This window comes from Paenibacillus sp. LHD-117, assembly GCF_030929555.1.
In the GTDB taxonomy this organism is placed as follows: domain Bacteria; phylum Bacillota; class Bacilli; order Paenibacillales; family Paenibacillaceae; genus Pristimantibacillus.
In genome coordinates, this window is the sequence record NZ_JAVFVT010000023.1 from 57,672 (window position 1) to 111,151 (window position 53,480).

40 protein-coding genes and 1 pseudogene are annotated in these 53,480 nt (G+C 48.0%); 31 read left to right on the forward strand and 10 right to left on the reverse strand.

The features are described from left to right. The first annotated feature begins 172 nt into the window (after positions 1-172). From RB620_RS18405 to RB620_RS18430, 6 genes are read left to right on the forward strand one after another with little or no spacing between them, the layout of a single operon-like run. Positions 173-1,009, forward strand: a complete 837-nt coding sequence (locus RB620_RS18405) for an ATP-binding cassette domain-containing protein (RefSeq protein ID WP_308096759.1) — start codon at positions 173-175, stop codon at positions 1,007-1,009. Then, positions 1,006-1,299, forward strand: coding sequence for a lasso peptide biosynthesis PqqD family chaperone (locus RB620_RS18410; RefSeq protein ID WP_308096761.1), 294 nt, complete (start codon positions 1,006-1,008; stop codon positions 1,297-1,299). The genes RB620_RS18405 and RB620_RS18410 overlap by 4 nt, the downstream gene beginning before the upstream one ends. Then, positions 1,299-1,790: a lasso peptide biosynthesis B2 protein gene (locus tag RB620_RS18415; RefSeq protein ID WP_308096763.1), complete on the forward strand. Its 492-nt coding sequence runs from the start codon at positions 1,299-1,301 to the stop codon at positions 1,788-1,790. Before RB620_RS18410 ends, RB620_RS18415 begins: the two co-directional genes overlap by 1 nt. Before the next feature lie 21 nt (positions 1,791-1,811). After that, entirely contained in the window at positions 1,812-3,617 is a 1,806-nt protein-coding gene (locus tag RB620_RS18420; protein WP_308096764.1) for an ABC transporter ATP-binding protein, read from the forward strand. A 13-nt stretch (positions 3,618-3,630) separates the two neighbouring features. Next, a complete protein-coding gene (locus RB620_RS18425) occupies positions 3,631-5,553 on the forward strand; it encodes an asparagine synthase-related protein (protein ID WP_308096766.1) in 1,923 nt (640 codons plus the stop codon). A gap of 29 nt (positions 5,554-5,582) precedes the next feature. Beyond that, the gene (locus RB620_RS18430; RefSeq protein ID WP_308096768.1) at positions 5,583-5,720 is read left to right on the forward strand and encodes a paeninodin family lasso peptide; all 138 of its coding nucleotides are present in this window, start codon (positions 5,583-5,585) and stop codon (positions 5,718-5,720) included. Positions 5,721-5,811: 91 nt separating this feature from the next. Here the strand turns inward: RB620_RS18430 and RB620_RS18435 are convergent, their stop codons facing one another. Continuing rightward, entirely contained in the window at positions 5,812-8,154 is a 2,343-nt protein-coding gene (locus RB620_RS18435; RefSeq protein ID WP_308096770.1) for a golvesin C-terminal-like domain-containing protein, read from the reverse strand. A 252-nt stretch (positions 8,155-8,406) separates the two neighbouring features. Further along, entirely contained in the window at positions 8,407-8,763 is a 357-nt protein-coding gene (locus tag RB620_RS18440) for a helix-turn-helix domain-containing protein (protein ID WP_308096771.1), read from the reverse strand. 313 nt (positions 8,764-9,076) lie between these two features. On the opposite strand from RB620_RS18440, the gene RB620_RS18445 reads away from it, so the two are divergent. The 8 genes from RB620_RS18445 to RB620_RS18480 all read left to right on the forward strand — a co-directional run bounded on the left by RB620_RS18445 (position 9,077) and on the right by RB620_RS18480 (position 23,524). Beyond that, complete coding sequence (locus RB620_RS18445) at positions 9,077-11,338, forward strand: helix-turn-helix domain-containing protein (protein ID WP_308096773.1); 2,262 nt, start codon at positions 9,077-9,079, stop codon at positions 11,336-11,338. Positions 11,339-11,612: 274 nt separating this feature from the next. Continuing rightward, a complete protein-coding gene (locus RB620_RS18450; protein WP_308096774.1) occupies positions 11,613-12,533 on the forward strand; it encodes an ABC transporter permease in 921 nt (306 codons plus the stop codon). A gap of 10 nt (positions 12,534-12,543) precedes the next feature. Continuing rightward, a complete protein-coding gene (locus RB620_RS18455) occupies positions 12,544-13,404 on the forward strand; it encodes a carbohydrate ABC transporter permease (protein WP_308096776.1) in 861 nt (286 codons plus the stop codon). A gap of 410 nt (positions 13,405-13,814) precedes the next feature. Then, the gene (locus RB620_RS18460; RefSeq protein WP_308096778.1) at positions 13,815-15,437 is read left to right on the forward strand and encodes an extracellular solute-binding protein; all 1,623 of its coding nucleotides are present in this window, start codon (positions 13,815-13,817) and stop codon (positions 15,435-15,437) included. A gap of 100 nt (positions 15,438-15,537) precedes the next feature. After that, complete coding sequence (locus RB620_RS18465; RefSeq protein WP_308096779.1) at positions 15,538-17,493, forward strand: alginate lyase family protein; 1,956 nt, start codon at positions 15,538-15,540, stop codon at positions 17,491-17,493. Between the two features lie 41 nt (positions 17,494-17,534). Beyond that, complete coding sequence (locus RB620_RS18470; protein WP_308096781.1) at positions 17,535-18,674, forward strand: glycoside hydrolase family 88 protein; 1,140 nt, start codon at positions 17,535-17,537, stop codon at positions 18,672-18,674. 190 nt (positions 18,675-18,864) lie between these two features. Beyond that, positions 18,865-22,923 carry a chondroitinase family polysaccharide lyase gene (locus RB620_RS18475; protein WP_308096783.1) on the forward strand — a complete coding sequence of 1,353 codons (4,059 nt, stop codon included), beginning with the start codon at positions 18,865-18,867 and terminating at the stop codon, positions 22,921-22,923. Positions 22,924-23,068: 145 nt separating this feature from the next. Further along, a complete protein-coding gene (locus RB620_RS18480) occupies positions 23,069-23,524 on the forward strand; it encodes a VOC family protein (RefSeq protein WP_308096784.1) in 456 nt (151 codons plus the stop codon). 144 nt (positions 23,525-23,668) lie between these two features. Here the strand turns inward: RB620_RS18480 and RB620_RS18485 are convergent, their stop codons facing one another. Beyond that, positions 23,669-24,115: a DUF2269 family protein gene (locus RB620_RS18485; protein WP_308096786.1), complete on the reverse strand. Its 447-nt coding sequence runs from the start codon at positions 24,113-24,115 to the stop codon at positions 23,669-23,671. A gap of 23 nt (positions 24,116-24,138) precedes the next feature. After that, positions 24,139-24,867, reverse strand: coding sequence for an NAD(P)-dependent oxidoreductase (locus tag RB620_RS18490; protein WP_308096787.1), 729 nt, complete (start codon positions 24,865-24,867; stop codon positions 24,139-24,141). Between the two features lie 146 nt (positions 24,868-25,013). Between RB620_RS18490 and RB620_RS18495 the strand changes: the two genes are divergently transcribed. Continuing rightward, positions 25,014-25,397: a winged helix-turn-helix transcriptional regulator gene (locus RB620_RS18495; protein WP_308096789.1), complete on the forward strand. Its 384-nt coding sequence runs from the start codon at positions 25,014-25,016 to the stop codon at positions 25,395-25,397. 128 nt (positions 25,398-25,525) lie between these two features. On the opposite strand, the gene RB620_RS18500 is transcribed toward RB620_RS18495, so the two are convergent. Genes RB620_RS18500 through RB620_RS18510 form a run of 3 tightly spaced genes read right to left on the reverse strand, consistent with a single transcriptional unit; the run spans position 25,526 to position 27,106 of the window. Continuing rightward, positions 25,526-26,467 (reverse strand): helix-turn-helix transcriptional regulator, encoded by a 942-nt coding sequence (locus tag RB620_RS18500; protein WP_308096791.1) that lies wholly within the window; start codon positions 26,465-26,467, stop codon positions 25,526-25,528. A gap of 4 nt (positions 26,468-26,471) precedes the next feature. After that, positions 26,472-26,903 (reverse strand): hypothetical protein, encoded by a 432-nt coding sequence (locus RB620_RS18505; protein ID WP_308096792.1) that lies wholly within the window; start codon positions 26,901-26,903, stop codon positions 26,472-26,474. Then, the gene (locus tag RB620_RS18510; RefSeq protein WP_308096794.1) at positions 26,900-27,106 is read right to left on the reverse strand and encodes a helix-turn-helix transcriptional regulator; all 207 of its coding nucleotides are present in this window, start codon (positions 27,104-27,106) and stop codon (positions 26,900-26,902) included. The genes RB620_RS18505 and RB620_RS18510 overlap by 4 nt, the downstream gene beginning before the upstream one ends. A gap of 213 nt (positions 27,107-27,319) precedes the next feature. On the opposite strand from RB620_RS18510, the gene RB620_RS18515 reads away from it, so the two are divergent. From RB620_RS18515 to RB620_RS18535, 6 genes and pseudogenes are all read left to right on the forward strand, one after another. Further along, the gene (locus RB620_RS18515) at positions 27,320-27,628 is read left to right on the forward strand and encodes a PadR family transcriptional regulator (protein WP_308096836.1); all 309 of its coding nucleotides are present in this window, start codon (positions 27,320-27,322) and stop codon (positions 27,626-27,628) included. Next, positions 27,625-27,972: a DUF1048 domain-containing protein gene (locus RB620_RS18520; RefSeq protein WP_308096795.1), complete on the forward strand. Its 348-nt coding sequence runs from the start codon at positions 27,625-27,627 to the stop codon at positions 27,970-27,972. The genes RB620_RS18515 and RB620_RS18520 overlap by 4 nt, the downstream gene beginning before the upstream one ends. Before the next feature lie 11 nt (positions 27,973-27,983). After that, on the forward strand, positions 27,984-28,313 hold the full coding sequence (locus RB620_RS18525; protein WP_308096797.1) for a DUF1048 domain-containing protein: 330 nt from the start codon (positions 27,984-27,986) through the stop codon (positions 28,311-28,313). A gap of 61 nt (positions 28,314-28,374) precedes the next feature. Next, positions 28,375-28,443, forward strand: coding sequence for an ATP-binding cassette domain-containing protein (locus RB620_RS30375; RefSeq protein ID WP_374121427.1), 69 nt, complete (start codon positions 28,375-28,377; stop codon positions 28,441-28,443). Further along, positions 28,430-28,570, forward strand: a pseudogene (locus RB620_RS30380) (ABC transporter ATP-binding protein); the annotation flags it as partial. The gene RB620_RS30375 and the pseudogene RB620_RS30380, both read left to right, overlap by 14 nt. Positions 28,571-28,620: 50 nt before the next feature. Continuing rightward, on the forward strand, positions 28,621-29,382 hold the full coding sequence (locus RB620_RS18535; protein WP_308096799.1) for an ABC transporter permease: 762 nt from the start codon (positions 28,621-28,623) through the stop codon (positions 29,380-29,382). An 86-nt stretch (positions 29,383-29,468) separates the two neighbouring features. Here the strand turns inward: RB620_RS18535 and RB620_RS18540 are convergent, their stop codons facing one another. Then, the gene (locus RB620_RS18540; RefSeq protein WP_308096801.1) at positions 29,469-30,356 is read right to left on the reverse strand and encodes a carbohydrate ABC transporter permease; all 888 of its coding nucleotides are present in this window, start codon (positions 30,354-30,356) and stop codon (positions 29,469-29,471) included. A 30-nt stretch (positions 30,357-30,386) separates the two neighbouring features. Next, entirely contained in the window at positions 30,387-31,340 is a 954-nt protein-coding gene (locus RB620_RS18545; RefSeq protein WP_308096803.1) for an ABC transporter permease, read from the reverse strand. A gap of 243 nt (positions 31,341-31,583) precedes the next feature. Between RB620_RS18545 and RB620_RS18550 the strand changes: the two genes are divergently transcribed. From RB620_RS18550 to RB620_RS18585, 8 genes are all read left to right on the forward strand, one after another. After that, positions 31,584-33,956, forward strand: coding sequence for an AraC family transcriptional regulator (locus RB620_RS18550; protein ID WP_308096805.1), 2,373 nt, complete (start codon positions 31,584-31,586; stop codon positions 33,954-33,956). 306 nt (positions 33,957-34,262) lie between these two features. Continuing rightward, on the forward strand, positions 34,263-36,320 hold the full coding sequence (locus tag RB620_RS18555) for a DUF5054 domain-containing protein (protein WP_308096807.1): 2,058 nt from the start codon (positions 34,263-34,265) through the stop codon (positions 36,318-36,320). Positions 36,321-36,340: 20 nt separating this feature from the next. Beyond that, positions 36,341-37,615: a Gfo/Idh/MocA family protein gene (locus RB620_RS18560; RefSeq protein ID WP_308096809.1), complete on the forward strand. Its 1,275-nt coding sequence runs from the start codon at positions 36,341-36,343 to the stop codon at positions 37,613-37,615. Positions 37,616-37,640: 25 nt separating this feature from the next. Next, positions 37,641-39,413, forward strand: coding sequence for a glycoside hydrolase family 35 protein (locus RB620_RS18565; protein WP_308096811.1), 1,773 nt, complete (start codon positions 37,641-37,643; stop codon positions 39,411-39,413). Between the two features lie 27 nt (positions 39,414-39,440). After that, the gene (locus tag RB620_RS18570) at positions 39,441-41,369 is read left to right on the forward strand and encodes a DUF8034 domain-containing protein (RefSeq protein WP_308096813.1); all 1,929 of its coding nucleotides are present in this window, start codon (positions 39,441-39,443) and stop codon (positions 41,367-41,369) included. A gap of 34 nt (positions 41,370-41,403) precedes the next feature. Further along, positions 41,404-42,306 carry an aldo/keto reductase gene (locus tag RB620_RS18575; protein WP_308096815.1) on the forward strand — a complete coding sequence of 301 codons (903 nt, stop codon included), beginning with the start codon at positions 41,404-41,406 and terminating at the stop codon, positions 42,304-42,306. Between the two features lie 189 nt (positions 42,307-42,495). Further along, entirely contained in the window at positions 42,496-44,775 is a 2,280-nt protein-coding gene (locus RB620_RS18580) for a glycosyl hydrolase family 95 catalytic domain-containing protein (protein ID WP_308096817.1), read from the forward strand. 12 nt (positions 44,776-44,787) lie between these two features. Then, positions 44,788-46,899, forward strand: coding sequence for an alpha-galactosidase (locus RB620_RS18585; protein WP_308096819.1), 2,112 nt, complete (start codon positions 44,788-44,790; stop codon positions 46,897-46,899). Positions 46,900-46,967: 68 nt separating this feature from the next. On the opposite strand, the gene RB620_RS18590 is transcribed toward RB620_RS18585, so the two are convergent. Then, the gene (locus RB620_RS18590; RefSeq protein WP_308096821.1) at positions 46,968-48,569 is read right to left on the reverse strand and encodes an ABC transporter substrate-binding protein; all 1,602 of its coding nucleotides are present in this window, start codon (positions 48,567-48,569) and stop codon (positions 46,968-46,970) included. A 565-nt stretch (positions 48,570-49,134) separates the two neighbouring features. On the opposite strand from RB620_RS18590, the gene RB620_RS18595 reads away from it, so the two are divergent. Both RB620_RS18595 and RB620_RS18600 read left to right on the forward strand, forming a co-directional pair. Next, positions 49,135-50,190: an S-layer homology domain-containing protein gene (locus RB620_RS18595; RefSeq protein ID WP_308096823.1), complete on the forward strand. Its 1,056-nt coding sequence runs from the start codon at positions 49,135-49,137 to the stop codon at positions 50,188-50,190. Beyond that, a complete protein-coding gene (locus RB620_RS18600; protein ID WP_308096825.1) occupies positions 50,180-53,383 on the forward strand; it encodes a right-handed parallel beta-helix repeat-containing protein in 3,204 nt (1,067 codons plus the stop codon). The genes RB620_RS18595 and RB620_RS18600 overlap by 11 nt, the downstream gene beginning before the upstream one ends. The last annotated feature ends 97 nt before the right edge of the window (positions 53,384-53,480 follow it).

The following is a 53,480-nucleotide window of genomic DNA, read 5'->3' on the forward strand; positions in this document are numbered from 1 at the left end:
TAAGGAAAATAGAGACATAAATTCAATGGACCGTTCGAATATTATAGATGAATTAGGAAAAGTAATGTTATCAGGTATGATAAATGAGGTGTTTGTGCTGAATGATTATCGATTATTTGGTTTGAACATTAGGAGTATAATGGTTATTCCTGAAGCATTTGAAATAAACGGAATGCAAAACGTTGATGTTGAAATCGAGTTGAATCCGCCGCAGGACAATATCCGGGATTCATTCGAGGCGTCCAACTTCCGCGTCGATAACGGCCGATTTCTGTTTCATGTACCCGAAACGGCCGTTTACAGCGTCGCGGACGGCACCCATATTGCGTTAACCCCGTATCCGGCAGCGGACGAGGCGAAGATTCGGCTGTTCTTGCTCGGAACTTGCATGGGGGTACTGCTCGTGCAGAGAGGAATATTGCCGCTGCACGGGAGCGCCGTCGTTATTGACGGGAAGGTTTACGCCATCGTAGGGGAATCGGGCGCGGGCAAATCGACTCTTGCCGCGGCGTTCGCTCGCGCGGGATATCCGTTAATGACGGATGACGTTATCGCGGTCGCCTTAACCGACGATGCGGCGCTCGTCCATTCGTCCTATCCGCAGCAGAAGCTGTGGGAGGAAAGCATCGAGCAGCTGGGCTTGCATGATCGCGACTATTCATCGATTTACCAAAGGGTTAACAAATACGCGGTGCCGATACGGTCCCGATTCTGCAGAGAGGCGCTCCCTCTCGCGGGGATCGTCGAGCTTGTCAAATCGGATGAACCGGAACCGTCAATACAAGCTTGCAATCGGCTGGAAGGGCTTCATGCGCTCTACGTGCATACGTACCGGAATTCCCTGCTCCATCTGATGAATAGGCAGCAATGGCAATTCCAGTCGATTGCCCGGCTCGCTTCCGAGCTTCCGGTATACCGGCTCCGCCGCCCGGCAGACGGATTCTCCGCCTTTGACCTGGTGGATCAAATCATTCGTTTGACCAATAAAAGGGAGGTTGTTAGTTCATGAGCGTCGATATGATTGCCTTAAGCGGGCTTGTCGTCCAGTCGGAAGGCTACCTCGTAAGCGAAATGAACGGCGAGAAGGTCATGCTGAGCATCGAGAACGGCAAGTATTACAACTTGGGCCAGATCGGGGGGCGGGTATGGGAGCTGATCGAGTCCCCGGCGTCCATTCAAGACGTGGTGGATCGATTAGTGACCGAGTACGTCATCGAACCCGAAGACTGCCAGCGGCAAGTTCGCCGATTCCTGCAGCAGCTGAAAGCCGAAGGACTCGTCCAAGTCGGTAAGGAATAATGAACTTCTTCAGAAGAGCGGCGAGAAAAGCAAAACGATTTGCGGCTTATCCCGCGGATTTGAAGCGGATGTACGCGGAGGCTTACTTATACCTGGCTTGGGCGAGGGTGCTTAAGCTGCTTCCGTTCGCCAAGGTGGCGCCGTCGCTTGGCACGCACAAGAGGGAGACCTCCTATGCGAGCACGACGGAGCAGGATCTGCTGCAGCGCAAGGTAGCCAAAGCTGTTCATGCGATGAGCCGCGTCACCTGGTGGGAAAGCCAGTGCATGGTCAAAGCCGTCGCGGCGATGAAGATGCTGCGGCGAAGAGGAATCGCGAGCACGCTCTATCTGGGCAGCGGCAGGGACGATGGCGGCAAGATGATCGCGCATGCCTGGCTGCGCAGCGGGTCGTATTATGTAACCGGCAATGAGAGGCTGGAGAGATTTGCCGTCGTTGCCGTGTTCGGGAATGAAATAGAAGCTGCGGCGTTGTCGCGAGTGGAGCGGTAACCCGCGCTAGGAGTATGCCATATGAGGGATTTACTCTATTTTTTACGAAAAATGCAACGGGACTCCGGATTCCGTCTGTACCTCAATATGTTCACGACATTCGTGATCAGCTGTCTGGACGGCATCGGCATTTATCTGATCGTCCCCATGCTCAGCATCATTGGCGTGTTTCAAATGAATCTGGATGACGTGCCGCTCGTTTCGACTTTGTTCGAACTCGTCGACTCCTGGTCGATCGAGCCCACCTTGCCGGTCGTGCTCGCGATATACGTATTGATCGTAGGGGGACAAGCCTTGCTGCAGCGGAGCCAGATGGTGCTGGGTTCCCGCATCCTGCAGTCCTACGTCCGTTCTCTTCGGTCGGAGACGTATCGGGGGCTGCTCCTGGCGAAATGGGAGTTCTTCCTCCGCAAGCGCAAGTCGGATTTCCATCATGTCATGGTGAACGAGCTCGGACGGGTCAGTTATGGCACTTCGCTCTTCCTGCAGATGGTCACGGGCATCATCTTTACGGTTATTCAAATCGGTCTGGCCTTCTGGCTGTCTCCGCTGCTAACGGCCGTCGTGCTTGCGAGCGGCGGCATGCTCGCCCTGTTCTCCCGCAGGTTCGTCAAGAAGGCGGGGCATATCGGGGATCAGACATCGGAGCTGTCGCAGAACTATTTTGCGGGAATCAACGATCATTTTGGCGGCATCAAGGATATCAAGAGCAACAGGCTGGAACGCTCGCATATCCAGTGGTTCAACGGCATGAGCAGGCAGCTGGAGAGCAACGTCGTCCAATTGGTGCGCGTCAATTCGCTGTCCCAGTTCATCTACCGGATCTCATCCATCACGCTTATTGCCGCGTTAGTCTATTTGGCTCTGGAAGTGTTCCGCACGCCGGCCGAACAGCTCATTCTGGTCGTGCTCATCTTCTCGCGGCTATGGCCGAGGTTTATCGGCATTCAGTCGAATTTCGAACAGCTCGCGACCAATCTGCCCGCCTTCAGAGCGATGCGCAAGCTGCATCAGGAGATTGAGCAGGAGAAGGAGCTCACGTTGTTGGAATCGCCGGACGGGGTACAGCCGTTTCGATTGCAGGACGGAATCGAATGCAGGCAAGTCCATTACCGGTACGAACCGAAAGAGCCGGCTTTCGCTTTGCGCGACATTAACGTCCGCATTCCCGTGAATCGCATGACGGCAATCGTCGGTTCGTCCGGCGCGGGGAAGAGCACGCTGGTCGATATGCTCATGGGGCTTATAGGGCCGGAGCGAGGACAAGTCCTGATCGACGGCGTTACGCTGCGGGAGGAGAAGCAGCTTCTCGCGCTGCGGGGCTCGATCGGCTACGTGGCGCAGGAACCCTTTCTCTTCCATGCGAGCATTCGGGATAACTTGAAGCTGGTAGACCCTGACGCCGAGGACGCCGAGCTGTGGAATGCGTTGGAATTTTCGGCATCCGACGAATTCGTGCGCATGCTGCCGCAAGGCTTGGATACGGTCATCGGCGATCGGGGCATTCGGTTGTCCGGGGGAGAGAGACAGCGGATCGTACTCGCAAGAGCGATATTGAAACGTCCGTCCATTCTTGTGCTGGACGAAGCGACCAGCGCGCTGGACAGCGAGAACGAGAGGCGAATTCAAGAAGCGCTTGAACGGCTTAAGGGCAGCATGACGATAATCGTCATTGCCCACCGCTTGTCGACCATCCGGAATGCGGATCAGGTCATTGTCATCGAGCAGGGCGAGGTTATTCAGCAAGGCGGCTACAAGCAGCTGTCTCAAGAAGCCAAAGGCAAGTTCAAGCAGCTGCTGAGCTATCAATCGGGCATGAACGGTTAAGGGGTGAGATTGCATGAGCGTTATTGCCGGAGTTATCCAATTCGATAGACCTCTGCAACCATCCGATGGTACTGCGGATTTCATGGAAGCCGTCCGGCGTTTTCCCGGAAATGCTTTCGAGACATGGGAAGAGAGTACGGCTCTATTCGGCTGCCAGTCGCAATGGATAACGCCGGAATCGGTTCATGAACGGCTTCCCTTCCGGCACGGGCAATCCGGGCTGGTCATTACCGCCGATGCGATCATTGACAATCGCGGGCAATTGTTCGAGCAGCTCGGGATCGGTTGCGACAGAAAAAACGGCCTAACGGACAGCGAACTCATTTTGCTCGCTTATCTCAAATGGGGTTCGGAGACGCCGAATTATTTGATAGGAGACTTCGCCTTCGCGATATGGGATGAGAGCAGAAGGCTGCTATTCGGCGCAAGAGATCAGCTGGGCAGCAGGACGCTGTATTATCATCGCGGTCGGAATCGGTTTTCGTTCTGCAGCGTCATCCATCCGCTGTTCTCCCTGGCAGGAATCGACAAGCGTTTAGGGGAGGAGCGATTTGCCGAATTTTTGGCGATACCGACGCTATTGGACGCCGTCGATGTTCACACGACTTACTTCGCGGATATTTATCAGCTGCCGCCGGCGCACTCGTTTACTTTGCAAGAGGGGAAGCTTACGGTTGCCAAGTACGGTTCCCTAATGCCGGAACGGAGGCTGATCTTGGGCTCCGATGACGAATATGTGGAAGCGTTCAAGGACATTTTCCAGCAATCGATCCGCGCCAGACTTCGCACCTTCAAGCAGGTGGGCGTCACGCTGAGCGGAGGACTCGACTCCGGATCGGTGTCGGCGTTCGCGGCGGGCATGCTCGCGGGAGAAGGCAAGAGCCTGCAGGCGTACAGCTATATTCCCGAGCGCGACTTCATCGATTGGACGCCAAGAAGCATGTTCGCGGACGAAAGTCCGTACATTCAGTCCGTCGTCGACCATGTCGGAAATATGAACGCCAATTATTTGGATTTTCCTGGGATAAGCCCTTTTACCGAGATCGACGAATGGATGGACGGCCTGGAAGCGCCTTATAAGAATTTCGAAAACGCGTTCTGGGTGAAAGGCATCCATGAAGAAGCGGCACGTCAAGGAATCGGCGTACTGCTCACGGGCGCCCGGGGAAATTACTCCATATCCTGGGGTTCCGCCGTCGGTTATTACAGTCTGCTGCTGAAGAGGCTCCAATGGCTTCAATTATACCGAGAAATTTCATTATACGGCAGACGGCTCGGTACCGGCCGGAAACGGATCGTCCGCGCCATCAGACAGCAGGTATTTCCGGAGAAAGACGCTCCGTTTCAGCCTGGCGTGCCTCCCATTATAGAGCCCGAATTCGCAAGAAGCTCCGGCGTATTCGAGAAGCTGTCGCCGTACGATGTCGGCTTGCGGGAGTCCACGTACCGGATGCTGACGGAACGCGAGGATTATTTCGGCAATCAAGCAGTGTTGAACATGCAGGGCACCATATCGGCGAAGTCGTCGTATCGCCTTGGCATATGGGAGCGGGATGCGACCAGCGATATCCGCCTGATCCAATTTTGCTTGTCGCTCCCCGTAGAGCAATATGTGAAAGACGGGTTCGGGCGCTCGCTTATCCGAAGAGCGACCGAACATCGTTTGCCGGACAAAGTGCGATTGAACCAACGTACGCGCGGCGTTCAAGGAATGGATTGGGTACACCGGACCATCCCCCGGTGGCGGTCCATCGAGGAAGAGCTTCGCGCGCTGTGCGGAGACGAGCGGGCTGCCCGCTACTTGAACGTCGTGCAGGTGAAGGAATCGCTGGGCCAGGTAGGTCCGGACCTCGGTCCGGAGCAGGCCGACGATCCCCACTTGAAGCTGCTTATGCGAAGCTTGATTGCCTATCGTTTTCTCAAACGATTGCAATAGATTACCGCGCTTGAAAGGAGGTGAAAGAAATGGAGAAAAAACAATGGACTTCGCTTTCCCTGGAAGTGATGGAAGTATCCAAGACGATGGCAGGCTTTGGCATCTCGAAAATGGACTTCACTTACGTTGACGGCAAGCTCGTCGACCTCGATCTGTACGATTCCTAGGATTCATCGTTTCTAAGCTCCGCGGAAAGCGCCGTAAAGGATCACAGCTTCGGCTGTGCCTTTACGGCGCTTTTTTGCCGTTTCGGCCAGGTCAATTCATCGAAACAAGGAGGTTATCGAATACGGCCGTCTGATCGTACGTGCGCAAGCCGATATACCCGCTGCTCAAGCTGGCGTCGCTGACGCTAATTTTTTTCACGCCGTCCACATAGGCTTTGAAGGAGCTTCCTTTCATCTCCAACTTGAGCAAATACCAAGTGCCGGGAGCGGCGATCATATCCGCTTCCCCGATATTGGTCCAACGATTGCCTAGTTTTTTGTACAGCTGAACCTTATTCAAATCGTAATTGATGCGCAAGGTGTACATGGAGGAGAAATCCGCGTTTGCCCGGGCGACCAAGCCGGCGGAAGCGTTCGTTCGATCATTGTCGTACGCTTTCAAGGCTGTCGTTATGGCGGTGTCGGAGTAGGTCGAACCGGCAACGGTTTCCGCAATGCCGATTCCCGATTGCTTCAACACGCTGTTGACGATAGGAACGCCGTCGTGACTTACGTCTACGCTCATGGACCAATTGCCGCCGAGCGGTGTCCAGCTGCCGGAGCTATTATTCTGGAAGGTGTCGCCAAAATGTTGGGGTTCGAACATGACCGCATCGGCCCTGAAGTTGGAACCGCCTCCAATTGCCGTCAGCCGCACGTATTCTTCCGGTCCGCCGGCGAAATAGACCGTATCGATCAGGCGCCAACGGCCGCCCGCGATGGTCGTCTGGTTGATGGTGACCGTGTTCCTTATGCCGTTATGATAGACCGTAAATTGCGCGCTCTTCGCCGAGCCTTGATGGTACGGATAGCTAACATACACATTGTAGTACCCCGGTGCCGAAAGGTTCGGCCGCCATGTAGCCGTGCTTCCGTTGGCGCTGCTGTAACGGGAGCCGCCGCCGTAACTGCCGCCAAGCGTGCTATCCCCCCATGTTCCGGTCTCGGTGTAGCCGACGCTTCCCTGATCGACGATGATCACGCTTCTCGCCTTTATCGGGCCGACGATGTTGGAATACGGTGAATAAGAGCCATGCTTGTTTTTCGCTTTCACCCGATAGTAATAGCTTGCGCCGTCCTCGGCGGACGCATCGTCGAATATCGGTACGGCAAACGTGTAATGGCGCGGCGCGGAAACATCGTCCGTTACCTCGCTACCTACTGTCATCCATGGACCGGATGAGCTTGTCGAACGTTCAACGGTATAAGCGCTTGCCCCCGAGACTCCCTTCCAAGAGAGTGTATGCACGGAGTCGGCGGGGTGCATGACGGGCGCATCGGGTATCGGCCAAGAAGGAACGGTAGAGCCCTTCATCGAGTAAGCATACTCGCGCAGCAGGTCGATGATGGCCGTTTCGTTCGCCCAATCACCGGAAGCGAAGCCGGGATAGCGCGAATAGGCCCAGGCTCCGACGGGAGGCCAATGCCAGCCGCCCAACTTGTGATGGTGCATGCCGCCCCAGAACATGGCGCCCGAAGTTCCATTGTTCTGAACGATGTCCAGCAGCTGCTCGGTTTCCGCGGGGGAATAGTCGCCGAATTCGCCGATGATCAACGCCTTTTTTCCTGTTGTTTTATCTCTCCATTCCTTGAGCTTCGCAGCCATGTCGACATTGTGATACTTGTAAATATGCGGAACAATGATATCGATATTGCTGTCGTTCAGTGCACCCGGCCTAATGCCTTGCGCCCGAACGTAGCCCCCGTCGGCGAGAAGGTGGTTGGAATCCAGGCTTTTTACGTACGCCGCCATCTCGCTTACCCAGCCGTCCGTGGAGGGAAGCTCGTTGCCCAGCTGCCATGCGAGAATGGCTTTATCGTTTTTGTACGGCACGCCCGTATATGAATTGGTCCGGTTAATGACGTATTGCATGAAATTTTTGAAGTCCTGCTTCACGGTCGGGTCGCTCCAGAACTCATTGGCCGTTTTGCCGCGGAAGGCCGCCCAATCGGCAATTCCTCCGATATAGTTGTACTGATCCACGAACGGAATAATGAGCCGAATATTGTGCTGGTTTGCTAGCTGAACAATTTTATCCAAAAGCTTGAATGCGCTTTCATTATAATCGCTTGGCCCCATAACATGCCTGAAAGTACCCGGGGGGTCGCTGCTCATCCTCACTTCGAACGGATACAAGCGAATATGGTTAATCCCCGAGTCGGCGGCCGCCCGGATCGCATCCTCGATTTCCGAAGGATCCGTCCATGCTCGGTTCAGCAACGGCTGGTTCGTTCCGACAAATCGATACGCGGCCGTCCCCTCCATCAACGTATCCCCGCTGCGCGTGATATACGATGTAAATCCCTCATCGGCACGAGCCGGCCACAAGTTGAAAAAAGTGTCGAGCGTAAGCAGCATAACGGCCAAGGTGACGAGTTTCAACCATCTGTCCATGCCATTATTCCTCCTTATGTTCAAATGGTCATCCACTTGAACGACATTTACGGAACGTCTGCGGCAGCTTAGGGAGAATCCCCTAATCCAACATATGAAAGCGGATACAAAAATAATAGTCTGACCATCCTATTCACGCGGCGGGCAACAGGTTCTAAGCGGAATTAGGCGCCGTAAGCACAAAAAAACAGGCCGGTTAATGGCAGGCTTGACCATTAACGGACCTGTTTATATCTCGGATGAAAGGCAGCGTTATTCTTGTTTGGGCAAAGCGCGGTCCCGAAGCACTCGTTCGAGCAGGCTCCGGATCAGGTCGAGATCGTCCTTCTCCAGAGGGACGCCGTCCCAGTGAAGCTGCTCCACGTTCAAGTATTCCTTCGCGTTATGAGTAAGCTCGGCAGGCGGATCGGGGTGATCGGTAAGGCCTAGCAGATAGTCCGCGGACGTACGCAATTTTCGGGAAATCGTCTGGATGGATTCGATCGTCGGCTGACGGTATCCCGATTCGTAACCCGCATAGGTGCTTTTGGCCACGCCTACGTAGTCGGCCACTTCCTGCATGGTCAACTTTCGGCTCTTCCTCAGCTGCTTCAATCGCTTCGCAAACATGTTTCTCTGCCCCCATTTATGTGATACGCATGCAAAATCAGTATATCAATCTTATGGCAGATTTGCCATAGAAGGAAGTAGGCAGATAAACTGAAAAAAAATGACGATAGATAAAATAATGCACATCCATCAGGTTGTAAAAAAACGCCGACTAGTAGATTTTGACGATAGACGGCGTTTTCTTTTTCATCTATAGTTGGTGTTAAGAATTGCTCCTATTCATGAAAACGTTTACGATCACCCAATGCGGATTGAGAATCCCCTGTTGGGTGATTTTCCATTCATTAGAGATAGAACCCAGGGGGAGATCGCATTGCTCGGAAGATCTTTTTTCTCAAAACTTCTGATTGCCTATATTATCTTGGTCGTCGTCTACACCATCATTGCCGTCTGCGTGTCTTTTTTTAAGGATGGCCAGCGAGTGCGATCGGAATTAAGTCAAAACCAGCAGCATTTTCTCCTGCAATCGCGCGACAAAATCGACATGAAACTCGGCGTTTCTTCTAACCTGATCGCGCAATTGAAATATTATGAGCATGTTGTTAAATTTGCTGGAAAAGAACGCAATTACTATGAGATCACCCAAAGCTCTTACGCGCTGCAAAATCATATTAACGCATTCTCGGAATTCGGCTATAGCATCGATTTAATGAAAACAAATGACGATCTGGTCATTACGCCTCAATATTCGTTGGATAAAAAACGTTATATGGAAAGTATAGAAATGACCGAAGAGGATTTTAAGCAAATAGGCACAGAGAGCACGAGTCCAACCGTAACTTTATCTAGCAGTCATGATCTAACATCCACGGCAGATGAGGGCGGCTCCATTCGAATCGTCAATCCGGAAAAAGTGGGAGCGGGGAATTCTTTATTTTTTGTTGTCACGTTCTATGAACAATTGCTGCTCCCGCCTCTATCGCCTGAAACGCAAGAAGCGTTTGCCATTATCGAGAATGGTCGATTCGTTACGCTCAAATCAAGCTTTGACGATAAACGGAGGGAGCAATTGATTGCCTATCCGCTGGCGCAACTTGATGAACTGACAACCGGCGATTACACGAAATTATCTACTGATGAATTCGACTTCCATTTGATTCGCTCGCAAACGATGCCGCAATGGTCTTATCTGTACGTGACGCAGAACTACTCGCTCATTGACTCCTTCATGCCGAATTTGAAGGGGGCTGCTCTATTATTGGCCGTGCTTGTCCTTGCGGGACTTGCGTTCGCCTATATGGTCTCCCGGCGCATGTACCGGCCCGTCAGCCATCTCGTCGGATTGTTCAAGAGTTACGGCGAGCCGGCGGGCACCGACGAGTTCGCCTTCCTGCACGAGACGGCGACGAGTATAAGCAAAGCCAATGAACAATTGAAATCCGCATTGCATGAGCACCGACTTTCGATGAGAGACAAGTTCCTGCGGGATTTGCTCCACGGCCTCGTGCCTCCGGACAAGACGGATTACCTGTTGCATACCCATCAGCTTCAAGGACTTCGGGGCAATCTGACGGTGTGCGTAGTTGCATTCTCGAACATGAAGGAATTGGAGGAGCATTATTCGAAGGATGCGATTCTTACGATAAAATCACAGACTTCCTTGATTCTTCATGAACAATTAAAGGTTCATTTTCCATGCGAGCTGCTGGATCTCGATTTTGCCAAATATGTCTTCATAATCGTGGAGTCCGACACGGATAACATTCAGAAGAAGCTTATGAAGGCGATGGCTCGAATCGAGGACGGACATGCGTTCGGATTGATCGCGGCAGTTGGGCCTCCGGCAGACTCCGTCAATGAAATCGACCGCTCCTTCGACCAGGCGCTGGATATTCTGAAGCGCAGATCGGCGACGGACCCGACTTCCGTCGTGACCTACGAGCAGCTTAGTTCCATTCAAATGGTGAGCTATTACTACCCTATCGATTCGGAGCGGGAGCTGATCAGCTATGTGATTCGAGGCAAGCGGGAGAGCGCCATGCATACGCTGAACCGTCTTCTATCGGACAATCTGGAGCAGCGGCAGCTGACCCGGCAGCAGCTCGACCAGTTCAGCCTGCTCATATTGGCCACGCTGAATCGGATTATGCAGCAGCTCAATATGTCTTCCGACGAGTTCGCCGAACTCCATAAGGAATCTCTGGAAGCCGTGCAGCATGGCGAATCGATGGAGCGGATGACCGCCATCATGACCTTGTTTGGCGCGATGGTCGACACGATCGACCGTCAGAACGAGATGATGGATAACAGCACGGTGAAGCGCATGATCGACTATATTCACGAGAACTATAACAAGGATTTATCGCTCAGCATGATCGCGGAGGCGTTTAATTTCTCTCCCGGATATGTCAGCATCGCCTTCAAAAATCATTCCGGCGACAATTTTAAAGACTACTTGAATTTTTATCGCGTGCAACAAGCCAAAGAAATGATGCGCCAGCAGAAGGACATTAAAATTGGTGACTTGGCGCTCATGGTTGGCTGCAACAATGCGAATACGTTTATTCGTATGTTCCGCAAGTATGAAGGATTAGCTCCCGGGCAGTACGCCAAAAAGCTTACTGAGAAGCAATAAGGCAGCAAGCTGCAATCGATGGTTCGAAACAGCCGCCTGGCCCAAGCGCCTGGCGGCTTTTATCTTGTTCAAAGGGTACTCCGCTTATGTGCGAAATGTAGATATATGAAATAATGCACATCATGCTCCTCTACATAAAGAGTTGTCGTTTGATGAAATAATGGCGATAGACAGCGCTTTCATCCATTCGTATAGTTTAAATTGCAACGCTGGCCTCTCGAAAGGGAGCGCTCCAGAGAGGTCCAGCTAGACATCATGGAGAAAGGAGAAGAGAGTGCTGCTTAACTTTAAACAGATCAAGGCTAACTTGATTAGAGACCGATATCTTTACCTGCTGCTGATCCCGTTCCTGGCCTGGTATATCATCTTTGCCTATAAGCCGATGTACGGTCTGCAGATTGCCTTTAAGGATTTCAGCGTATATAAGGGCATCGCGGCGAGTCCCTGGGTTGGGTTTGAGCATTTCGAGACGTTTTTTAAAAGTCCGTATTTTCTTCGGCTGCTAAAAAACACATTGCTGCTTAGTTTGTATCAATTGCTGTTCGCGTTTCCTGTGCCGATTATTCTCGCTTTGTTATTAAACGAATTGAAGAATGGCATTTTCAAAAAAACGGTGCAGACCTTCACGTATTTGCCCCACTTTATTTCGGTCGTCGTTGTAGCCGGGATCGTCACCAATTTTTTGGCGCCCAGCAACGGTATTATTAATATCTTGATCGATATGATGGGAGGCGAAAAGAAATACTTCCTGACCGATCCCGATTACTTCCGTACGATCTTTATCGGGTCCATGGATATTTGGAAGGAAGCGGGGTTTGGCACCATCATCTATATAGCGGCCTTGTCCGGCGTGAATCCCGCCTTGTACGAAGCGGCCGTCATCGATGGAGCTAACCGATGGAAGCAGACGTGGCACATCACGCTTCCTGCCATTATTCCGACGATTGCCATCATGCTTGTCATGAAAGTCGGGTCCATGCTGGAAGTCGGCTACGAGGCCATCATTCTTGTCTATCAGCCAGCCACCTACGAGACAGCCGACGTGATCAACACCTACGTATACCGGTCCGGTCTTCAAGAAGCGCGTTACGACTTGGCCACGGCGGTAGGACTGTTTAATGCCGTCGTCGGATTTATTCTCGTCATATTCGCTAACAAGATGAGCAAGAAGCTAACTCAGACAGGATTATGGTAGGTGATGGAAGTTGAAACGAACGAAAGGCGAAAAGCTGTTTTACGTATGTAACTGCATCTTTCTTGCGATTATTTCTTTGCTTGCTTTGTATCCGTTTGTCTATGTTTTATCCGCATCCATCAGCTCCTCCGACGCGGTCGTTACCGGCAAGGTGATCTTGTGGCCGCACGATATTAACTTTGACTCCTATGCAAAGGTATTATCGGAGAAGGGGATTTGGGTAGCCTATTTAAATACGTTCTATTACACCCTATTCGGCGTCATCGCCAACTTGTTTCTCACGATTTGCGGCGCTTATGTCCTGTCCAAAAAACGGATTATGGGGCGTACGGCCATCAGCTTCTTTATCGCGCTGACGATGTGGTTCCAGCCGGGCATGATTCCGACCTATCTCAATTTCCGGGATTTGAACATGCTCGATAGCCGCTTTACGATTATTATCGGTTTCGCGATTACGACCTTCTATGTCTTCCTCATGCGATCGTTCTTCGAGAGCATTCCTGAAGAGCTCGAGGAAGCGGCGAAGGTTGACGGAGCAAATGATCTGACGATTCTTTGGAGGGTTTATCTGCCGCTGTCCAAAGCCGCTCTTGCGACGATCGGGTTGTTCTATGCGGTACACCGCTGGAACGGCTATTTCTGGACGATGATCATTCTAAGCGACGAGAGCAAGGTGCCTCTGCAGGTTCTGTTGAAGAAGCTGATCGTCGAGATGAACGTGAACGACGAGATGGGCAATATGGCGGTCTATTCGAAGGAAACGATCATCTACGCGACCATCATCGTTTCCATCATTCCGATTGTCGCAGCCTATCCCTTCATTCAGAGGTATTTCGTTAAAGGAGCTATGATCGGCTCCGTCAAAGGCTAGCGCATACTTCGAGGCTGTCGATTCATTGTGAACAAATTGATTTTCTGCTTGATGGGAATGCAGGTTGGTATGTGGGGCTTTCCACCTGCGTCTAACGGTTGCCAGTGCGCCTATTTCGTCTTAAACACCACTTCACAAATTTTAAGGGGTGCCAGCGAGCTTATTTCATCGAAATCAGCCCCATTATGCCGTTTTAGTGACAAATAAGCTCCACCACAACCTTTATAATTTCAAACCAGCCCAAAAGACGCATTTAGCCTCACTGACAACCGTTACAGAATCTAACACACGACTCGTGGCCACTACCACGACGATTGGAGTCGACAAGTGTTGTCCACATTAAATCGACAGCCTCACTTCAATCGGTTATGGCTATAAAATGAGAAAAACAATATTGGGAGGTCATGAATATGGGTAACAAAAAATGGATGAAAACATCTGCATTAATGATGATGGCAGCCGGTTTGCTGCTGGCAGGCTGCAGCAGCAATAACGGACCGCAAAATAGCGGCAATCAAGCGAATGCTTCGAAGGAGCCGGATACGGAGCAGCTGTCCGGGCATCTGATCGTGAAGGACCCGCTTGAACTGACGATCCACATGCACTTCTCGGACAAGTTTATTTTCGACGATAACTGGCCTATCTTCAAACAAGCGGAAACCATGACCAATATTAAATTGAAGGGAACCGCCTCCAAGGCCGCGACGAACAGTAAAGAATTGTTTAATACCATGATGGCTTCCGGCAAAATTCCGGATCTCGTGCATCATCAAATTAAGGAGCAGTACGACAGTCTTGGGATAGAAGGAGCCTTTCTCGAGCTTGATGGACTGATCGAAGAACATGCCCCGAACATTAAAAAGTTTTTGTCCGAACATCCGGATGCGGCAAAATATATGAAAGCATCTAACGACAAAACGTATTTCCTTAACTTTACGCCGGATGGACCGGCTGCCAAAGGCTGGTTTGTACGCCAGGATTGGCTCAATAAATTGAACCTTGAGCAGCCGAAAACGGTAGACGAGCTATATGAGGTATTAAAAGCGTTCAAAGAAAAAGATCCAAACGGTAACGGAGCAAATGACGAAATTCCATACTTCAGTCGGTCGAAGCTGGACGGCATTTACGATCTGCTGATCCAGTGGGGTGTGCAGGGCGGAGCCGATGCGTCCAAACGAGGGTTTTACGCCGACAACGGGGTCGTCAAGTACGGCATGTACGAGCCAGGGTATAAGACGGCAATCGAAAATATCGCGAAGTGGTATAAGGAAGGCTTGATCGACAAAGAAGTGTTCACCCGCGGGCCGAAAGCTCGCGACATTCTGCTCGGAGACAATGTCGGCGGCATGACGCACGACTGGTTCGCCAGCACGGCTAACTTCAATGACATTCTGTCGTCCAAAGTTCAGGGTTTCTCCTTCGTTCCGATGACGCCTCCAGCCAATACCGATGGCAAAATCCTCGAAGAAAGCTCCCGCAAGGGGACGCATGCGAGCGGATGGGGCATCTCGGCGGAAAGCAAGCATCCCGTCGAAGCGATCAAATATATGGATTTCTGGTTCTCCGAAGAGGGACGCAGATTGATGAACTTCGGCATCGAAGGCAAACACTACGACCTTGTAGACGGCAAGCCGAAATTTAAGGATTCCGTTCTGAAAAATACAGAAAAGACGGTCATTCAACAGCTTCAGGAAGAGGGCGGCCAGATCGAGCTCGCCTTCCATCAAGACTACGCTTACGAAGAGCAATGGACAAACCCGACCGCGCTCGAAGGCATCAATGAATATGTGAACAATGGCTATATTATGAAAGCTTACCCGCCGGTATCGTATACGGATGAGGAACGGTCCAAATTTGAGGAGTTAAACGCGGCCGTACTGACCTTTGTCGAGGAAAAGCTGCAGAAGTGGGTGCTCGGCGCGGAGCCGATCAACGATGAGACATTCGGCAAGTATATCAAACAGCTGGAAGACTTGGGCATCAAGGAATTGCTTCAGCTGGAGCAAGGCGCGTACGACCGATTCATGAAATAGTTGGAATCACTCCTTCCGGAGTCGTGCTGATTTCGGAAGGAGCATTCCTTATTGGCTGTAAGCGCTACCACATTATTTATAACATGATGGAGATGGACAAATGAATTTGCAATCATGGCTGAAAGAGCCGATGACTACGGCGGAGCTTCTCGCTAACTTGCGTTCGCGGCTTGAGCCGATGAACGAAAAGGCCGCCTATATCGCAGCCCATATGCCTGATCATGTGCGCGAGACGATCGCGAATGCCGAGCTCGCTTATCAAGGGATGATTATGCTTCCCGGTACGGGGGGAGCCAGGGAGTTTGTCGGGAATCCGCCGGGCTGGCTGGAGCGCAGGCATAATGACAATGAATACTTATGGCAGCTGAATCGCATGAATTATTGGCAGGAATTGCTGGAGGCCTATTCGCTCACCAAGGACGAGAAGTACGGACGCAAGGTCATCGACGAGCTGCTGAACTGGATCGAGACGGTCCCTATTCCCGACGACTTGATCGATAAGCCGCTTGGCTATTTTACGGAATGCCATCCGCTGAGGGCATTGGAGCTCGGCATCCGGGCCTACAAAATTTGGCCGCTTGTAATCGAGCATCTGGGCCATTCGGAGCTGTTTACGGAGGAAGTATTAGAGCGGTATCTAACGTCCGTTTACAAGCAAATAAAAGCTTTGCGCAACGTGTCGCTGCAGCTGTGGCCTAAAGCGGATCATAACCATTATTTAATGGAATGTTTGGGCATTTTGACGACCGCCCTTTATTTCCCCGAGTTGAAGGAAGCGGAGGAATGGAAAACTTTTGCGATCGATGCCATCGAGAAGTGCAGTATGGCTCAGCTGACGGAAGATGGCGGCCAAATCGAGGGTTGTCCGTCGTATCACAATGGCTGCATGTTCTGGTTCGGGCTGGCGGTCGTTCTGGCTAACCGGTTCCATTTTCAATTCTCTCCACAGTACATGGAACGGTTCAGAAATAATTTGGATTATTCGATTTATTCGTTAAGACCAACCGGGAAATGTGTGCCTGTCGGCGATTCCTATGCGAATCCGCTTGCCGTAATGGCCGGCGTCTACGGGTATTTTGCATTGGAAGATATCTCCTGGCTGGGGCTTGCGACGAATTTGATCGATGTGACCGAGGTTGTCCGCGAGGCAAGCAAGCATGTGTGGCGGGCGCTCGATGTGCGCAAATTCGTGGAAGAGCTTTATTCCCTGCGAGACAGACAGTTTGAACTCGATAAGCCGACGACGTTCTGGAATCGTACGCTGGATCAGGCGATTATCCGCAGCGGCTGGGATTCGAAATCGCTTAGTTTCTTGTTTACGTGCAAAAGCCCGATCCAGAATGCTCATGCCCATATCGATCTGATGAGCTTCGATTTTACGGCGCTCGGAAAAGACATGATTTGCGATCCCGGATTTTTTTGTTATAGGGATGACGATGACCGCAAGCAGTTTAAGAGCTCGAATTATCACTCGACGCTGCTGATCGATGAGCGGGACCATTTCGAATATATCAACTCCTTTACATTCGGGGCGCAAAAGCCCGGCGGAATCTACAATGTGGAGGACAGAGGTTTCTACCGGCTCGCCAGCGCTTGCCATACAAACTATGAGCCGATTGTCCATCACCGCCATATTTCGCTAGTGGATAATCGATTCGTGCTCATTGCCGATCGGGTAGAGGGGCTGGAGGACCATAGCGTGCAGCGCTATTTCCATTTGGATTTTGTCGAGGTGGAGGAGAGCTCAGGCGGCGTGACCGCGCTAAGCGAAATTGCGAATTTGGCGATCGCGACAAGCCATACGGGGGAAGTGGATTTCCTGCCTGGAAGACTGTCCGACACGAACGATATTGCAAGACCTTCGACGAGGGTGCGCTTTCAGGACACGCACAGCGGCTGCGTTCATTTCTTGACCGTGCTTGTTCCTTACCAAGGAGAGCAGCGGCCGGACGTTCGGATTATCGAAGCGGAGGATGGCGTGTTTGATTTCGAGCTGGGCGAACGTTATCGGGTTGAGGTTCGCGATAGAGATATGCGCATCGGCAAACGGGCTTGAACATTCGTTGTTCGTTAGAAAGAAAACATAGGAGTGAAGAGATGTTGAACCTGCTGAAAGACAATCAAAATTGGGTAGAGAATGTTATTGCCAAACTAACGGCCAAGATGGACGCCGTAAGCGAACGTTCCAAAACTAAAATTCCGTATACCACGAAGAACGGCAAGCACGACAACCAGATCGAGACCGATATCAACTGGTGGACGAACGGCTTTTGGGGCGGCATGATGTGGCTCATGTACCATGAAACCGGCGCTCCGAATTACAAGGAAATCGCCAATTTCACGGAAGATGCGTTGGACTTATGTTTTCATCAGTTCTACGGTCTGCATCACGATGTCGGATTTATGTGGCTGCCTACCAGCGTAGCCAATTACAAAGTAACCGGGAATTCGGAATCCCGCAAGAGGGCGATGCATGCCGCTAACCTGCTTGCCGGACGATTCAACCTAGCAGGCGGGTTTATCCGCGCATGGAACGATGACACGGCCAGCGAAGATACGAGAGGATGGGCGATCGTGGATTGTATGATGAATCTCCCGCTTCTGTATTGGGCGAGCGAAGAGACCAAGGACCCGCGATATGCGCAAATAGCGATCAAGCATGCGGACACCGCTCTCGAGGCTTTCATCAGGCCGGACGGCTCCGTGAATCATATCGTGGAGTTCGACCCGTTCCATGGCGGCGTGGTTCGAACTTACGGCGGCCAAGGCTACGAGGAAGGCTCGTCCTGGACGCGCGGGCAAACATGGGCTTTATATGGCTTTATGATGAGTTATATGCATACCGGGAAGCAGAAGTATTTGCAGGCAGCCAAACGAGTGGCGCATTATTTTATGGCTAATATTCCGGATAACGGCGTCATTCCGATCGATTTCCGTCAGCCGAAGGATCCCGCATACGAAGACTCCACAGCTGCAGCGATCGCGGCTTGCGGACTGATCGAAATCGCCAAAGCCGTAGGCGAATACGAAAAGGACGTATATGTGAACGCCGCGCTGAAGCTGCTGAAAACGCTGGACGCGTCTTATTGTGATTGGACAACGGATTCTGATCACCTATTGATGAAAGGTTCAGCCGCGTATCATCATCAAGACATTCATATTTCAATCATCTATGGCGACTATTATTTCATGGAAGCTATATTCAAGTTGAAAGGGAACGACTTGTTCTTGTGGTAGTCCATAGGGGTCTATGACCGTTTCATGAAGGAATCGGAAATCGCTCCCTCCGGGGTTGGATGACTTTGGAGGGAGCGGTCCAGCCTGCTGTTCAAATCAAGGAGGTGATGGATAAAGTTTTCGATGTCGGTTGTTATTGATTTATGAAAGCGTTTCATTTTTCATCATAAAGATGTGAGGAGGAAATGTCATGTTTAAATCAAAAAGTTTAGTCATGTTGCTAATCATGAGTCTGCTGTGTTCCATGTTGATTCCTATAGGTACCGTAAGCGCGGCGGAAATTCCTGCTGAATATTTCGAAGGCTCTGCCGTCCCCGCAGGGTGGTCCGCTGTTGATGGCGGTTCGGTCGAGCTGTCTAATCTTCATGCCAAACATGAATCCCAATCATTGAAATGGACATGGTCGAATGGAAGCAAGCTGCAAACGACCAGCCTGCCGAATATGAAGGAGGCGACAGGCCCTAACGGGGGTCTGAAGGTGTGGGTATACAATGAGAAGCCGATGGAGGGCCAATATCTGACGTTTAACCTGGGAACTGGGGAGGAGTTGTCGGCGGGTGTGCCGCGGTATACGTTTAAATTTTATATGAATTTTACCGGGTGGAGGACGGTCTGGCTCAGATTAAATATCGATGCGGTCAATCCAGACTATAACGGCAATGCCGTTCCTACGACGATGGAGGTTATTGCGCCATCCACGCCATCAAGCTCTTATATCGACCTCTTTCAGCTTACCTCTGTCGTCAACCATAGGTATGGGGCGGATAACCAAGCTCCCTATCTTAAAAGTACGAATATCGCCTATCATAATACCTATCGCGCATCCTTGAAGAAACCTTCGCTGCCTGAGGAAACGGAGATTACAGCGCAGCAAAGCGAGGATTTCAGTACGATAATGAGCCGGTTGGATCAGTATATCTACGGCGAGAATTTGGACTATGCAAGCTTGCCGGACGGCCCTGTCAAGACCCGTTACAATGCCTTGCTTGCCAAATTGCCAACCCGAATTGCCGAATACGACGCCTACAATATTACCAGGGACGAAAACGGAGCGGTTCATGGCCCCGGTATCTTCAGCGAAGAAGATGCGAATTTCGGACCGAAAACAACCAAATTCGAGAGGATCTGGACTGCTTTGGTCCATGATTACAAGCTTAACGGGAATGAGCAGAGCAAGCAGAAGTTTTTCGACCTTCTTGATCATTTCCATGATCAGGGCTGGGCTGCCGGCAGCATTATGGGCAGCGAATACAGCATCAGGTTAAGGATGTCCGGTTATGCTTACGCACTCTATCTGATGAGGGATGAATTGAAGGCTGCAGGCAAATTCAATCGGGAAATGGACAGCTTGTACTGGTTCAGCAAGTTCGGAGACACCTTCGATTTCCGTCCTAAGGACCTCAATAGCGATGATTTTTTGCTTGCCGATGAGCTCAGAACGGTAACCCTGTACAATTTGATGTACATTCTCATGATGGATGATTCGCCGGAGAAAGTCCGTTACATGAAGGGCTTCCTTGAATTTGTCGCCAAGCAGATGGATGTTTACTCTGGCTATGGCATGCTTAAGCCAGATTATACAGGTTATCATCACGATGGCATATATATGAACGCCTATGCTCCCGATGCGATATTTGTCGCTTCTTTAGTTCGCTATATTACACATGGAACTAGCTTCCAGTTGGATTCCACAACGACGGAGAACATTAAGAAGTATTTGCTTGTGCAGCGTTCATTCGGAAATAAATACGACATATCGCATAGTGTGGCCGGGCGTTTTCCGCTGAACCCTTCTACGCTGCAGACGCAATATATCTCCTATGCGCTTAACGCGCTAAGCGGAGACGAAGAGCTCAAAGGAATTTTCCTGGACCTTTGGGATCCCAACGACCCGATCATATCGGCCAATTTTGCCGCTAGAGCGGAGAACTCTATCTTTTATCATGCAACGCTTGGCGAGCTGCAAATCTCGGAAGAAGCTGCAGCCCGGTTCGCTCAAGAAGGAATAACGGCGCAAAGCCCTGCCCCGGGCTTCAAAAACTTCAATTTCGGTGCCGTGGCGCTATTCCGAAACGATAATTGGTTAGTCACGACCAAAGGGTTTAACAGGTACAACTGGGATTACGAGCTAGACAGCACCAACAATGTATTCGGCCGATATTTAAGCCATGGGAACACGGAAATTGTGCTGCCTGGGGGGTTCAAAAGCAGCGGTCTGGATATTACCGCAGGCTGGGACTTCAACCGCTGGCCAGGTACAACAACGAAGCATATCCCGATTCTGCAATTGGAAGATCCGAAGATGCGCTACTATTCGGACGAAACGTTCGGCGGCGGCGTGAGCAGCGAAGGGCAGCATGGCATATTCGGCATGAAATTGCATGATACCGCCTTCGATACGACGTTCCGAGCGAATAAGTCGTGGTTCTATTTTGGCGATCAAATCATTGCCTTGGGATCGGATATTGTCAACAGCGATACCGTCAATCGGACGGAAACGACCCTGTTCCAATCCAATATGAACGATACCATAATGCCGTTCTACAACAATTCCGGCACTGCGATCGATTCGTTCCCTTACAGCAGCACGACGACAACGAATTCCAAGGTGTGGATGGTTGATCCGTACGGCAACGGCTATATTATTCCGGATGCCAACGGCCTCCGAGTGGAGCGGGGAGTACAGGAATCTTATACCAAAAAAGGTGCGTCAAACTACGAGATGACGCAAGGAAACTACACGACGGCATGGCTGGATCACGGAACGGCGCCGCAGGGGCAAGGCTATGAATATGTCATTCTCCCGCAAAAGACGCCTGCGGAAGTGGAAGCCGCCGCACAAGCCTTGAATTATTCTGTGCTAAGGAAGGACAATATGGCGCATATCGTAAAACATAACACGTTTAACGCCATTGGCTACGCCTTGTTTGATCCGACTACCCAACTTTCGTATGGGGTATTGAACAGCGTAGATACTCCGGTGCTGGCCATGGAAAAAACCAAATCCGCGGGCCGCATTGTGCTCAGCCTCTCCGATCCTGATCTTCGACTGGAGAAACCGACAGTCTTGGGCGGTTTGGAACCAAACTTAAAGAAGCCAAGCCAAAGCAAGACGGTTATCGCAAAGCTGAACGGCAACTGGCGGTTCGCGGGCGCCGCGCCAGCCGGTGTAACGCTAGCGGGTTATGATTCGGCAACCGATATCACTTCTTTTGCTTTTGAATGCGTGGACGGTAAAAGCTTTGATGTCGAGCTAGTTATCGCCGGGAATCAGGGCAATCCATCGAACGATAGCGGCTCAAGCTCTCCGGGCGAAGAGAAGCATGTCATTAAGGCCGCAGCCGGCGGCACCGTTAACGACAGCGGCGTGAGGATTGTTGTTCCCGCCGGAGCGGCGCCATCGGATATCGCGATCCGGATTGAGCAAGTGTCCAATCCGTCCGCCTTACTGACGCACGACATTCAGCTTCTCAGCCAAGTATTTGAGATCAAGAAGGATAAGGCAGGCGACTTCCTCAAAACGATTACGATTACGTTGCCTTTCGACAAATCGAAATGGGATGCTGCGAAGTCGAAGATATCGATTTACTGGTATGACGAAGCGGCCAAAGAATGGGTCGAGCTGGATCAGCCTGAGATCGATTTGGAGCAAGGGGTTGTCACCGGCACCATCAACCATTTCACGAAATTCGCCGTTCTGGCGAGTAACGAGCAGAAGCCTTCGGAGCCCTCAGCCGATTTCTCGGACACGCAGGGGCATTGGGCGGAAGAGGGCATTCGGGAGCTTGTGAAAGCCGGCATTATTAACGGTTATCAGGATGGCACGTTCGCTCCGGAGAAAAGGGTAACCCGCGCCGAATTTGCGGTGATACTGGTCAAGGCGTTCAAATTGCAGGCAAAGAGCGGAGCGGGCTTCGCGGATACCGATAGTCACTGGGCGAAGGCTTCCATCGAAACGGCAGCGGCCAACGGCATCATATCGGGCTACAGCGCCGATTCCTTCGGACCCGATGACCCCATCACCCGCGAGCAAATGGCGGCCATGATCGTAAGGGCAGCCAAACTGCCGGCGACGGCCGGAGAAACGTCCTTCGCGGACCAAGCGGATATTTCCGGTTGGGCTCAAGCGGCGGTTGCGGCAGCAGCGGAGAGCGGGCTCATAACCGGCTACGAGAACGGCAGCTTTAAGCCGCAAGCCCATGCATCCCGGGCCGAAGCCGTCACGATTCTGTTGAGAGCCATGAGGTGAAGGATAGCGGGCATCCGACAACCCTGATATTCGTGTTGAAAAGAAGAATAGTTCATGACAAGATCTGTCACGATTAGGGGATACAATGAGTTCAAGCCCGGCCTAACAAGCCGAGCGAAACTTAACAAGAAGGAGCTGCTCTATCGTGACGTATCAAGTTACGCCTTTTATCACGCTGAACGGTAATGCCAGGGAGGCGATTCGATTCTACGAATCCGCGCTGGAGGCCAAAGTTGTATTCATGCAAACGTACGGAGAAGGACCCGAGGATCAGTCGCATCCGTTGCCGACCCATTCAAAGGAAAGGATCGCACACTCTGTTTTAAAAATCGGTGGAGCAGAATTATTTGTCGCGGATTCGATTTCGGACGAGCCGAACGAGATCGGCCATCGACTGCAGATCTGCATCACGACCCCCGATACCGAAACATCGGCCCGTTTCTTCGAAGCTCTCCTGGATGGCGGCCAAGTAGTGATGCCTTTGCAAGAAACGTACTTCAGTCCCGCTTTTGGCATCGTAACCGACCGGTACGGCATCACGATCCAACTCTTCACTCCTAGAGACGAAGCCAAGGAAGGGGCCGGCGTTAGCACGAAATAAAGTACTGCCCGAGCCTAGAAATTGAAACAGCGACGGCCAAGGACAAGAAAGTAAAGTCCTAGACCGTCGCTGTTTGTTTAGCTAACGTCTCCCGGCAGTTGCGAGAGGGAAGGGCTGGTCGTACAGTGGCTATGATGACGGAGTTTAAAAGGGCTTGATAACCATCAGTACGATAACTGCAATCATCAGCAGCTGCGCCGCCGACTCTAGCGGCGCGATTTTTTTCATCGCATGGGAGAACTCGGCAGGAACCTCATCCTCACGACTTGCCGCTACGAGCTTCGTGACTTTTTTCATACGAGGCTCGATGAATACGTCAATCGCGACCACCAGGAGCAGCGACAACAGGATGGACACATTCAGCCACATTTGGGACAGTCCTATGCCGGTAATGATCATGAGCCCAATCCCGGTGGCTATCAAAGCGGCTCCGCCTATTTTTGGCAGCCAAGAAAGCTTGGCCGTGATATCGAAGACAAAGCGCAGCTGACTGGCGGTTTTGGCGGACCTGCGAATGGCAGGGATGAGGAAAGTGAAGCCCATGAAAGCAAACGCCGAGAGTATATGCAAAACGAGCAGCAATCCGAACATACAGGGTTGTCTCCTTTTCGCGCTCAGCTTACAGGCAGCTCGTTTCTGTAAGCGAGACCGACTCTTTTGCCTCTAAACGGCCCTGCAAGCTCGAGGTGGTTCAGCATACAGTTCGCTACATCCTCGTAAGTGACATCTAGCTCCTTCAACCGGCTAAACAGGTGTCCGGCAACTTCGGCTTCGGAGAAGTTCTTGATGGTCTCCTGAACTGACACGGGCAAAATGTCTGTGCTCACATGCAGACGAACTGACGAAGGAAGATCGGCCGATTCGACCATCGTTCCCGGACACATGACGGACCAATCAAGCTTGGTCTGCCGCAGCCGGTCCAGATTCCGGTTGTGAGTTTGGTACATAGGCGGGAACCCGGGCAAATTATTGCCGATCAGATCTGTATAAGGAATGTCGAGCAGCCCGGCGCCTCCCATTAACCATACCCGTCCGGAAAACCTCGTGTTATTTTCACACTGACTGACGATGTTATCGACGATACGAACAAACTCTTCTCCCTGGGCGGCATGACCGGCTGAGATAATAGCGGCGTCTTGCTGCGAGAGAGCTTCGTAGACGCTTTCCCGATCCATGATGTCCTTCGCGATCACTTGCACTTGTCCCGCGATCTGCTCGCCTTGCTGCTCATAAAGCTTCTCAGGATTGCGCACGAAAGCGGTCATTTCATGCCCCCTATTAACGCCTCGGGCTAGTACCCTACTTCCCGTATTTCCCGTTGCTCCGAAAACAATAATCTTCAATGTTCATTCCCTCTCTTCCTGAAATCGCCAAATTTTTCATTGCTGGATTGACTTAAGCTTAGCACCACCCTAATATCATGTTAAGAACCCACTTTAATGTAGGGTACTTACTTGAAAGTAAGCTAGCTTGAGCAGGGAGGGATTGGATGGAAGCTGGTACAGAGGCAACAGTGGAGAGAAAATGTCCTATTGAAACGGTGATTCACGTGCTCGGCGGGAAGTGGAAGCCTACGATTTTATGGCTTTTGTTAGACTCCACCAAGCGGTTCAGCGAGCTGGAGAAGCTGATTCCCGAGGTGACGCAGAAGATGCTAGCGCAGCATTTGCGGGAGCTGGAGAAAGACCGGCTGGTGACACGGACGGTTTATCCATCGGTCCCCCCGAAAGTGGAATATTCGTTAAGTGAATATGGCAAGACGTTGATACCCGTGATGGAAGTCATGTGCGAGTGGGGCGAAACCCATCAGCTGCCGAGCTCAATGCAGGCTCTCCTGGTAACTGCAAGTCCGATGTTGATGCGGGATGCTTAAGAGCAGCTCCTTGTTGCCTAATAAGATATATAAATTCATGCTATTCTGCCCGCTCGTACTTAGAGGTCAGCCAGTTTTATACTGGTTGACCTCTTTGTTCGTATGCGTTTCTGCTCAACGAACAGTCTTTATCCCCGATACTTCTCAAGCAGATCGAGCAACCTTCTTCGAATGGCTTCTTTCAATTCTGCCGGCTCGCTTAGCTTGACTTCGTCTCCAAGCGAAATGAAAAAATCGGCATAAAACGCGATGTCACTGCGATTGACGTCCGCATCGATCGTTCCGGTCCCGTCCTCGCGCACATGGAGCAAAGGAGAGAGCCAGAGCTCGGCTTCGCAGCGCTGGGTGCCGATGCGGGTCAGCTCGGCCCTCAGCCTTACGGCCTCCGCCGACGACGCAGCCTCGTGCCGGGACAGACGGATATCGCCCAGCTTCAGCGGCTCGGTCGGATCGTCCGCCGCATCGCGGATCCGGTCGCAGCGGAACACCCGGTAGCCTTGGCGCAGGAAGCAGTAGGCCGTACAGTACCAGTAGCCGTTGTGCGCATACAGGAAAACGGGCTGAATGCGACGTCTGGTCGCGCCTTCCTCCTTCGATTCGTATACGATGGTAAGCACCTTCTGCTGGATGGCCGCATCCAACAAGGCGGCTAAAAACGAGGCTTCGGAGCGCCGCGAAGGCGTTATGAAATCGACCCGTTCCTTCATGCCGTCGATCCGGTCCCGAACGTCGCCCGGCATGTGCAGATAAAATTTGCTCAAGGCCGAGGCGGATTCCGCGTCGAACGGCAGCGAGGAATAATGGCGAAGCGCGTGCACGGCAAAAAACATCGCGGCGGCCTCTCCCTCCGTGAAAGCAATCGGCGGCAGCACCCGTTCCCTGACCACTTGATACCCTCCGTGCGGCCCCACCTCCGAATACAGCGGCACGCCAAGCTCGCTCAGTTCCTGCAAATCCCGCAGAATCGTCCGCGTAGAGACGCCGAATTCGTCCGCCAGTTCTTGAACCTTAAACTTTCGTTTACGGTTGACCGTCATCATGAGCTCCATGAGCCTTTTCGATTTCGGCATCGCGTTACATCTCTTTAAAGTACTTGAAGCGGTAATACGAGTTATATCCGAGGATAATCATATAGGCAAAAACCAATAGCAATACCATGATGATATCCGTGGCCATCAAGGCGAGCGCCGTAATTAAGGCGCCAAGCACAAAAACCATCATGTCGTAGGCTTTCGCTTTGGCCCGATTGGTGATGGCCGTATTACGTTCATCGTTCTTGTCGATCTCCAGCTGCTTTGCCGCGGCGGGAGCTTTCATCATCGCGTGCCGGAGAACGATTTCTCCCATCCCGTGACCGAACATGCCGCAGCCAAGCCCCACGAAGATATATGGCAACGCTCGCAGCATGCCCTGGGGATCTTCCATCGTTTTGATGAAATACAGACCGACTGCTAGCAGCGCTGCGCCTGCAACGGCAAGAAAATAAAACGGAATAATCTTTCTCATACCTGTCCATCCTCCTCATAAATAAAGATGTCTTCGATGCTCATGCCGAAAAAGCGGGCAATCTTGAACGCTAACAGGATCGAGGGGTTATAACGTCCGTTTTCCAGTGAACCGATCGTCTGCCTGGACACTTCAAGTGCAGCCGCTAATTCTTCTTGCTTGATTCCGCGTTGCTTTCGGATTTCTTCCAAACGGTTGTTCAATGCGTTCACACTCCTTATGGAAAGCTGACTTTCCATGAGGAAAATATATCGCGTGAAGCGATAAATGTCAAGCGTGCTTTCCATTTTGATGAATTAAAACAAAACCCATTGACAAACCAACTACTGCGTGTTACTTTGTAGTAGTAGTAAGCAACACTTGATACCAGTCATACAGAATAGCGAAGGGTGATCGTTCTGGAAAACTTAACGGAAATGCTCAAAGGCGTGCTCGAGGGCAGCGTACTTGAAATTATTAGCCGCAACGAAACCTACGGTTACGAAATCACGCGGCGGCTGAACAGCCTCGGCTTCACGGATGTTGTGGAGGGAACGGTGTATACCATTCTGATCCGGCTTGAAAAAAACAAGTTGGTGGAGATCACCAAGAAGCCCTCCGATATGGGACCGCCGCGAAAGTTTTTCGCGATCAATGACGCAGGTCGCGAGGAGCTGCGGAGGTTCTGGGAAAAGTGGGAGTTCGTATCATCGAAAATGAACGAGTTAAAGGAGAGAGACGAATGAATTTTTGGGAAAAAATTACCGGCAGCGACATGACGAGAGAAATGAAAGCATTCGAAGTGCGAGTCCAAAAGCTGCCGGCCGATTATCAAGCCGCATGGGGAGAAATAGACGATAATCTATGGCCGCACTCCAATTTCTCCGGCCGCAACCTCATGCCCATTCTTGACGGCGTGCTTGGCCTGCTCGAAGAAACGGCGGCGGACGGCCAGAGCGTCCGCGAGGTTCTGGGCGACGATATCAAAGGCTTCTGTTCGGCGCTGGCCGGCGAAGAAGGGGCAAAGTCGTTTCGAGACAAGTGGCGCGAGCAACTCAACAAAAACATCGCTAAAAAATTAGGTAAATAGGAGGGAACAAAATGAGTATCCGAGATCTCATCGAAGGCAAAAGAGAGTGGCGAGCGCATGTGGCGCGCGTCAAAGCGCTCCCGAAAGATTATCAGTTCGTTTACAAAGAAATTCAAAGATACCTCTTTAAGGTCGGCCCTGTCGAGCTAACCGACGGGACGGGGCTGCTCTCGGGAATCGTCGATCTTTTTGAAGAGGGCGCGGCCTTGGGGAAAGGCGTGCTCGAAGTGACGGGCCGTGACGTAGCGGCTTTCTGCGACGATTTGATCAAAGATTCAAAAACGTACGCTGACATCTATCAAGAATCCGTTGGGGGAGATCGGGATAGAAAAAGCAATTGAAGTAAAAGGTCTGCGAAAGTCTTTCAAGGGCACGGAAGTGCTAAAGGGCGTCGATTTTGAAGTGAAGCGGGGCGAGATTTTCGCCCTGCTCGGCTCCAACGGCGCGGGCAAGACGACAGTATTTGGATGAGGCGGAACATCTGGCGGATCGAATCGCCATTTTGCATGAGGGCAGGATTATTGCGGGCGGCACGCTTGAGGAACTGAAACAGCTGTTCCCGCCCGCAAAGACGGAGTACGTGGAAAAACAACCTTAATTGGAGGAGATATTCCTCGCCATCATTGGTAAAAAGGAGGTCAAGCAATCATGAATAAATACTTTTTCGCCGATATGAGCGTCATGCTCGGACGCTCCATGCGCCATATTTTCCGCAGCATGGACACCATCTTCACCGTATGCATCACCCCAATTGCCATGATGCTGCTGTTTGTCTATGTGTTTGGCGGCGCAATCGAGACCGGTACGGATAACTATGTGAACTACTTGTTGCCCGGCATTTTGCTTATGGCGATTGCAAGCGGGGTGGCATATGTGGCTTACCGTCTCTTTATGGATAAGCAGCGGGGGATTATCGAACGGTTCCACTCCATGCCGATTTCGCGCTCCGCCGTGCTTTGGGGTCACGTGCTGACGTCGCTGGTATCCAACGTCATTACGATGGTCGTCATCATTCTCGTAGCGCTCTTGATGGGCTTTCGTTCGTCGGCCGGGATACTGTCTTGGCTCGCGGTAGCCGGCATACTTCTGCTGTTTACGCTGGCTTTGACTTGGATTGCGGCCATTGCCGGGCTGACGGGGAAAACGATGGAAGGCGCAAGCGCCTTTTCCTACCCGCTGATCTTCCTGCCGTTTATCAGCTCGGCCTTTGTGCCGACCGATTCGATGCCGAAGGTCGTTCGCGCATTTGCGGAAAATCAGCCGGTTACGTCTATCGTAGAGTCCATACGAGCCCTATTGTCCAATCAACCGGTTGGCCATGAGATATGGGTCGCTCTTGCGTGGTGCATCGGGATCATGATCGTCGCCTACCTGTTTGCGATGCGCGCGTACAAACGGAAAGCGGCTTGAAGCGCGCCTCGCTACTCAAGCATCGCTTGATAGTACGACCAAAAGTTCCGAGGGGATCGACCATCGATCCCCTCGGAACTTTTGGATTATTCTTTCACAGCACCTATTGTTAAGCCCTTCTCAAAATATTTTTGTAGAAACGGATACAATAAAATAATCGGACCAATGGCAAGCACACAGGTAGCCATTCGCGCTCCTTCGCTAGGCAGCATGCCGATAGCGGCTTCCATAGATTTAGAGGCAGCCGAATTGGCTTGTAAATAGCCAATATTATTCATTAAAGATTGCAGCAAATACTGCAAGGGGTAGAGCTTCGGTGTCTCGATGTACAACGAAGCGGTCATCCAGTCATTCCAGTAGGCGATTGCTGTGAACAGACCAATCGTCGCAAGCGACGGTTTAGAAAGCGGAAGCGCAATACTAAAAAAGGTACGGAATTCACCTGAACCATCAATACGTGCAGACTCGAACAAGGAATTCGGAATCGATCTGAAAAAGTTTTTCATAATCAGCACGTTAATAGCGGATACCAGATAGACGACAACGAGTACCCAGATCGTATTTTTTAGTTGCAAATATCGTGTGATCAGAATATAGCTCGGAACAAGTCCTCCATTGAACAGTACTGGAATATATACAAATAAAGTGAGGGCATTGCGATAGGTTACTTCAGGACGCGTCAACGAATAAGACAGCATCGAGGTAACCAACAAATGCAGGAATGTGCCTACAGCGGCGACAAAAATCGTAACGGCGTAGGCATTGGCGATTGAGCCTGCTCCGCTAAATACATATTTATAGGCGGCAATATCGAACACCTTGGGCCATAGACTATATCCGTCAATCATCAGCGACTCTTCGCTTGTCAATGAGATAGATACAACCAGCATCAGCGGAAGGATACAGCCTAAAGCGGATACGATGAATAAAAGATGAATCATCGTTTTTGAAAGTTTGAAATTTTTTAATGCCATGGAACGCTCTCCCTTCTCCCTGCTGATCGATTAAAATAAGGCGCTGTCTGGGTCTGTTTTTTTAATAATATAGTTTGATACCAAGACAAGAACGAATCCGACGACTGCTTGATATAAACCAATTGCAGACGACATGCCATAGTCGTTCAGTTTTTTCAGAGAACGGAATACAAGAGTGTCGATAACATCCGTCGAAGCATATAGTGCTCCTGAATCATTGGCAAGGGTATAGAACCCATTCCAGTCGCCTAGCCCGCCATTAAACAATTTACCTACCCACAGCAGAGATAAAACGATAATAATCGGTTTCAACAGCGGCAGGGTAACATATTTGACTTGCTGCCACTTCGAAGCACCGTCCAATTGAGCAGCTTCATAATAATCCGTATTAATGCCTGCAATCGCTGCTACATACAATACGGAATAGTAGCCGATGTTTTTCCACAGATAAGCAAATGGAAGAATAAAGCGCCAATAGTCAGGCTCGCTATACCAGTAAATCGCTTCGCCGCCAGTGGACGTAATCATATTGTTGATCATCCCTCGGTCTACACTAAGCAGTCCGAATAATATATATTGGACGACGATCCATGATAGGAAGACTGGCAGCAGTATAGAACCTTTGTACGTAGCCGATAAAAATTTGTTTTTTACCTCACTCAATAGAATGGCTAGCAACAGTGCACCGACAGTAACAGTGACCATTTCTATAATATTGTAGAAAAGAGTATTGAACGTAACGGTTCTTGCTGCTTCTGATTTGAAGAAAAATTCGAAGTTTTTGAATAGCGGATCCATCCAGGGACTTCCGAATATACCATCACGAGCGTTGTAATCCTTGAAAGCGATCAGGACACCGCCCATCGGGATATAACACATAACAGCAATAAATAGTAGTCCGGGCGACATCATCAGGTAGAATGGTACCTGTTTGCGTGCGCTACGTAATTTTCTGTTATAGGTTGGATTTGCAACTAGCTTCAATGAGTCCCCCTCCTTTCTCAGATTGAACTTGCATCTGCAATCATCTTAGTTCGGGGGATGGTTATTGTTCAACAAATAAAAGTATCATTCTTCATGATTTTCTTCACAAGCGAACTCGAAAAAGTAAAGAAATCATCAGAAAATCATGGTTGGTTGCGAGTTTGTATAGAAACCTGTACTATAACCGTTATAATTATACATAGACGGAAAATGGGGTTGCGTGAACAGGGGGGTCTGCCGAGCATGTCAAAGAAGAACAGTACGAGCTTTTTGCGTAAATCCTTTTTCTCATTTCTCATTATTACAATTGTCATCGCGGTGTTGCTTACGATCTTTCTGACCATTACTTACTTACGCAGCAGTATTTCAATAATCAACCGCTATAATCATGAGCTGATCGAGCATAACAATTACAGTATTAAACACCTCGATGATGCGGCAAAAAAATTGGGGAATGCATTGTACAGCGATAAAGATATTATCCAATTTATTAATATGAAGAGTAATGATGAGATCGTTGCAATATTAGCAAGCAAGGTCATTGATAAGCATTTTCTAACACTTCAAAATATTGATAGCGTATATCTTTACAATACGGAGTTGAATCTGTTTTATTCCTCACGGAGCGGCGAACGCAGAACGGCTTCTACATTTACAGATCAGGCGATTGTAGCCTTGCTAACAGATAAAACATTTGTCAATGAGTATAGTGGTCGGCCTATTGTGACATCTGTAGACACAACAACGCAATCGGCTAATATAGCCTCCTATATCCTATTTGAACCGGGAGTCGCCGCATCAGGATTAAAAAATGCGATCGTCGTCAACATCAAAACAAAAGCGCTTACAGACTCTATTCAAGCGATTAATGGTGATGACCCCGATACGAAAACATCCTTTTTAGTCGTTGATAGTAATGGATTCATTCTAAGTCAGACGCTTACTCCGGAATTTGAATCAAATATGAATGAAGTACGAGCATTAAGTCAGCAAGCAGATGAGCTCGATAATAGCAGTAATCAAATAAGAGAAATTGGCGGGGTTAGCTATCTGGTATCGAGCAGTAAAAGCAACGCGAATAATTGGTACATCATTGGATTAACGCCTGTTAAAGAAACATTTAAAGATGTAATCAGAGGTTCATTCATTTCTGCCGTTATCGTCGTTGTTATCATCATAATCTGTGCGGTAGCATCCCTCTATTTGGCGCGCAGACTGAACCATCCGATTCAAATGCTTACAAAAATTATTAATGGCGAATTAACTTCGAAAAATGATACTGTCGTTTCGAAGATGGATGAAATTAAGTATATATTATCTGTATTCGAATCCATGAAGGAGAAAAATCAAGAGCTTGATAAAATCATTCATGATGCAGGCTATGCTGTGAAAGAGGATTTTCTCAATGCATTATTAAGTGAAAGTAAGATCGACACTAGAGATACGGTGCTCGGGAAATTAAATGACATAGACCTGCATTATATCTCTACAAACCAGCTGTGCATGTGTCTCATTAAAATTGATAATTATAGCAAATTTGCATCCATGAATAGCAAGAAGGAGCGGTCGGCACTACGCTATGCGATTGTGAATATTGCGACAGAGCTGGCAGCGAACTACGGTAGATATGAAATCTTCAGTAGTGAGCCTGATAAATTCGTAGTGCTTATGGATTGTTCCACCGTAACCGAATATAAAGTGCTGCAGGAGAAGGTAGAGCAATTTTTGCGCGAGGTGCAGAGTAACACACTTCATTATCTCCGCATTTCTTTATCAATGGCATATAGCACGATGTTTCAAGGGCTCGAACATTTGCCAAGTATGCATAATAATATGAAGGACTCTATTTTATTGAAGATGAACTTTGGACATGGGGCTATTATTACTCCTTTCATGATGGATGAAATCAATTCGGATAATTTCCACATACCGGCTAAAAAAGAGGAGCAGCTCGTCGAGAAAGTTCTAGAGGGCAATTATGAATCTGCTGCTTCCATTTATCAGACGATCAGCCCGATGCTATATCAATACTCGTACAATGAAATTGTGAATTGTATTGTTCATTTGATTTATAGTATCTACTCTAGTGTCTTAAGCAAGATGCCTGCTGTAAAGGAGAGCCAAGATTTAACGCTTCAGCAGTTTTTGCGAGGGATTCAAAATGCAGAGGTAACTGCAGATATAGACAGCGTGATGGACAAGTTCTTACAGAAGCTATGCGATAAGGTAGGCATGATTAGAAATACATCTAATAGTAATGATCATCTCATTCAACGCGTTATCGGAATAGTTGAGCAGGAATTTTCCAATACAGAATTATGTCTAAGCTTTATCGCGGAGAAACTCAGACTTTCATCGAACTATATCGGCCAAATCTTCAAGACGGCATATGGACAGTCGATTGCGCAATATATTTTTGATACACGAATGAAAAAGCTCGATGAGTATATGCGTAATACACAGTTACCTTTAATGTCCATTATCGAAAAAGTGGGACTAGAGAGAAATAATTATTTCTATACGCGATTTAAAAAGCATTTTGGCATGTCGTTGAGCGAATACAGACTGCAACTAGGACAAGACATGGATCATGAAAGCGATATGAAAGTTTTATGATATGCCGTCATTCATTTTGCGGTAACGATAACGTACATGGGGTCAGATGGCCCAATGTACGTTATTTTTTTACCACATAAGAATTTATAAGTTTCCGAGCATTTCGGAAGAACAAATTCTTATTGGCGATAAAAACTACCTCTGAACGCGGTCGCTCATCCTTGAAGTACTTCGATAGAAGTTTTTCTCATTCATTTTCTTTACTTTTTGGAGAAATGATATCTTTTTATTGTTTTCAAGGTACTTGAATCTAGTTAAGCTGGCACTATATCTAAATTAGAATTGAATCATCTAGAGGTGTATGTTATGAACTCCTATAAAAAAGTCCACGTTATTTTTAAAACGCATTTGGATATTGGATTTACCGATTTGGCTAAGCATGTAAAAGATACATATTTCAATCGATTTATTCCGCAAGCGATTCAATTGGCCAAACAGTTAAAGCAGCAAGGCGGAATCGAACAATTCGTCTGGACGACTGGATCGTGGTTAATCGATGAGTATCTGAAGCAAGCTTCGCCGGCAGAAAAGCAAGTGATGGATGAAGCTATTCATCATGGACATATCACATGGCATGGACTACCGTTCACAACTCATACAGAGCTGATGGATTTAGCATTAATGGATTATGGCTTGTCGCTTAGTAAAAAACTAAATGCCGAGTATAAAAAAAATAGTATCGCCGCCAAAATGACCGATGTTCCAGGCCATACGATTGCGATGGTTCCGCATTTGGCGAAGTTCGGTATTCAATATTTGCATCTGGGTGTCAATCCATCCTCCAAAGTGCCTAATGTGCCCGATATTTTTATATGGAGAAATAAAGATGGATCTGAAGTTATCGTTAATTATGCGAAAAATTATGGAAATGCTGTGATAGTTGACGGTTTGGATGAAGTCATGGTTTTTGCTCATACAGGCGATAATTTGGGGCCGCCTTCTGCAGCCGACATTGAAGAAGAATTTAAGCGGCTTGCTAAGGAATATCCCGGAGCAACGATTGTAGCGTCCACAATGGATGCTTTTGCGGAAAAATTGATCGCAATGAAAGCTCAATTTCCTATCGTGCATGAAGAGATTGGTGATACTTGGATTCATGGTGCGGCTTCAGATCCTAAGAAAATAGCACAATACCGCGAACTGTTAAGACTTCGGGATCAGTGGCTGGCCGAAGGACGGTTGATCACAGACAGTCCAGAATATATGGATTTCTGCAGCCAGCTTCTATTAATTCCGGAGCATACATGGGGAATGGATGAGAAGAAGTTTTTGGCTGACTACAAAAACTATTCGACCCAGGACTTCCAAGCAGCAAGACGAGCGGACAGCGTATCGGAACATGCGATTTATGATCATATCCGGTACTTGCGACCATTCACCATGCGGCGAAGCTACAGCCACTTTGAAAGCTCTTGGGCAGAGCAACGTGAGTATGTCGATCAAGCGGTTCGTTGTCTGACCGAGGACAAGCGGCGGGAAGCTGCGGAGGCCTTGTCGCTATTAGTTCCGCAACAAGCAACGCTTCAAGAAGGGCAAGAGCTTAGCGCCCATCGCCTTCATAAGCTAGGGCTATTTCAGGTTGAATTTGTTGATGATGGTTCGATCAGTCATCTAATCGATTATCAAGGAAAGATATGGGCTGATGAGAATCATCGTATCGGATGCTTTCAATACGAGACATTTGGTCAACAAAATTACAATGAGTGGTTACGAACCTATAATGTCAATATGCGGGAGCACTATCATTGGGCGGATGCTGATTGGAGCAAGCCAGGGATGGATTATGCGGAGCCGCGGCCTGAGCATCGAAGATTCTCTCCGCATGTGATCGGCATCAAACATGTGGCCGAAGAGCTTTATGACCATGTGCAGGTACAACTTGCCATGCCGGAACAGTCCACTCTAGTAAACGGGGCGCCCAAAACGGTCCAAATTGACTACAAATTTTATAAAAGCGAACAGAAAATCGATGTAAATCTCAGTTGGTTCAACAAACAGGCTAATCGTTTACCGGAAGCAAGCTGGTTCTCATTCGGCTTAAAGGTCGATAATCCGAATTTATGGAAGCTAGATAAGCTTGGACAGCTGCTCTCTCCGCTTGAGGTGGTTAAGAACGGCAATCGCAACTTACATGCTGTCCATTCAGGCGTTTACTATTGTGGAAGTGACGGAAAAGTACAAATAGAAACATTGGACGCACCTGTCGTGTCGCCTGGTGAGAAGCGGTTATTGCAATTCGATAATAGCTTTGCCCCATTGGATGGCGGCATGCACTTTAATTTGCACAACAATATTTGGGGGACCAACTTCCCAATGTGGTTTGAAGAAGATATGAAATTCAGATTCTCCATCAAAATAGATTAATAATGGGAGAGAAAGCATATATGAAAAAAATTACTGCAGTATTAGTCGGGGCTGGACAAAGAGGAGCGGGCGCATACGCCCCTTATGCGCTTCAGCATCCAGAAGATATTCAATTTGTTGCAGTTGCGGATCGCGATGCTGATCGCAGAGAACGATTCCAACAAGCGCATCAAATTGCGGATGAACAGTGTTTTCCTGGCTGGGAGGAGCTGCTTGCAGAACCGAAGCTAGCCGATGCGATCCTTATCTGTACGCAAGATAAGATGCATTATGAACCTGCGTTGCTAGCATTAGAGAAAGGGTATCATGTGCTAATGGAAAAGCCGATGTCACCCGATCCGCAAGAATGCGTGATTATGGGGGAATATGCCAAGAGGTATAATCGCGTGTTTTCGATTTGCCATGTGCTTAGATATACGGACTTTTTTGCAACCATTAAAAAGATAATTACAGATGGGGAAATTGGCAAGCTGATCACCATTCAACATACGGAAAACGTCGAGCATCGTCATCAAGCGCATAGTTTTGTACGAGGAAACTGGAGAGATGCACAAGAGTCAAGCCCAATGATCTTGGCCAAAAGCTGTCATGATATGGATATTATTCAGTATCTTGTAGATGCGGAGTGTACGAAGGTTTCATCCTTTGGGTCATTAACTCATTTTCGCCAAGAAAGTGCGCCAGAAGGTGCGCCGATGTATTGTTTGGACGGTTGTCCCGTGCAAGATACTTGCCCCTATTATGCGCCAAGAATGTATATCGAACGCGATGATTGGGTCGGTGAAGTGCTTCGCTCTGTTGTCAGCAACGATACGAGTGACGAAGGTGTACTTCAATCGCTTGAAAAAGGCCCTTACGGCAGATGCGTGTATCATTGCGACAACAATGTAGTCGATCATCAAGTAGTGAATATGGAATTCGCCAATGAAGTGACGGTTGCGTTCACGATGAGCGCCTTTACTTATGAGGGCGGGCGTTCAGTGAAGCTAATGGGAAGTCTTGGCCAAATCAGAGCTGACATGGAAAAAAACATTATTGAAGTCACGAGCTTCTCTACTAGGGAGACAAAGACCATTAATTTGAATACGGACGCAGCGGGACATGGCGGCGGAGATACGGGCATCATGCGAGATTTTGTCCGGCTTGTACGGAACGATGGGCAGGAAGAAGGGCTTACAAGTGCAGATGTTTCCGTGAAAAGTCATCTCATTGCTTTCGCTGCAGAAAAATCACGTCTGGAAAGCAAAGTGATCATCATGGCTGACTATATCCATGAATTAAAAAGAGATCAATAATAGATCCTTTCGAAGGAGAGCAATCATGTCCAATTTTACAATTGAAGGAAAACAATTCGTATATGATGGCAAACCCATTCGGATCTTATCTGGGGCCATCCATTACTTTCGCGTCGTGCCGGAATATTGGGAGGACCGCTTAATCAAATTAAAAGCTTGCGGTTTGAATGCGGTGGAAATCTACGTTCCATGGAATGTTCATGAGCCAGTTGAAGGTATATTTAACTTTGAGTATATGGCGGACATCATTCGTTTCATCCAGTTGGCGGATAAGCAAGATCTGTTCGTAATCGTGCGCCCCAGCCCGTATATTTGCGCCGAATGGGAATTCGGGGGATTGCCTTCTTGGCTTTTGAAGGAAGATCACATCCGTTTGCGTTGCAGTCATCCTACCTATCTGGCTAAGATCGATGCCTATTACGATGTACTGATCCCTAAACTTTTACCTTATTTATGTACAAACGGCGGGCCGATTATCGCCATGCAGATCGAGAATGAGTACGGGAGCTACGGAAACGACAGAAGTTATATGACGTATTTGAAACAGTCCATCCTTGATCGAGGAGTAGACGTTCTCTTATTCACATCGGATGGCTACACCGACAGCAACCTGCAAGGGGGGACGCTGCTCCCAGATGTTTTAGCTACCGTTAATTTTGGTTCGAGGGCAGATGAAGCGTTCGGAAAGCTGCTGGAGTATCAACCGAATAAGCCGCTTGTTTGTATGGAGTTTTGGAATGGCTGGTTTGATCATTGGGATAAAGGACATCATGTTCGGTCACCTGAAGATGCGGCAGAAGCCCTGGATGAAATGTTGAAAGCTGGGGCATCCGTTAATTTCTATATGTTTCACGGTGGGACGAATTTCGGGTTTTATAACGGTGCAAACGATCTAGCCAAATACGAACCAACGGTAACGAGCTATGATTACGATGCTTTGTTGAATGAATCCGGCGACATTACGGAAAAGTATAAAGCTGTTCGTGATGTGATTGCAAAGTATGCTGACATCGAGGAGATCGCGTTACCTGCTCCAATCGCCAAGAATAATTATGGAGAAGTTCATTTGAGCGAGCAAACACAATTGTTTGATTCGCTAGACATATTAACAACGCCAATCCAGAGCGCTTATCCGGAATCGATGGAGAGATTTGGTCAGGATTACGGTTTTATATTGTACACGACGCGCATTACAGGACCTGTCTCCCAAGCGAAAGTAGCGATTCAAGAAGTGAGAGACCGTGCGCTCGTCTTCTTGGATGGAGTCTATCAAGGCGTCATAGAACGCAATAAGCATCATACAGGACCGGACATCGTAGATGGAGATCTTGTGCTGGATATCCCAGCTGAAGGCGCGGTATTAAGCATACTTGTCGAGAATCAAGGACGTATCAATTACGGATTTAAATTAAAAGATCCAAAAGGAATAACGGAAGGCGTACGTCTCGGATTGCAATTTCTGTATGATTGGACGATTCATACGCTCCCATTAAATGATGTATCCAAGCTCGTATTTGAGGATGCTAAGCCGCATGGATCGTTTACGCCTACTTTCTATAAAGGGAAGTTCCAGGTAGCGGAAATGGGCGACACATTCTTGAAATTGGAAGGCTGGACCAAAGGGGTCGCTTACATTAACGGATTCAATCTAGGGCGATTTTGGGAAGTCGGGCCGCAAAAAACATTGTATATTCCGGCTCCGCTATTACGCGAAGGTGAAAACGAACTTGTTATTTTCGAATTGCATGGGACGAAGGAGCCTAAAGTGAATCTGCAAGATTTTGCCGAGCTAGCCTAATCAGAATGTAAGAGAGGAAGAGCCATTATGAATTCGAATCAGCTGGATAGAAAACCTGTCCGAATCATGTCATCCGAGCAAGCGGCGCCGCCGCAATGGGCGTTGCAGCAGCAACAGTTGTTTCGAACTCTTAACCAAGCGGCTCAGCAATTCATTGCGCGTTACACACATTCTGACGGCACCTTAATTTGGCGCAGTGATTGGCCAGGCATGGACGGCTCAGATGATCCCTATGAAGGCTTTATGAACTTGGCACTTCTGTACGTCCTTGGCGGCAGTGCTGAGTTACATGAGCAATCACGCAAAATTTGGGATGGTATCACATGGCAATGGACGGAATACGGACAAATTGACCGAGAATTTGATCGTTATTATGATTGGATGCATCATGGCGAAGGTTATCTCTATTTCTACTTCCTCGGTTTAGCGGGGCCAACTACACCGAAAGATCGCCAGCGTGCTGTGCGCTTTGCCAATATGTATACCGGCGATGATCCGGATGCTCCTAACTATGATAAAGAAAAACAGCTCATCCGTTCTCCGCTAACGGGCAGTACAGGACCGCGATTTCAAGTAACGGAAGAAGATTGGAGCACGCATCGCGGTATTTTGGATGATTATTTGGCTCCGTTCGAAGATATTCCAGGTGTAGATTTTGCCAGCCATAAGTGTCCATGGTCGGATGATACAACGTATAAGCATATTATTCGGATGATGAATGAGCGCATGAATAGCGGTGATGTTCCGCTTAATTTGAATGTGACAAGCCTGCTTGCGAATGCATTTCTTCATACGGGCGATGAACGATTTAGAGAAACTGCGATTTCGTATTTAACGTCTTGGGAAGAAAGAACGAAGGAGAATGGCGGCATTATCCCTGACAATATTGGTTTGTCCGGCGAGATCGGACAGTATAACGACGGCAAATGGTGGGGCGGATATTATGGCTGGCGATGGCCTCATGGTTTTCTGACGATTATCGAGCCGATTACGAATGCTTGTATGAATGCCGTCATGCTAACTGGGGATATGAGGAAATTGCAGCTTGCCAGAGAGCAGCTTGACCGCAATTGGGAACTACGACAATGGCATGGTGATAAATGGCTCGTTCCGTACAAACATTTCGATAACGGTTGGACAGATTATCGTGAATCAAATCCACAATATCCAGTCTATTTATGGTTTATGTCGATGGCCGAAGAAGATCTTGAACGTGTAGAACGCATCCCCAAAAACCACAATTGGAACGATGTACTCGTTCCCAGAATGTCAGGTACCGATAAGAGCACGGGCCGAAATACGAAGCACTATATCGGTAACATGCAGCCGTGGTATCAATATATTCGCGGGCTTAATCCAGATTATCCAGAGCGAATTTTATCCGCAAACTATGAGCTAATTGGATGGCAACTTGCCAAAATGCGTTCACCGGAAGGCGATCCGCATCATTGGTCGCAGCAGTTCAGCGAAGGTGACTTCTCCAGCATCCATGCATGGCAAGAAATGTGTCCGATATATTTTGAAGGACTAGTGCAGTTAACGTTAGGAGCTCCGATGCATAATTCACACGGTGGCTTACAGCATGGCCGCGTACGTTACTTTGACGTTGGAGCAAAACGGCCTGGATTGCCTGCTGGGATCTCCGCTTTGGTGGAGAAGCTGACAGCGGATTCTGCTACTGTTCATCTCGTGAATACGAGTTTATTCGAGGATCAGGAACTGATTATACAAGCAGGCATGTTCGGGGAACATCGATTTATTGAAGTTGGGATCATGAATCAAAAGGGCGAGGTAACAGAACTTGTAACAGTTGAGGATAAGTACGTACAAGTGTCTCTTCCAGCAGGAACGAGCATCACTTTACGGGCCTCAATGGAACGTTACGTGAATCAACCAACCTATCATATGCCTTGGCAAGAGGAACACCAGTCCCTGTTGCAAGGAAGAGTACAATAAGGCAACCAGACATCAATAGAAGAAGGATGATGTTATGGAATTTACAAGATTCGGAAACACGGGACTTACAGTTTCCAAGCTCGGTTTAGGCGGCGCACCTCTTGGAGGCGTATATGGTCAAACGGACGAGGCAGAGGTGGAGCAATTAATTCATGAAGCATTAGATGCGGATATTAATTTCATTGATACTGCACCTATGTATGGAGACGGCGAATCGGAGCGTAGAATCGGCAAGGCACTGGCTGGAGGGAGACGCAACCAAGTTGTTCTGGCAACGAAGGCCGTTCGTTCTGATCGCCAATACGATTATGCAAGTACGATTCAGTCGGTGGAACAAAGTCTGCAACGACTGCAAACGGATTGGATCGATTTGTTGCAAATCCATGATGTGGAATATCAACCTTGGGAAACGATTATCGAAGAAACGATTCCAGCGCTGCAGAGGTTAAAAGAAGATGGGAAAATTCGTTACCTTGGCGTAACGACGCGTCAATTACCACTATTGATGCGGTACATGAAAACAGGATTGTTCGATAGTATTCAATTTTATTCCCGCTACATGCTTATTGATCATACAGCCAAAGACGAAGTGATGCCGCTGGCTAAAGAAATGGGAATAGGCGTAATAAACGGCAGCGTCCTTGGCATGGGCGTTCTCGCCGATGCACCGGCTCACTTTCTGGAAGAGGAGAATCAGACCGATGTTGCGCGTAGACTGGAAATGATTAAGTTTTTACGTACATCCGAACCTAAAGGCTTGATCGAGCCAGCCATGCGCTTTAGTTTGAGCAATCCGGATATTCATGTCACGTTAATGGGGACTGCGTCTCTGCGCTCTTTAAGAAAAAACATCTCTTATTGCGATGGCGTTAGCTTTAACGAAGAACATAGGCAGGAGTTGTATCGTCTCTTCGATAAACAAAAGCTATTTAACTAATGATGAACAAGGGAAACATCTTAAAGGCAACGATCTATTGCTCGTTGCCTTTTCCATTTAATTAATCTGTTGAAGCACGATGGCAACAGCTGACTAGCGCCTGTTTCTCCGAAATATGGATGGATGCCAATGAAATTTTTACGTTTAAGGCAATAGAGTTTTAAGATAAATCAATATGCGAGGTGCACAATGGCGAATAAGCAGAGAAAAATGCCTGCCGAGCAGCACGATATGCTGTTTCATGAATCCATTAACCGTTGGGACGAGGCACTTCCTTTGGGGAATGGTTTAACGGGCTGTTTAGTCTGGGGCGACGGCGCTCCCATCCGTCTTAGTTTGGATCGTGGAGATTTATGGGATACAAGATTGGCCCCTGAGGTACTGGATAACGATTTTACGTATAAGAAATTAATTGAACTTATTAAGGAAAAAAATCAAGCTGAAATAGAAAGTAAGTTTAGCGATTTTTTCAGCGTCTACCCCAACCCTACGAAATTGCCAGCGGGGCGTATTGAATTATGGTGCGGTTCTGCTGCCGAACGCATGACAAGTAGTCTGAATATTAGGACTGCGACTGCGCGTGTCGAGTGGGTCGTAGAAGGCGAGACGTATCAACTCGAAACGTATCTGCATGCCGACAATGAATTGGGGTATATCCGTCTAACTGGAAATAAAGCGAATGATGTTCAGTTGCGGCTTGTTCCTCCTGATTATTCTGGCAATTTGCTGGAAAGAGAAAATAAGAGTTCCACCTTAGACTTGCAACTGGCATCGCTTGGTTATCCCAAAGCAGAGCTTGGTCATGAACAGGATACGGTTTGGTTCCGACAGGGAACAAATCATCGTTTGAAGTATGCGATCGTCGCTCAGAAAAAGCAAAAAAACGAATGTGAAATCGAATGGGTATATACGATTGCGGCGAGCTTGGATGGCGCGGATTGGTTTGAACAAGCAAGACGCAAGGTAAGGGAAGCCATTCATAGCGGTTATACAAAATCCTACTCCTCTCATGCACGATGGTGGGACAGCTATTGGCAAAAAAGCGCGATGACTCTATCCGAATTCGAGTTTGAAAAGCAGTGGTATTGGACGAATTACTTATTCGGTTCTTGCTCGCGCAAAGGCGCTCCGCCGATGCCGCTGCAAGGTGTATGGACAGCGGATGAAGGGTTGCTGCCTCCATGGAAGGGAGACTACCACCACGACCTGAATACCGAATTAAGCTACTGGCACTATTTGAAAGCCAATCATTTGGAGGAAGGCGAGAGCTTTCTGGATTTCTTATGGGAATTAAGGCCGGCCGCCCGCGAATTTGCCGATTCGTTTTTTGAAACGCCAGGGATCAACTTGCCATCCGTCATGGCCATTGATGGAAAACCTCTGGGGGGCTGGCCTATGTACTCGCTTAGCCCGACGAATCAAATTTGGTTATGCCAGGCATTCGACCATTACTGGATGTATACAGGCAATCGTGAATTTTTGGAGCATAAAGCTTATGTTTATTTGAGAGAAACGGCAGAGTGCATATTATCCCTTCTTCATCCCGGTAGGGATGGCAAGCTGCGCCTGGCAGTCTCCAGTTCGCCTGAGATCCATGATGATCGCTTGGAGGCTTGGCTAACGCCTAATAGCAATTATGACTTATCACTGCTCATCTATTTGTTTACACGTCTGGAGCAGATGGCGGAGCTTTTGGATAAGGGAGCGGAGCGGGCAAAGTGGGCAGGTGTTCTAAGCCAATTCGATGAACTGGCTGCTAACGAATCTGGTCTTAGGATTAGTCCTGACGAGAATTTAACGGATAGCCATCGGCATCATTCTCATGCAATGGCCATCTATCCGCTAAAGTTATTACAATATGATCGCTCAGCAGCGGAAAAACAAATCATTGACGATACGATTGCTCATTTGGAATCGCTGGGGAAAGCGAAGTGGGTAGGCTACTCGTTTGCCTGGATGGCAGCCTTATATACTCGACAAGGAAATGGAGCAGCAGCTCGTTATCATCTGCAGCAATTCTGGGAACATACATGTTCACCGAACGGCTTTCATTTGAATGGAGATTACAAGAAAACGGGGCTAACGCAATCGCACTATCGCCCGTTTACATTGGAAGGAAATATGGCTGCAGCAGACGCTTTGCAAGAAATGCTTCTGCAAACCAACCTGGGCGCTATTCGGTTATTTCCGGCCATACCAGTCACGTGGCGTAAGAATGGGGCTGAATTTCAAGGCTTACGCGGAGAAATGGGTATTCTAGTATCGGCAAAAATGATTGGAGGAAAGCTGGAATACGTGGAGCTTGAAGCGGAGTTAGCATGTGCGATCCAGTTGGAAAACCAATTTGGATCGGAGAGATTAACGTTAGAAATAGATGGAATCTGTTCGGAGATTCGATGTCCCTTAGGATCGGTCTTTTCTATCCCACTAAAGATAGATCAGACTTGCCGCATAGTAGAAAGTAAGTGAGGAGGAAATAAGATGATACGACATGACGCTTCGAAAAATATATGGGTCCTTGAAGGCGATCATATCTCCTACGTACTAGGCTTAAGTGAGCTGGGTACGATCAATCATATTTATTGCGGAGAAAAGCTGCCTTATCTTTCTGATTATGCTAGCGCCGATCGTGTAGCGGCGTTTCCTTATACGCTTGGAAGCGAGTTAAGCGAAGAGGAATTTATGGGCTGGGGGAAGGTGAAGTTTACGGAGCCCAGCTTGAAGGCTACGTTTCATGATCATGTTAGGGATGTTGATTTGGCCTTTGTTGATTTCGAAATCTCAGAACATACACTCGTATTGCTGTTAAGGGATACACACTATCCCTTGGAGGTAAAGCTTTATTATAAGGTGATCCCCGATTGTGATCTCATTGAACGATATTGCGAGATTGTGAATGATGGTGAAACCAACATTACCCTGGAACAAGCGTTGACAGGTTCCTTTTATGTCCCCAGAGAGAAGGATTATAGACTGACTTATTTGGCTGGGCGCTGGCCTGCAGAAACACAATTGGACAGAGTGATGATGCCGGACACGAAGCTTGTATTGGAGAGCAGAAGAGGAACGACCAGTCACTTTGCGAATCCTTTTTTTATGTTGGACCAAGGTGGAAAGGCGGATGAACATACGGGCGAAGTCTACTACGGTGCTTTAGCGTTTAGCGGTAATTGGAAGATCGTGTTTGAAAAAGACAAGTTCAATATGGTGAAGATTAGCGCAGGGATAAACGATTTTGATTTTTGTTGGAATCTAAAGCCTGACGAACGTTTTTGTACACCGAAGTACATAGTCGGGTATGTCAACCAAGGCTTCGGCCAAGCAAGCCGCAATCTTCACGACTATCAACGGAAGTACGTGCTGCCTGAAGTGAACAGGAACAAGCTGCGGAAAGTTCTCTACAATTCATGGGATGCTACATGGTTTGATGTCAACGAAGAACAACAGACGAAGCTGGCAGAGATTGCCGCCAAGATTGGCGTGGAATTATTCGTGGTGGATGACGGCTGGTTTGGCGCCCGTCATTCCGATCGAGCAGGACTAGGTGATTGGTTTATTAATGAAGATAAGTTTCCGAATGGACTTCAAAGCTTAATTCGTAAGGTCAATGATTTGGGGATGGAATTTGGATTGTGGATTGAACCTGAGGGGGTAAATCCCGACAGTGAACTGTATCGGGCGCATCCGCAATGGGTGTATCATTTTGAAACGAGAGAGCCGACGCAAATTAGAAATCAACTTATCTTAAATCTTGCAAGGGCGGATGTAAGGCAATATATATTTGATTGTATCGACAGTCTTCTTACGAAGCATCAGATTGCGTTTATCAAATGGGATATGAATCGAAACTTTAGCGAGCCAGGCTTCCCTTCCGCGCCACCAGAAGAACAAAAGGAAATTTGGGTGCGTCATGCTTGGGGGTTATACGAGATTGTCGAAAAACTGAAGGCAAAGCATCCGACAGTCATTTTCCAATCTTGTTCCGGCGGGGGCGGTCGCGTGGACATGGGAATCTTGCAATACTTCGACCAAGCATGGCCGAGCGATAATACGGATGCATTTGATCGGCTGCGAATTCAAGAGGGATTCTCATATGCATATTGTGCAAAAATTATGGAAGCATGGGTTTCGGATGAAGTGAACTGGGTCAATAACAGAAAGCTTTCTTTGGCGTATCGTTTTCATAGCGCGATGACGGGAAATTTGGGCATTGGGGACAACTTGCTAAAGTGGGGTGACGAAGATAGCAGGGAAGCAGCAAAATGGATTCAGTTATATAAAGAAATAAGGCCGATCATCCAGGAAGGCGATCAATATAGATTGCTTTCTGTTAGGGAAAGCCATTTGGCATCTGTGATGTATGTAAGTCCTAGTCGAGAAGAAGCGGTTGTATTTGCATTCTTACACTCCAATTCCTTTGATAATGAGCTTCCTCGTATTCGATTACAGGGCTTGGATGAACAGACATTGTATCGGGTAGATGACAGAGAGCAAGCTCTCAGCGGCAAAGCATTAATGACAGTTGGAATTAAGGTTGAGCTTAGAGGGGATTTTCAAAGTAAGATCATTCGAATCCGCAAGATGGTTAAATGAGGAGAAATTTAATAAAAAGAACCGGTGTTCGATCATATCGATACACCGGTTTTTTTATGAGTACGAGATTATTTGCTTCTCCAAGCGTCGTATTGAGCTTGTTTTTCTTTGATGATGTCATCTACGCCAGCCGTTTTTAAACGCTCAAGGAACTTAGGCACGGCAGTAGTCGGGTCAATCGATCCATTGCTAATGGCCGGAATCATCTCGGAAGTCACGGAAGAGACGTTGGCTATTTGCGTTTTTACAGGCGATGGGTCAAATACAAAGCCTGACAATGGCGAAACATCTGCTGTCTTATCATTTTCATACACGATGGTCATCGCTTTTTTGGACATTTCGCCAGCTTCATTTTGGTTATATTCATTTCTGTTGAATGTTGGGCTGTACGATTGACCGATTTGCCAGTCATTCCAGTTGAAATTGTATTTGCCTTCAAGTTGAGTGAAGTTGCCATTTTCGTCGAATTTGTAGTCAACGTCTTTTTCACCCAATGTAATGAGTTTGTATAAATCATCGTCCGTGTTCAGCAGCTCAATCAGCTGTACGGCCTTTTCAATATTTTTGGATTCGGAATTGACAGCAATGGCTGCATTGGAGCCAGCTCCAGCTGAAATGAGTGTACGTGTAGTCGATACGGAAACAGCAGGAGCATTTTTGGCTTCCGTCATGGACATCCCAAACACTTGACCAGGAAGATCGACGCTGTCAGGCCAGCCATAGCCATACGCAGCGATCATTTTACCAGCTTTGCGATCAGGGGACGTATCTTTGACCGTTGCACCATCTTTGCGAACATAGCCTTTATTGTACCAGTCACGCATAATTTCTGCGTATTGAGCGAACTCAGGCGTCTCAAATTGGTTAATAACTTTGGTCGGATCATCAAGATTGATCCAGCCTGGAGTTGTCAAATCCCCTACAGGCTCCATATTCCAGTAAAGCGGCTCATTGGCAAAGAAGCTATGAATCGAGCTAGTCTCCCATCCGATCATATCAGGATGCTTAGCCAGCGCATCGCCAAGGAACGGTCCGATCAATTGGAGAGCTTCTATTGTTGGCTTTCCTTTAACAGCCTTCCAGTCAAATCCTACTTCATTCGCAACATCTTCGCGGAAGTAAAAGCCGTTGCGCTTAGCAACGCCATATTGCTGATAATTGACAGATGCGTAAATTTTACCGTCTACTTTCACACCATCCCATAGACCTTGAGGGATTCGGGAATACGTTTCTGGAGCGAGTGTAGGCAGAAGATCAGTTAAGTCTGCATACGCGCCTTTGGCAGCGTTTTCGAAGAAGTTAATACCACCCCAGAATGCAGTGAAAGCAAGATCCCAGTCGTCGCCGGAATTGATCATCAAGTTCATTTTTTCAGCGTATGTGCTGCCGTCAATCATAACGAAATTCAATTTGGCATTAATTTTTTCTTCAATAATTTCGTTAGCTTTCTTCATAATGCGGTCAGACTCATTGACAGGTCCGTTCATCATGTAGAAGTTCAGCTCGACGGGTTTTTCATTTTCTTTGTCTGGCGCCTTAGTCTCCGTTGCTGGAGCAGAAGGATTGTTTTTAGAGTTGTTGGTAGAGTTAGAATCTGCATTCGAGCATCCAGACATGATCATTGCCGAAACAAGAGATAAGCTGATCAACATCGTAGAAAGTTTTTTCATTGGTATCCCCCTAAAATTGTAATGGCCTATTCAACAGCAAGTCTGTAAATCTGTTCATACGAATTGGTTTTCCATTAACTCGATAGAGTCTGCCTCCTTCGTTTTGTTGCATTGCTGTCTTCCTTAAGTGTAGTTAGAAGGATTACTCTCCTCAACAAACAAATTCATCATTCTCTTAGTTTTTCGACACAAGACATCTCTAAAAACTAATTAAATCTTCAAAGAGTCATTAATCGTTGTACGCAGTGTGAAAACAAATAGTTATTCAAAGATAACATCAGGATGAAGCAATAGATACTTTAATTCATGCAATGGCTGCAACGAAAGCTTTCGAAGCTACTTATACCGTATAGGCAATCGGAACTGCAAATGTCATTGAATGGTGGGAGGTGTCTCCCAAGTGTTAAAAAACAGTGAAATTCGTTCTTTTCAAATAACAGAGCGGAGGAATTATTAGAGAATAGTAGATTTTTTTGTGTATTCAGTCGATTACCGGATTGTTATGCTCAGCTTACCAAGAGAGGAGTATGGTGAAATCCCAACATTTGAAAGGATGAATTGATCTATGATCCGTAAACTCTTTGTGTTCAGTCTAGCAATGTTACTGTATGTTTCCGTCTTGCCCCCGAAAGCTGCGTTCGCAGACAAAGATCCTGCCTTTACTCTATCCATCATGAATAACACGCCAACCGTAAATCAAACCTTTCAAGTCAAAGTGAATGGAACAAAGCTTAATGATTTATACGCCTATGAAATTAATTTAACTTACGATTCGAAACGACTGAAATTTGTGAGCTCAGACAGCGGGAGTACAGGGTTCACGGTAGAACCGATTTTGAAAGGGAACACCATTCAGTTAGCGCATACACAAATTGGAAACACAGCAGGCAAGAATGGAAATGCGACTCTTGCTACGTTAACCTTTAGGGCGGTTGCTATGGATTCGGCTCTTATTTCGCTTTCAAGCTTGAAGCTTGTGAATTCCAAGCTTGAGTCCACAGTGGTGTCAAGTCGTGAAAGCGTGAAGGCTAATGTGAAAAGCGACAAGGGAGAACAGCCAACGAATGGCGGTTCTGATCCTGTCAACGGATTAACCGACATTTCGGGTCACTGGGCGAAAGCGTCTATCCAAGAAGCGATTAAGCTTGGATTCATCACAGGCTATGATGATGGCACATTCCAACCGAATGAGCAAACAACACGCAGCGAATTTGCGGTCATGTTGAGTCGTGCATTGAAGCTGGAAGGGGACGAACAAGATCTGCCTTTCGCCGATCTGAATGAGATCCCGGCATGGGCGAGACCTTCCATCTCACGAACGATAGCGGCAGGAATCTTGAATGGCTATGATGATAACTCGTTCCGTCCGGATCAAAACATCACCCGTTCAGAAATGGCGGTAATGATTGTTCGTGCACTTGGACTCAAGGTCGATCCGAATGCGAAGTCACCGTTCGCCGATGTGGACAAAATTGCTGAGTGGGCGAGACCATCCGTAACCGCGGCGTATGAAGCAGGGATCATTAAGGGGCGTGGTAATAATCTCTTCGCACCGAATGAGCATGCAACGAGGGCAGAAGCGGTAATGATGATCTTGGGGATGTTGCAATATGGCAAGTAATAGATGGGGCAATAATAAAAATGAGAGGAAAGATGTATGTATGCTCAAGAGATTACTGAGTATCGTTCTTGCGGTAACTATGACTTTAACTATGTTTGGATTGTCGGCAGCCAACGTGCAGGCCGAGACGCTAGTACATGGCAACATTCAAGCAGAGATCTTTGTATCACCGACAGGTAATGACGCAAACCCAGGAACCTATGAACAGCCGCTTGCTACTTTAGATGGCGCTCGTAAGGCTGTTGCGAAAATTAACAGTAATATGACAGGCGATATTTATGTTTTTTTTGCAGCCGGTGAGTACTACATGACGAACACAGTAGAATTTGGTGTTGCGGATTCTGGAACAAACGGTCATGACATTATTTATCGTGAAATGGATGGACTTGATACTGTTCATTTTATTGGCGGAGAAAAGGTGGACCCTAACTCATGGACCTTAGTTAACGGTACAGTTGATCCAACAGCAGACCCGGATGGAGATTTACCAGACAGTATTTCGGGTATGGTCTATAAATCATTTGTCGGCACTGGCGATTATCCAAGCAAAAACTTTAATACGCTTTATGTGAACGATACCAGACAAATGATGGCTCGTTCACCAAACTTAAATAAACGCCCTGATTTCCCTAGCTCATTTAGCGACTATTACAGAACGACTGGCGGCGGGGCAGGCGGCTCCAACGTGACATCTATGACTTTTAACGACTCTATTCTGGATGTTGACACAAGAAACGGAATGATTCATGCCATGGCTCGCGGTGACTTTGACGCGCAGGTGTTTACAGATGATTACGGCGGAGATCGACATTGGGAAAGCAATACACTAATGCTTAGCAGCTATACCACAGGCAAGTTTACTTTCAAAACGGATCCGGAAAAACCTGAATTTAACAGACCTCGCTTTACGGTTGGGCACCATAGTTCTTTCTTTGTTCAAGGCAACTTAGGATTCCTAGATCAGCCTGGAGAATTCTACTATAACAAAAAAACAGGTTATCTTTATTACTATCCAACAGAAGATATAACACAATTGGATGTCATTATCCCTAAAGTAGAAACAATCGTTCTTCTAAAAGGAAATGATAAGGATAATACCGTTCATAACATTCAGTTTAACGGCATCAAGTTCGCAGATACCAATTTCCCTGATTGGTATTCACCTTATTGGAACTGGGGTGATACAGGTACAGGTATGGGGAAGTATCCGCCCGAGGCTATGAATTCAACCAATCCATCTTATGCCGAAGGTGTAGACCGTCCGCAATTTCAGGTTGGTATCATTAAGATGAACTATGCCTCCTATATCAATATTGAGCGCGCTCACATCAAAAACGGAGGCATGAATGGCATTTCATTATATTTGGCCAACCATAACATTACAATTCGAGATAGTTTAATTGAGCATGTCGGTCACGATGGGATTCAAATCGAGGGTGGATATCCGGGTGATCCTATTAACGGAGGCATGAATGGAGAAGGCTACTCGAGAGATAATCTGATCGAAAATTCCATCATTCATGACGTTGGTGAATTGGTGCTATGTTCAGCAGGCATTTCAATGAACAATGCTGGCAGAAACACTGTAAGACATGTCGAGATTTACAACAGCCCTCGCCGAGGATTGCTCTTGCAGGCGGGCAATGCGAGAAATCCCAATAATGTGGGTGGTTTCGGCGACAAGTTTTTAAACCGTTACAATGACTTTTATATTCATAACAATCGTTTTGAATATGTGTACGTACACGATACCCAGCAAGACGGCGGAGATGACGGCTCGCTCTTTGTCGGTTGGATTTATAGGGGGAGTGATCCCGAACCCAACTATAAACGCAATTATTTCGAACAAGTTATTATTGATCAAACAGCGTCGAATCCTACAATGACAAACTATACGCCTAACAACATTAATACAGATATGGGCGCAAACGGACTAAGTTTTAAAAATGTGATGTCTACTAATTCACAGAACTTTAATTTTGAAGGCGGTTCCTATTTCCAATCTTCGTATGGTGACAAAGCGCTGATCTCAGACAACACAAACTTAAATTATGGACCAGCCTATGATCAGGATCCTACATTTGATCCTTCCAAGATGGAATTGGATAAAATCGGTGTAACTGCTGCTTATCCGGCAGAGTATAAATCACCATTGGTTGCCACCGATAAACCTACAGATATTTACTTCGAAGACAGCTTTGAGGACAAGGAAATTGATGTGGCCAAATGGAGCTATCAAAATAAGCTTCCAAAAACGACTACGCTATATATGGCAGGCACGCCGTTACAGGACAGTCGCTCTCTTATGCTGGATTATTCGGGTGCTGTAAAACCTGTATTATACAGGGAGTTTCCGCAAGCTTTAAATAAAGTGGTTTCAATTAAAATGTTTGACCCATTTGCGATCAATCCAACCGGATATGATTCGGGCAGACCCTTTAACATGAAAAACTTTTATACGATGACAAGAGCGGATGACGGAGAAAACAGTAGAGGAATTGGAATAAACGCGAATTCAGGCAGCGCAAACTTTAATCATTATGTGTTAAATATCGATGGGGTAGAGCAAGCCACAACGGTACAGCGTTCCAATGGTTGGCACGAATTGAAATGGGATTACACGGGAACGGGTGTAACGATGTATATCGACAACGTGCAGGTGTATCAAGATGTTACTGCTCTCCCGTTCGACTACTTGCAATTAGGTTCTCCTAGCGGTACAGGTGCAAGCTGGCTTGATCAGGTCTACGTTTATGGGGGAACGCCAGCACCTGCGCTAGGTTCAATTCCCATGCAGGCCGTACCGGCTTATGATGCCTCGAGCGAGAACAAAACACGACTAGATCTCAATTTTGAAGATGGCGTTGTGCCGAGTTTTAGTCTGAAGGGCGGAATTGCTCCCGTCTTGAGCGTTATTGCCGATCCCGCAGATTCAAGTAATAAAGTGATGCAAACCGTGATCGGAGATGGGCAAAGTTATTATCAAACGGGTGCACCTTGGAACAACTATATCGTTAATATGAAGTGGAAATTCGTTGGCTGGGGTTCCACAAACATATTAAATCAAGCCTATGATAATTTCACCATTTATATCAATACCAATGGAACAGAGCCCAACCCGCCAGCCTATCAGGTGATCTACCGCAGAAATAAAGGCGGAGTAACAGGTTTTGATATGCTCCCCATACGGTAGACAGGTGAAATAATAAAACCTGTTTACTGTAGGGGGAGCATTTTCTATGCCTAGAAATAAACTGAACGCTTTAGAAAAATTAGCTATTCTTCAAGAG

Excerpts from the sequence above, each read along its gene's own strand:
- RB620_RS18540 (WP_308096801.1), bottom strand. The coding sequence starts at position 30,356 with ATGGCATTAAAAAATTTCAAACTTTCAAAAACGATGATTCATCTTTTA.
- RB620_RS18500 (WP_308096791.1), bottom strand. The coding sequence starts at position 26,467 with ATGCCGAAATCGAAAAGGCTCATGGAGCTCATGATGACGGTCAACCGT.
- RB620_RS18560 (WP_308096809.1), top strand. The coding sequence starts at position 36,341 with ATGAAAAAAATTACTGCAGTATTAGTCGGGGCTGGACAAAGAGGAGCG.
- RB620_RS18415 (WP_308096763.1), top strand. The coding sequence starts at position 1,299 with ATGAACTTCTTCAGAAGAGCGGCGAGAAAAGCAAAACGATTTGCGGCT.
- RB620_RS18570 (WP_308096813.1), top strand. The coding sequence starts at position 39,441 with ATGAATTCGAATCAGCTGGATAGAAAACCTGTCCGAATCATGTCATCC.
- RB620_RS18550 (WP_308096805.1), top strand. The coding sequence starts at position 31,584 with ATGTCAAAGAAGAACAGTACGAGCTTTTTGCGTAAATCCTTTTTCTCA.
- RB620_RS18590 (WP_308096821.1), bottom strand. The coding sequence starts at position 48,569 with ATGAAAAAACTTTCTACGATGTTGATCAGCTTATCTCTTGTTTCGGCA.
- RB620_RS18555 (WP_308096807.1), top strand. The coding sequence starts at position 34,263 with ATGAACTCCTATAAAAAAGTCCACGTTATTTTTAAAACGCATTTGGAT.
- RB620_RS18470 (WP_308096781.1), top strand. The coding sequence starts at position 17,535 with ATGTTGAACCTGCTGAAAGACAATCAAAATTGGGTAGAGAATGTTATT.
- RB620_RS18425 (WP_308096766.1), top strand. The coding sequence starts at position 3,631 with ATGAGCGTTATTGCCGGAGTTATCCAATTCGATAGACCTCTGCAACCA.
- RB620_RS18475 (WP_308096783.1), top strand. The coding sequence starts at position 18,865 with ATGTTTAAATCAAAAAGTTTAGTCATGTTGCTAATCATGAGTCTGCTG.
- RB620_RS18410 (WP_308096761.1), top strand. The coding sequence starts at position 1,006 with ATGAGCGTCGATATGATTGCCTTAAGCGGGCTTGTCGTCCAGTCGGAA.
- RB620_RS18565 (WP_308096811.1), top strand. The coding sequence starts at position 37,641 with ATGTCCAATTTTACAATTGAAGGAAAACAATTCGTATATGATGGCAAA.
- RB620_RS18580 (WP_308096817.1), top strand. The coding sequence starts at position 42,496 with ATGGCGAATAAGCAGAGAAAAATGCCTGCCGAGCAGCACGATATGCTG.
- RB620_RS18430 (WP_308096768.1), top strand. The coding sequence starts at position 5,583 with ATGGAGAAAAAACAATGGACTTCGCTTTCCCTGGAAGTGATGGAAGTA.
- RB620_RS18520 (WP_308096795.1), top strand. The coding sequence starts at position 27,625 with ATGAATTTTTGGGAAAAAATTACCGGCAGCGACATGACGAGAGAAATG.
- RB620_RS18535 (WP_308096799.1), top strand. The coding sequence starts at position 28,621 with ATGAATAAATACTTTTTCGCCGATATGAGCGTCATGCTCGGACGCTCC.
- RB620_RS18485 (WP_308096786.1), bottom strand. The coding sequence starts at position 24,115 with ATGTTCGGATTGCTGCTCGTTTTGCATATACTCTCGGCGTTTGCTTTC.
- RB620_RS18600 (WP_308096825.1), top strand. The coding sequence starts at position 50,180 with ATGGCAAGTAATAGATGGGGCAATAATAAAAATGAGAGGAAAGATGTA.
- RB620_RS18465 (WP_308096779.1), top strand. The coding sequence starts at position 15,538 with ATGAATTTGCAATCATGGCTGAAAGAGCCGATGACTACGGCGGAGCTT.
- RB620_RS18440 (WP_308096771.1), bottom strand. The coding sequence starts at position 8,763 with ATGTTTGCGAAGCGATTGAAGCAGCTGAGGAAGAGCCGAAAGTTGACC.
- RB620_RS18525 (WP_308096797.1), top strand. The coding sequence starts at position 27,984 with ATGAGTATCCGAGATCTCATCGAAGGCAAAAGAGAGTGGCGAGCGCAT.
- RB620_RS18420 (WP_308096764.1), top strand. The coding sequence starts at position 1,812 with ATGAGGGATTTACTCTATTTTTTACGAAAAATGCAACGGGACTCCGGA.
- RB620_RS18495 (WP_308096789.1), top strand. The coding sequence starts at position 25,014 with ATGGAAGCTGGTACAGAGGCAACAGTGGAGAGAAAATGTCCTATTGAA.
- RB620_RS18405 (WP_308096759.1), top strand. The coding sequence starts at position 173 with ATGCAAAACGTTGATGTTGAAATCGAGTTGAATCCGCCGCAGGACAAT.
- RB620_RS18460 (WP_308096778.1), top strand. The coding sequence starts at position 13,815 with ATGGGTAACAAAAAATGGATGAAAACATCTGCATTAATGATGATGGCA.
- RB620_RS18505 (WP_308096792.1), bottom strand. The coding sequence starts at position 26,903 with ATGAGAAAGATTATTCCGTTTTATTTTCTTGCCGTTGCAGGCGCAGCG.
- RB620_RS18515 (WP_308096836.1), top strand. The coding sequence starts at position 27,320 with ATGCTCAAAGGCGTGCTCGAGGGCAGCGTACTTGAAATTATTAGCCGC.
- RB620_RS18435 (WP_308096770.1), bottom strand. The coding sequence starts at position 8,154 with ATGGACAGATGGTTGAAACTCGTCACCTTGGCCGTTATGCTGCTTACG.
- RB620_RS18595 (WP_308096823.1), top strand. The coding sequence starts at position 49,135 with ATGATCCGTAAACTCTTTGTGTTCAGTCTAGCAATGTTACTGTATGTT.
- RB620_RS18585 (WP_308096819.1), top strand. The coding sequence starts at position 44,788 with ATGATACGACATGACGCTTCGAAAAATATATGGGTCCTTGAAGGCGAT.
- RB620_RS18575 (WP_308096815.1), top strand. The coding sequence starts at position 41,404 with ATGGAATTTACAAGATTCGGAAACACGGGACTTACAGTTTCCAAGCTC.